This window comes from Streptomyces sp. NPDC046915 (genome assembly GCF_040644935.1).
Lineage (GTDB): Bacteria > Actinomycetota > Actinomycetes > Streptomycetales > Streptomycetaceae > Streptomyces.
The window spans coordinates 177,017-233,317 of record NZ_JBEYXB010000007.1; the positions used below are offsets into that span (position 1 = coordinate 177,017).

Consider the following 56,301-nt stretch of genomic DNA (forward strand, 5'->3'; position numbering starts at 1 on the left):
CGGCAGTGGCTGTGTCTCCCGGGGGCAATCCCCGGATCCCCGGCCGAAGGCCCGTCGGCCGTTCTCACCGGCAGTGGCTGTGTCTCCCGGGTGCAATCCCCGGATCCCCGGCCGAAGGCTCGTCGGCCGTTCTCACCGGCAGTGGCTGTGTCTCCCGGGGGCAATCCCCGGATCCCCGGCCGAAGGCCCGTCGGCCGCCCTCACCGGCAGCGGATACGGCGGGGGAGTGCCACCGAACTCCGGACAGTGCGCCTGGTGGTCGCACCAGCCGCACAGCTTCGTCGGCCGCGGCCGCCACTCCCCGCTCTCCGTCGCCTGCCGGATCGCCTCCCACAGCGTCAGCAGCTTGCGCTCCACCCGCTCCAGGTCGGCGAGGACCGGGTCGTACGTCAGCACGTCACCGCTGCCGAGGTAGACCAGCTGGAGCCGGCGCGGGATCACGTTCTTCAGCCGCCAGACGACCAGGGCGTAGAACTTCATCTGGAACAGCGCGCCCTCGGCGTACTCGGGTCTCGGCGCCTTGCCCGTCTTGTAGTCGACGATCCGCACCTCGCCGGTCGCCGCCACGTCCACCCGGTCGATGATCCCGCGCAGCCGCAGCCCCGACTCCAGCTCCGCCTCCACGAACAGCTCGCGCTCGGCCGGCTCCAGCCGGGTCGGGTCCTCCAGCGTGAACCACCGCTCGACCAGCCGCTCGGCCTCACCCAGCCAGCGGGCCAGCCGCTCGCCCTCCGGATCGTCCGCGAACAGCTCGACAACCTCCGGCCGGCTCTCCCGCAGCCGGTCCCACTGGCCGGGGATCAGCGACTTGGCACGGGGCGCGGTCCGCTCGGCCGCCGGCGCGTCGAAGAGCCGCTCCAGCACCGAGTGCACCAGCGTGCCCCTGGTCGCCGCCTCGCTCGGCTTCTCCGGCAGCCGGTCGATCACCCGGAACCGGTACAGCAGCGGGCACTGCATGAAGTCACTGGCCCGCGAGGGCGACAGGGAAGCGGGCGGTACGACGGGGCGCCCGGCCGGGGTGTCCGCCGCGGCGACCGCGGTCCCCGTGTCCGGCGCGGACGCCCCCGCCCCGCCCGTGAGCAGCGGATCCGCCTCCGCGCCCGCGCCGCCCCCGGCCTCCGCCGTGCCCTCGATGCTGCTGTCCATGACCACAGACCATACGGCCCGCCACTGACAGTCACCCAGTCGCGGGCCGAACCTGTGGACAACGCGACCGGCGCCGGTCCGAACACAGGGGGTGCCGGGGCGAAACGCACGACGACGGCCGCATACCATCGACCTCGAGACCCTTCCGCCCGGCACCCGGCAGACGCGGAAGACGCTTCGAACGAGGGGAAACCGTGGACGTGAGCGGCGCGAGCGGGCAGCCGCGGTCCGGCGACGACGAGCCGACCGAGCACCCCGCGGGTCCTACGGCCCCGGCCACCGACCCCGGCCCCGGCCCGCACCAGACGCCTGCCGCCGGCAGCCGGCCCCCCGCCGCGGACGGAGCGCCGGACCCCACGCCCGCCGAGGACGAGCGGCCCAGTGACCCCGCCGGGCCCCGTCCGGAGTCCGGCGAGGACACCACCGACGCCCCGCCGGCCGCCCGCCCCGACGCCGCCGAGCCGCCCGCCCCCGATGTCGAAGCCCACCGAGGACCCGACGAACCCGCCACCGCACCGGCCGACGCGGGCACCGCACCGGCCGACCCGGGCACCGCACCGGCCGACCCGGGCACCGCACCGGCCGACCCGGGCACCGCGTCACAGACCGGCGGTACCTCCGAGGACGAGCCCCCGCGGCAGGACACCCCCCGGCCGCACGACGCGCCCCCGCCCGCCCAGCCGCACCCGACCGACCCCACCAGCCGCTCCGAAGCCCACAGCGGCACGACGAGCGGCCGCCCACCCCGGCGCCCCCGCGAACCCGGCGGCGGCCTGCTCATGGGACGCCCCTTCGGCGTACCCGTGTACGTCGCACCCAGCTGGTTCCTCGTCGCCGCGCTGATCACCTGGGTGTTCGGCGGCCAGCTCGACCGCGTGCTGCCCGAGCTCGGCGCCGCCCGCTACCTCGTCTCCCTCTTCTTCGCCGTCGCCTTCTACGCCTCCGTCCTGATCCACGAGCTCGCCCACACCGTCGCGGCCCTCCGCTTCAAACTCCCGGTCCGGCGCATCCAGCTCCAGTTCTTCGGCGGGGTCTCCGAGATCGAGAAGGAGGCCGAGACCCCCGGACGGGAGTTCGTACTCGCCTTCGTCGGCCCGCTGCTCTCCCTCGTCCTCGCCGGGCTGTTCTACCTCGCCATGCTCCCCGTCGAACCCGGCACGGTCCCCGGCGTCCTGCTGGCCGGCCTCATGGTCTCCAACCTCATCGTGGCCGCCTTCAACCTCCTGCCCGGCCTCCCCCTCGACGGCGGCCGCATGCTCCGCGCCGTCGTCTGGAAGATCACCGGCAAACCGATGAGCGGCACGATCGCCGCCGCCTGGTTCGGCCGCGCCCTCGCCGTCACCGTCCTCATCGGCCTCCCGCTGCTCACCCAGTCCGGTGCCCTCGGCACCACCGCCGAGGACAACGTCGGCATGGACACCGTCACCGACGCCCTGCTCGCCGCGATCCTCGCCGCGATCATCTGGACCGGCGCCGGCAACAGCCTGCGCATGGCCCGGCTCCGCGAACACCTGCCGGAACTGCGCGCCCGCAACCTCACCCGCCGCGCCGTACCCGTGGAGACCGACACCCCGCTGTCCGAGGCCCTGCGCCGCGCCAACGCCGCCGGCGCCCGCGCCCTGGTCGTCGTCGACGCCGACGGCAACCCCCTCTCCCTCGTCCGCGAGGCCGCCATCGTCGGCGTACCCGAACACCGCCGCCCCTGGGTCACGGTCAGCGGCCTCGCCCAGGAACTCACCGAAGGCATGCGCGTCTCCGCGGAACTGGCCGGCGAGGACCTCCTCGACACCCTGCGCGCCACCCCGGCGACCGAGTACCTCGTCGTGGAGGACAGCGGCGAGATCTACGGCGTCCTGTCCGCCGCCGACGTGGAACGCGCCTTCGTCAAGGCGATGGCCCGGCCCACCCCGTCGTCCTCCTAGGCGCCCCGCGGGTGGTCGGCGACCCGCCCAAACGCCGGTAGGCTGGTCACATGTCCGAACCGACCGGTGCCGCCCGCAGGCGCGGGCCCTTCAAGGTCGGGGACCAGGTACAGCTGACCGACCCCAAGGGCCGCCACTACACGTTCACGCTCGAGGCCGGGAAGAACTTCCACACCCACAAGGGTTCCTTCCCGCACGACGAACTGATCGGCGCTCCCGAGGGCAGCGTTGTCCGCACCACCGGAAACGTCGCCTACCTCGCGCTGCGCCCCCTGCTCCCCGACTACGTCCTGTCCATGCCCCGCGGGGCAGCCGTCGTCTACCCCAAGGACGCGGGGCAGATCCTCGCCTTCGCCGACATCTTCCCCGGCGCGCGCGTCGTCGAGGCCGGCGTCGGCTCCGGCTCGCTCAGCAGCTTCCTGCTGCGCGCCATCGGCGACCACGGCATGCTGCACAGCTACGAGCGCCGCGAGGACTTCGCCGAGATCGCCAAGCAGAACGTCGAGCGCTACTTCGGCGGCTCCCACCCGGCCTGGCAGCTCACCGTGGGCGACCTCCAGGACAACCTCTCCGACACCGACGTCGACCGCGTCATCCTCGACATGCTCGCCCCCTGGGAATGCCTGGAGGCCGTCTCCAAGGCACTGGTGCCCGGCGGCATCCTGTGCTGCTACGTCGCCACCACCACCCAGCTCGCCCGCACCGTGGAGTCCATCCGCGAGATCGGCTGCTTCAACGAGCCGACCTCCTGGGAGACCATGATCCGCAACTGGCACATCGAGGGCCTGGCCGTCCGCCCCGACCACCGGATGATCGGCCACACCGGCTTCCTGCTCACCGCCCGCCGCCTCGCCGACGGCGTCGAGCCGCCCATGCGCCGCCGCCGCCCCGCCAAGGGCGCCTACGGCGAGGACTACGCCGGCCCCAACGCCGACGGAGGCGCCGGCCGCTGAGCCGTCCGCTTCCGACCGTCCCCTTCTGCGGCATTGCCGCGCATTGCCACCCCTGTGACGGCATTTGCCGCCCCAGCCGCACCAACGCACGGGCGCCCCGTCGAAGTTCCCAGGACCCACCCGGAACTCCGCCGGGGCGCCCGCGCGTTGACGGAGCACCAGGAGCCGAGCGCCCGACGGGCCGAGGAACCCCTGACCCTGCCGTTCCCCCGAACTGTGACGTGTGGCACCATGCTGGCCACCCCCACCGGCACCGCCTCCACCGGCACAGCCCTCACAGGAGACGCTCCTAGTGCAGCAATCCGCCGTCCCGGAACTCGCTCACGCCCACCCCAGCCCGATCCACTGGCTTGCCACCGCCACGGCCGTCGCCGGTGTCGTGGCCCTCTCCTCGGTCCTCCAGCCCGGCTCCGCCACCGCCGCCCAGCCGAGCACCGGCACCGAAGCGAAGTCCGCCCCCGCGGCAGCCGCTCCACCCACCACCACAGGCGTCGCCTTCCCCCTCGCCTGCGGCCGCGTGAAGGCCGTGGTGGCCAAGAAGGCGACCGGGGACCTCGACGGCGACGGCAACCCCGAGACGGTCGCCGTGGTCCACTGCGACTCCGCCATGGGCACCCCGCCCGACGGCGTCTACGTCCTCACCCGTGCCGCCGACACCAAGAAGCCACGCGTCGTCGCCACCCTCGTCGACCCCAAGGACCGGCTCACCGTCACCGACTTCACCGTCCGCGCCGGAGCCGTCGGCGCCACCCTGTACGGCTACTCCTCGTCCGACGTGCCGAGTTGCTGCCCCGACCTCAAGACCCCGGCCAAGTGGCAGTGGAAGGGGAACACGTTCGTCCGCTCCACGCCCGACCAGGCCCACAGCGTCTGAAAGCCCACGGCGTCTGAAAGCCCGAAGCGTCTGAAACCGGCCCCCCGCGCGCGGACCGTGTGAGAAATCAGACAATGCTCACGGCATGTGCCTGAAAGATCACTCCACGTCAGGACCGTAGACCTCTGTCCTGTCCGAAACCCGACGTACATGGATGCACTCGCCGGGGCACTCCTTCGCCGAATCCACGACATCCGTGAGAAGCGGCAGTGGAACGGGCGTTGCGGCCCCCCTGGCCTGCAACAGCTCCTCGTCCGGGCCCTTCACGTAAGCCAGGCCGTCGATGTCCAGCTCGAACACCTCCGGCGCGTACTGGGCGCAGATACCGTCGCCCGTACACAGATCCTGGTCGATCCAGACCTCCAGCGCCTCGTCGCCGCTTCGGGCCTCCTGCTGCACGGTCATCTCTCCTGCCGTTTGAACGCCGGGCCGACGGGAATCCGGCCAGCTCTGACGGGTGTTGAACTCCTCGACCCTACCTGCGGCGGCTTCCCAATCATGTTCGGTGGGTATTCCCCTGATGCGAGGGAGAGCGCAAGGGTGAAGATCGGACACTCCTTGACAGTCTTTGTGATCTAGGGGTTTCAATCGACACCCACCCAGGTAGGGTCTGGAAGCGTCCAGCTCCCCTTGGAGGAGGTGAGGACCGTGGCAGCCCACGACGACGACATGAACCGCGGCATCCGCCCGGGACGAGGGTCCGACGACCCCGCCGGGCAGATCGCCTACCTTGAGCAGGAGATCGCCGTCCTGCGACGCAAGCTCGCCGACTCTCCGCGACACACGAGGATTCTCGAAGAGCGGATCGTCGAGCTGCAGACGAACCTGGCCGGCGTGTCCGCCCAGAACGAGCGACTCGCCAACACACTCCGCGAGGCCCGCGACCAGATCGTGGCCCTCAAGGAAGAAGTCGACCGGCTCGCCCAGCCGCCGGCCGGCTTCGGCGTCTTCCTACAGGCCATCGAGGACGGCACCGCCGACATCTTCACCGGCGGCCGCAAGCTCCGGGTGAACGTCAGCCCGAGCGTCGAACTCGACGACCTCAGGCGCGGCCAGGAAGTAATGCTCAACGAAGCGCTCAACGTGGTCGAAGCCATGGAGTACGAGCGCGTCGGGGACATCGTCACCCTCAAGGAGATCCTGGAGGACGGCGAGCGAGCCCTGGTGCTCGGGCACACCGACGAGGAACGGGTGGTACGGCTCGCCGAGCCGCTGCTGGACGTCACCATCCGCCCCGGCGACGCCCTGCTGCTCGAACCCCGCTCCGGCTACGTCTACGAGGTGGTCCCCAAGAGCGAGGTCGAGGAACTCGTCCTCGAAGAGGTACCCGACATCGGCTACGAGCAGATCGGCGGCCTCGGCGGCCAGATCGAGGCCATCCGCGACGCGGTCGAGCTCCCCTACCTCTACCCGGACCTGTTCAAGGAGCACGAACTGCGCCCGCCCAAGGGTGTCCTGCTCTACGGACCCCCCGGATGCGGCAAGACGCTCATCGCCAAGGCCGTCGCCAACTCGCTGGCCAAGAAGGTCGCCGAGGTCACCGGCCAGGCCGCCGGCAAGAGCTTCTTCCTCAACATCAAGGGCCCCGAGCTCCTGAACAAGTACGTCGGCGAGACCGAGCGGCAGATCCGCCTCGTCTTCCAGCGAGCCCGGGAGAAGGCCAGCGAGGGCACCCCCGTGATCGTCTTCTTCGACGAGATGGAGTCCCTCTTCCGCACCCGCGGCTCCGGCGTCAGCTCGGACGTGGAGAACACCATCGTCCCGCAGCTGCTCGCCGAGATCGACGGCGTGGAAGGCCTGCAGAACGTGGTCGTCATCGGCGCCTCCAACCGCGAGGACATGATCGACCCCGCCATCCTGCGGCCCGGCCGGCTCGACGTGAAGATCAAGATCGAGCGTCCGGACGCCGAGGCGGCCAAGGACATCTTCGGCAAGTACCTCACCGAGCGCCTCCCGCTCCACGCGGACGACCTCGGCGAGCACCAGGGTGACAAGTCCCTCACGGTCCAGAGCATGATCCAGACCGCGGTCGAGCACATGTACGCCGAATCCGAGGAAAACCGCTTCCTGGAGGTCACCTACGCCAATGGTGACAAGGAAGTCCTCTACTTCAAGGACTTCAACTCCGGCGCCATGATCGAAAACATCGTCGGACGCGCCAAGAAAATGGCGATCAAGGAATTCCTCGACAACAACCAGAAGGGCCTCCGCGTCTCCCACCTGCTCCAGGCCTGCGTGGACGAGTTCAAGGAGAACGAGGACCTGCCGAACACCACCAACCCCGACGACTGGGCCCGCATCTCCGGAAAGAAGGGCGAACGGATCGTCTACATCCGCACCCTCATCACCGGAAAGCAGGGCGCGGACACCGGGCGCTCCATCGACACGGTGGCGAACACCGGTCAGTACCTGTAAAAACAGGGCGGCTGCGGGTGCCCTCCACGGGTACCCGCAGCCGACTGCTTTTCGGGCACGGCTGGAGCAGGCAAATGACGCAAATGATCTCCCCACCAGCGCAAAGGCGTTCTAGGCTCTTTCCTACCGCCGAGTCGCGCAGTGCGGGGACGGGCACCGCACACGCACCGGAGCGCCAGCGGTACTTGAGCGGCGTCCACGACCGAGGGCGCCGCCGGGCAAGGAGGGCCGCATGACCGTACGGCGAGTAATGGGCATCGAGACGGAGTACGGCATCTCCGTCCCCGGCCACCCCAACGCCAATGCCATGCTCACCTCATCCCAGATCGTCAACGCCTACGCCGCGGCGATGCACCGGGCCCGCCGGGCCCGCTGGGACTTCGAGGAGGAGAACCCGCTGCGGGACGCCCGAGGCTTCGACCTCGCCCGCGAGGCCGCCGACGCCAGCCAGCTCACTGACGAGGACATCGGCCTCGCCAACGTGATCCTCACCAACGGTGCGCGCCTCTACGTCGACCACGCGCACCCCGAATACAGCGCCCCCGAGGTCACCAATCCCCGCGACGCCGTCCTCTGGGACAAGGCCGGTGAGCGGATCATGGCCGAGGCCGCGGAACGGGCCGCCCAGCTCCCGGGAGCCCAGCCGATCCACCTCTACAAGAACAACACCGACAACAAGGGCGCCTCCTACGGCACGCACGAGAACTACCTGATGAAGCGGGAAACCCCGTTCTCGGACATCGTGCGCCACCTCACGCCCTTCTTCGTCTCCCGCCAGGTCTTCGCCGGCGCCGGCCGCGTCGGCATCGGCCAGGACGGCCACGAACACGGCTTCCAGCTCAGCCAGCGCGCCGACTACTTCGAGGTCGAGGTGGGCCTGGAGACGACCCTGAAGCGCCCGATCATCAACACCCGCGACGAGCCCCACGCGGACGCGGAGAAATACCGCCGCCTGCACGTGATCATCGGCGACGCCAACCTCTCCGAGATCTCCACCTACCTCAAGCTCGGCACGACCGCCCTGGTCCTGTCCATGATCGAGGACGGCTTCATCGCCGTCGACCTGGCCGTCGACCAGCCCGTGCGCACCCTCCACCAGGTCTCCCACGACCCGACGCTCAAGCGCCTGGTCACCCTGCGCAGTGGCCGGACACTGACCGCCGTCCAGCTTCAGATGGAGTACTTCGAGCTCTCGCGCAAATACGTCGAGGAACGCTTCGGCGCGGACGCCGACGAGCAGACCAAGGACGTCCTGTCCCGCTGGGAGGACACCCTCAACCGGCTCGAACACGACCCCATGAGCCTCGCCGGCGAGCTCGACTGGGTGGCCAAACGGGAGCTCATGGAGGGCTACCGCCGCCGCGACAACCTCGACTGGGATGCCGCCCGGCTGCACCTTGTGGACCTCCAGTACGCCGACGTACGGCCCGAGAAGGGCCTGTACAACCGTCTGGTGGCCCGCGGGCGCATCAAGCGACTCCTGGACGAGGCCGAGGTCGACCGGGCCCGTACGAAGCCGCCGGAGGACACCCGGGCCTACTTCCGCGGGCGCTGCCTGGAGCAGTACGCCGACGACGTCGCGGCGGCCTCCTGGGACTCGGTGATCTTCGACCTGCCCGGCCGGGACTCCCTCCAGCGCGTTCCAACCCTGGAACCGCTTCGCGGAACGCGAAATCACGTCAAGGAACTCCTGGACCGCTGCCGCACGGCGGAAGACCTGGTCAGGGTCCTGTCAGGTGGCTGAGCGTGCCTTACCGGGTACACGGACCGCCCGGGGCGGGCAGGGTGGAAATCCCGCCGCCCGGGAATCATCGAGGTGGCCCCCGTACGTTGGAGAAACTGCGGGGCCGATGTCGGACCCGGCTTGTAGGGTCTGATCATCACCGATCGGCAGGAATGCCGACCTGTCGACCATGTCGGGCGAACTGAGCGGGGTGAGGGTTATGGCGACCAAGGACACCGGCGGCGGCCAGCAGAAGGCGACGCGCTCCACGGAAGAGGTCGAGGAGCAGGCGCAGGACGCGCAGGGCTCGGAGGACCTCAAGGAGCGCCAGGAGAAGCTGAGCGATGACGTGGACTCCGTCCTGGACGAAATCGATGACGTACTCGAAGAGAACGCCGAGGATTTCGTGAGGTCCTTCGTGCAAAAGGGTGGAGAGTGATTTCGCCTTTGATTCGAAGGTGAAATCGGGGGATCTCGGATTGAACGAAGAGCCAGAATCGAGGCGTTGCTCGCGCTGCAAGCAGCACCTGCCGCGTTCGGCGTTCGCGAGCAACAAATCCATGCCCGATGGTCTCCAGGCGTACTGCCGGGACTGCTCCGCTGAGTACTACCGGCAGCGCCAGGAGGCCAAGGGTAAGGAGGTCCGGGAGCAGGTTGCCGTTCCGGACGGGCGGCTGGGCGAGCTACTGCCGCGAGTGCCGTGCGGAGCGCAACAGGGTCAGCTACTTCAAGCGCGAGTACGGCCTCACCGAAGCCGAGCGCACCGCGCTGATCGCCTCGCAAGCAGGCGTCTGCTACATCTGCCTATCTGCCCCTGCCGTGCATGTGGATCACTGCCACAAGACGGGTAGGGTCCGTGGCGTACTGTGCTTCAACTGCAATTCCGGCCTCGGGCTGTTGAGGGATGACCCCGACGCCATGTACCGAGCTGCCGATTACCTGGAAGGAAACGCGTGGAAGCCAACACTCGTAGCACCGGGCGTCTACCAGCTGCCTTCCTGACGCCAGGGTCCTCCTCCTTCATGGACTTCCTGTCCGACCACCAGCCAGAGATGCTTCCGGGCAACCGGCAGCTGCCCCCCACCCAGGGCGTCATCGAGGCGCCGCACGGCACCACGATCGTGGCCGTCAGCTTCCCCGGCGGTGTGGTGCTCGCCGGTGACCGCCGGGCCACCATGGGCAATGTGATCGCCCAGCGGGACATCGAGAAGGTGTTCCCGGCGGACGAGTACTCCGCCGTCGGTATCGCCGGCACCGCCGGTCTCGCCGTGGAGATGGTCAAGCTCTTCCAGCTCGAGCTGGAGCACTTCGAGAAGGTCGAGGGTGCCCAGCTGTCGCTGGAGGGCAAGGCGAACCGGCTGTCGACCATGATCCGTTCCAACCTGGGCATGGCCATGCAGGGCCTGGCCGTGGTGCCGCTCTTCGCCGGTTACGACGTCGACCGCGAGAAGGGCCGCATCTTCTCCTACGACGTCACGGGCGGCCGCTCCGAGGAGCACGGCTACGCGGCGACGGGCTCCGGTTCGATCTTCGCGCGCGGTGCCATGAAGAAGCTGTTCCGTGAGGACCTGACCGAGGACCAGGCCACGACGCTCGTGGTGCAGGCCCTGTACGACGCGGCTGACGACGACTCGGCGACCGGTGGTCCCGATGTCGCCCGCCGGATCTACCCCATCGTCAACGTGATCACCGAGGACGGCTTCCGCCGGCTCACCGACGACGAGTCGTCGGGGATCGCCCGTTCGATTCTCGAACGGCGGCTGGAGCAGCCCGACGGTCCGCGGGCCGCGCTGCTGTAGCCCTCGGCCTTCCTTGCCCAGGTGATCGCAGTGACTTCCACAGAAAGGGACGGATAGCCGGTGTCGACGCCGTTCTATGTCTCACCCCAGCAGGCCATGGCCGACCGGGCGGAGTACGCCCGCAAGGGCATCGCCCGTGGCCGCAGCCTCGTGGTGCTCCAGTACGCCGACGGCATCGTCTTCGTCGGTGAGAACCCGTCCCGCGCGCTGCACAAGTTCAGCGAGATCTACGACCGGATCGGCTTCGCGGCCGCCGGCAAGTACAACGAGTACGAGAACCTGCGGATCGGTGGCGTGCGCTACGCCGACCTGCGCGGTTACACCTACGACCGGGACGACGTGACGGCCAGGGGCCTGGCCAACGTCTACGCCCAGACGCTGGGCACGATCTTCTCCAGTGCGGCCGAGAAGCCGTACGAGGTGGAGCTGGTGGTCGCCGAGGTGGGGGAGACCCCGGAGGGTGACCAGATCTACCGCCTGCCGCACGACGGTTCGATCGTGGACGAGCACGGCTCGGTCGCGGTCGGCGGTAACGCCGAGCAGATCAGTGGCTTCCTCGACCAGCGTCACCAGGACGGTATGTCGCTGGCCGAGGCGCTCAAGCTGGCGGTACAGGCCCTCTCCCGGGACACCAACGGCAGTGAGCGGGAGATTCCCGCCGAGCGCCTGGAGGTCGCGGTGCTGGACCGTACGCGGCCGCAGCAGCGCAAGTTCAAGCGGATCGTCGGCCGGCAGCTCTCCCGGCTGCTGGCGGCGAACGGCGCGAGCACGGAGGCGGAGAGCGCCGAGGAGGACAGCGCCGAGGAGGAGTAGTCCTCGTCCCGCACACCGCCCGCCACGCGCCCCGGCCGATCCTTTCGGCCGGGGCGCGTGGCGTCAGATGGCGTCAGGTGGCGCGTGGTGCCGCCGTGGAGCCCCGTACCACCAGTTCCACCGGTATGTCCCCGCTCTCCGGCCGCGCGCCCTCCAGGACCGCGAGGAGGGCGCGCATGCCGCGTTCGCCGAAGAGCTCGGCGTCCAGGCGGACGGTGGTCAGTTCGGGGTCGATGGCGGTGGCGAGGGCGAGGTCGTCGAGGCCGGTGACGGACATGTCGTCCGGGATGCGCAGGCCGAGGCGGCGCAGGGCCTTGTAGGCGCCTGCGGCGAGTTTGTCGTCGTCGCAGACCAGGGCGGTGGGGTGGGGGCCCGGGCCGGACAGGGCGGCGGTGGTGGCGGCGAGGGCGCCTTCGATGGAGATGGGGGCGTGGACGGTGCGGATGGCGGTGCCGGGGACGGCGCCGATGTGTGCGGCCAGCTCGCGGGCGCGTACCTCGAAGGTCCAGGAGGCGACGTCCGCGGCGAGGTGCAGGAAGCGCCGGTGGCCGAGGCCGAGCAGGTGTTCGGCGACCTGTCGTACGCCGTCCGCGATGTCCAGGTTGACCGTGGCGGCGCCGAGGCTGCCGTCGGGGTCGCTGTCGAGCATGACGAGGGGGAGCTGGTCGCCGCGGATGGCGGTGAGGGCGTCGGCGGCCATGGAGGAGGCGATGACGCCGTCGAGGGCGGCCGAGGCGGAGGCGAAGGGGTCGCGGGCGGGTCCGATGCCTTCGGGGGAGGGGTAGAGGACGACGCCGAAACCGTGCTGGGCGGCGACGCGGGCGGCGCCGGTGTAGACGCCGGCGAAGAATTCGGTGGTCAGGGCGGGTACGACGAGGAGGACGGTGCGGGTGTGGCCGAGGCGCAGGTTGCGGGCGGCGAGGTTGGGCCGGTAGCCGAGGTCGCGTGCGGCTTCCCGGACGCGTTCGGCGGTGGCCGCCGACACCCGGCCGCGCCATTTGTCGCCGAGAACGAGCGAGACGGCCGCTTGTGAGACTCCGGCGGCCTGGGCGACGTCACGGCTTGTCGGGCGCGTGTTGCTGGGTGCCACCGTGGGTGCGCTCCTTCGGCTGGTTCGTTGCCCCGGTCCTTCGTCTGGACGCGTGAACAGCGCACATGGTACGTATGGAAAGTCGACGTTATACGTAAAACTTGGAGGCAGTCGATGGCCGCGGGATACCTGGAGATCCTCAGGGCGAAGCACGCGGTCCGGCTGCTGACGGGCACCCTGGTGGGCCGTCTGCCGAACGCCACGGCCGCCATCGCGCTGGTGCTGTTCGTCCGTGGCCAGGGTGGCACGTACAGCCTCGCCGGAGCCCTGGCGGCGGTCTACGGCGTCGCGAACGCCGTGGGGCAGCCGGTGCTCGGCCGGCTCGTGGACCTCCACGGGCAGCCGCGTGTGCAGCTGCCCGCCGCGGTGGCCTCGGCCCTGGCGATGACGGTGTTCGCCTTCTCCGGTACTGACCGGCTGCCGCTCGCCTACGCCGCCGTCGCGGCGGCCGGGCTGTTCACCCCGCCCCTGGAGGGCGGTCTGCGCGCCCTGTGGCCCTCCGTGCTGCGGCGGGAGGAGCAGGTGCACACGGCGTACGCGATGGACGCGGTGGCCCAGGAGGTCATGTTCACGGTCGGCCCGCTGCTGGTGACGCTGTGCGTGGCCCTGTGGGACGAGCGGGCCGCGCTGCTCGTCCTGAACGCCGTGGGGGTGCTGGGCGCGCTCTCGGTGGTCGTCTCGCCGCCCTCGCGCGCGTGGCGTTCGGCTCCGCGTGAGGCGCACTGGCTGGGCGCCCTGCGTTCGCCGGGCCTGCTGGCGTTGCTGGGTGCCTTCCTGTTCGTGGGTATCGCGCTCGGCTCCATCACGGTGGCCTCGGTGCCGTACGCCGACGGGCACGGTGGGGACGCGGTGTACGGCTGGCTGATGGCGGCGCTGGGCCTGGGCGCGCTGGTGGGCGGCACGGTGTACGGGGCGCGGCAGTGGGCCGGTGTGCCCGAGCGGCGACTGAGGGTGCTGGTGGGTCTTCTGGCGGTGTGTTACCTGCCGCTGACGCTGATGCCGGGCGCGGTGGCGATGGTGCTGCTGACGGCGCTCTCCGGGGTGTTTCTCGCCCCGTGCATCGCCTGTGCGTTCATCATCGTGGACCGGCACGCGCCGGGCGGTACCGTCACCGAGGCGTTCTCCTGGCTTGTGACGACGTTCACAGTGGGTGCGTCGGTCGGAACGGGCCTGGCGGGCCCGGTCGTCGAGGCGGGCGGGCCGCTGTGGGGATTCGCCGTGCCGGGTGCGGCAGGTGCGGTGTCGTTGCTGGTCCTCGTGGCCACCGGGCGGGTCCTCGCAGCTCCCGCCAGGGGTGCGGTCGTTGCGGCTTCATCGGAAAATGATCCAAATCGTGCTGCCGAACCCCGTTTCAGCTCGGGGGATCGGGCGTAATGTTCACTCATGGACCGCCGCATTTTCGGGCTGGAGAACGAGTACGGCGTCACGTGCACGTTCAGGGGACAGCGCCGCCTGTCGCCTGACGAGGTGGCGCGGTACCTCTTCCGCCGTGTCGTGTCATGGGGCCGCAGCAGTAATGTCTTTCTGCGAAACGGCGCCCGGCTCTATCTCGACGTGGGCTCACATCCGGAATACGCGACACCCGAATGTGACAATGTGACCGAACTGGTCACCCACGACAAGGCCGGCGAGCGCATTCTCGAAGGACTCCTGGTGGACGCGGAACGACGCCTGCACGAGGAGGGAATCGCGGGCGACGTCTACCTTTTCAAGAACAACACGGACTCGGCGGGCAACTCCTATGGTTGCCACGAGAACTATCTGGTGGCCCGGCACGGGGAGTTCTCCCGGCTCGCGGACATCCTCATTCCGTTCCTGGTCACCCGGCAGCTGCTGTGCGGCGCCGGCAAGGTGCTCCAGACCCCGCGTGGCGCGGTGTACTGCGTCAGTCAGCGGGCGGAGCACATCTGGGAGGGCGTCTCCTCGGCGACGACCCGCTCCCGTCCCATCATCAACACGCGCGACGAGCCGCACGCGGACGCCGAGCGCTACCGCCGTCTGCACGTCATCGTGGGCGACTCGAACATGTCCGAGACGACCATGCTGCTCAAGGTCGGCGCCACCGACCTGGTGCTGCGCATGATCGAGGCGGGCACGGTGATGCGCGACCTGACCCTGGAGAACCCGATCCGGGCGATCCGCGAGGTCAGCCACGACATCACGGGCCGGCGCAAGGTGCGTCTGGCCAGCGGCCGGGAGGCCTCCGCGCTGGAGGTGCAGCGGGAGTACTACGAGAAGGCCGTGGACTTCTGCGAGCGCCGTGGTATCCGTACCGGCACGGTCGAGCAGGTGCTGGAGCTGTGGGGCCGCACGCTGGACGCGATCGAGACCGAGGACCTCGACCGAATCGGCACCGAGATCGACTGGGTGATGAAGTACAAGCTCATCGAGCGGTACCGGGCCAAGCACAACATGACGATGTCGCATCCGCGGGTCGCCCAGATAGACCTCGCCTACCACGACATCCACCGTCGTCGTGGCCTGTACTACCTGCTGGAGAAGAAGGGCCAAGCCACCCGGATCTGCAACGACTTGAAGATCTTCGAGGGCAAGTCGGTTCCTCCGCAGACCACTCGGGCGCGGTTGCGCGGTGACTTCATCCGGCGGGCGCAGGAGCAGCGCCGGGACTTCACGGTCGACTGGGTGCACCTGAAGCTGAACGACCAGGCGCAGCGGACCGTGTTGTGCAAGGACCCGTTCCGTTCGGTGGACGACCGGGTGGAGAAGCTGATCGCCGGGATGTGAGCCGGGCGTTCACTCCTTGTGTTTGTGGGCCAAGCGTTTCTGCACATCAATGCGGGAACGTCACACGGGCGCCGTACGTTTTCCGTACGGCGCCCGTGTCACGCCGTAGAGTTGCGCGCACCCCATCCACAAGATCGACCGATTACGAGGCTCCCCCCGTGCGCCGACGCTCCCTCCTCCTTGCCGCCGTACCCGCAGGACTCGTCACGCTCGCCGGTTGTGGCGACGGCTCGTCCGAATCGAGCAAGGCCTCCGCGTCGCCGTCGGCCTCCCCCTCCTCCGTCCCGCCGCCGAAGATCGTGGACGGGCCGCTGCCCGCCATCACCGCGGGAACGAAGTTCGGTGAGAAGCCGACGGTGGCCAAGGGGACGGGGGAGCCGTCGAAGAACCTGGCGGTCAGGACGGCGATCGCGGGCAGCGGCCGCGCGATCGCGGAGAACGACTTCATCGTGGCGAACTACCTGGGCCAGATCTGGGCCACGGCGAAGGTCTTCGACAACTCCTACGACCGCAAGGCGCCCCTGGTCATGCAGCTCGCCCAGGGCAGCCTCATCGACGGCTGGCGGTATGCCCTGGCGGGCAAGAAGGCCGGCAGCCGTATCGAGATGGCCGTCCCGCCGACCTGGGGATACGGCAAGGCCGGCAACCCGGACGCGGGCATCAAGGGCACCGACACGCTGGTCTTCGTCGTCGACCTGGTGGACTCCTTCAACTCCAAGAGCTCCAGCAAGGGCAAGCCGGTCGCGCAGAACGACGCGAGTCTGCCGAAGATCGGCACCGAGACGGACGGCAGTGCGCCCTCGGTCGACATCCAGCAGCCGGATCCGCCGAAGAAGCTCGTGTCGAACTACGTCCTGGAGGGCGACGGGCCCGAGGTCAAGGCGAGCCAGACCATTTTGTGTCAGTTCCAGGGCCTGGTCTGGAAGAAGGGCAACAAGGGCAAGCCGTTCGTCGCGACGTACGGCACCGGGCGGCTGAGCCAGCTCTCCCTGGAGCAGATGCAGCAGGTCGTCAAGGGCCTGACCGATGGTGTCACGGGCAAGAAGGTGGGCAGCCGGGTTCTGATCGTGGTGCCCCCGGACCAGGGTTACGGTGACAACCCGCCGAGCGGCAGCCCCATCAAGAAGGACTCCACGCTGGTGTTCACCGTGGACATCCTGGCGGCGATGTAGCGCGCGCCGTCGTCCGCCCGCCGCGGGCGCGAGCAGCCCGGAGATGAAAGACTGTCCGCGTTCCGAGTCGTACACAAGCAGGAGCTTTAGACGTGAACATCGAGAAGCCCGAGATCGACTTCCCGGGCGGCGAGCCCCCGGCCGACCTCGAGATCAAGGACATCTGGGAGGGGGACGGCGAGGTCGCCGCCGCCGGTGACTTCGTCAAGGTTCACTACGTGGGCGTCGCGTTCTCCACCGGCGAGGAGTTCGACGCCTCCTGGAACCGCGGCACCCCGCTGGACTTCCAGCTCGGTGTCGCCCAGGTCATCCAGGGCTGGGACAAGGGCGTGCAGGGCATGAAGGTCGGCGGTCGCCGCCAGCTGGTCATCCCCGCACACCTCGCGTACGGCGACCGGGGTGCCGGTGGCCGGATCGCCCCGGGCGAGACGCTGATCTTCGTCTGCGACCTGGTGGGCGTCGCCAAGCGCTGACCGATCCTGGTCGAACGAGGGCCCGTGCTGTCCGCATGGGCCCTCGGTTTTGCATCGGCTTTTGCCGTGATGCTCCGGGGCGGTACGGTCATCGGTTGGAACCACCATAGGGAAGGCGAAGGGCGTCGATGGCCATTGCCAAGGCCGAGCGGCTGATGAACCTGGCGCTGTGCTTGCTGGGTACGCGGCGGCCTCTCAGCAAGCGCGAGCTGCGTGACTCCATCGAGGCCTATGTCGAGGCCGGCAGGCCGGACAAGGGCGCGGCGGGGTCCGACGACTCCTTCAGCCGGATGTTCGAGCGCGACAAGGACGACCTGCGCGAGCTGGGTCTGGTGATCGAGACCGTCGAGAACATCGACGGTGAGGTCGGCTACCTGGCCCGCCGCGACAGCAACAGTCTGCCGCCCATCACCCTGGACGCCGAGGAGGCCGCCGCCCTGGGCCTGGCCGCCAAGGTCTGGCAGCAGGCCCGGCTGGCCGGTGCGGCCAGCGGCGCCCTGCAGAAGCTGCGCGCGGCCGGTCTGCCCGAGGACGTCGACCCGTACGAGGCGCACGGCGCCCTGGAGCCGCGCATTCCGGTGCACGAGGCCGCCTTCGAGCCGCTGATGCTGGCCTGCCGCGACCGTCGCCCGGTCGTCTTCGACTACCGCAAGGCCTCCGCGGCCCACCCGGAGCCCCGGCATGTGGAGCCGTGGGCGCTGGAGTGCTGGCGCGGTCACTGGTACCTGGCGGGCTGGGACCGCGACCGGGGTGCCGAGCGCGTGTTCCGGCTGTCGCGGATCACCGGGAAGGTGCGTACCCGGGGCAACGGGTTCACCGCCCCGGTGCCCGACGTGGTCACCGTCCGCGAGACCGTGGCGAGCTGGGCGGGCGAGATCGCCGATCGCACGGCCCTGATCCGGCTGCGTGCGGACGCCGGTTACCCCCTTCGGGCGAAAGCCACCTCGGTGCGGGAACTCGGAGACGGCTGGGACGAGTTGGAGATTCCGTACGGGCACGGTCTGGATGCCTGGCTGGTGGAGTTCGGTCCGGACGTGGTGGTCCTGGAGCCCGCCGAGCTGCGGGCCGACGTGGTGGACCGGCTGCGTGCCGTGGCCAAGGGCTGAGGGGGAGGGAAGCAGAACAGTGGCAGGCAAACCGGTCAGATCCGTGAACGCGATCGACCAGACCCGGCGGATGCTCTCCCTGGTGACGTATCTGCGTGAGCGTCCGGGCGCCCGGGTCGCGGACGTGGCGCGCGCCTTCGGGATCACCGAGGACGAGCTGGTCTCCGACCTCGACGTGCTGCCCATGTGCGGCACCAGTTTCCGTGGCGGCGACCTGCTCGACATCGACACCGACGGCGAGCGCATCTGGTGGCACAACCCCGCCGCGCTCGGTGCGGAGGCCGCGGAGCCGCTCCGGCTCGCCGCCGACGAGGCCACCGCCCTGCTGGTGGCCGCCCGGGCCGTCGCCACCCTGCCCGGCCTGCGGGAGGGCGACCGGCAGGCGCTGCTGCGGGCGACGGCCAAGGTGGAGGCCGCGGCCGGTGAGGCGGCCGGTGCCAGCTCCCGGCTGTCGGTGACCTTCGAGTCGGAAGGCGGAGTCTTCGCCGACGTCGACCGGGCCATCTCCGAGCGCCGCCGGCTGTGGATCCGCTACTACTCGCCCGCCCGGGACGAGGTCACCGAGCGCGAGATCGACCCCATCCGCCTGGTCAGCGTGGGCCACACCTATGTCGAGGCCTGGTGCCGCCGCTCCGAGGCCCGGCGTACCTTCCGGCTGGACCGGGTCGCCGAGATCAGGATCCTGGACGAGCCGTCGGCGCCGCCGGAGATAGAACTGCGGGACCTCTCCGAAGCGCTGGTGCAGCCCGCCGCGGAGGACCCGGAGGTCGTCGTCGAGGTCGGCCCCGGTGGCCGCTGGGTGGCTGAGTACTACCCGCACGACAGCGCGGATGAGCTTCCCGACGGCGGACTGCGTATTACGTTGCGCACCCCCGATCCGGCATCGCTCAGGCGCCTGGCGCTCCGGCTGGGCCGCGACGGCCGGATCGTGTCGCCGCCCGAGCTGGCCGCCAGCGCCCGCCAGGCGGCGACCGAGGCGCTCGCGGCGTACGACGCGCCGCAGGCGTGACGCATGCTGTGCAACGCTTCATGACCGGCGGGAGTGGCCCGCGGGGCGCGCACCTGCTGCGGCGTCCCGGAGGCGGACGACCAGAAGAAGAGGAGCTGGGGCTTTGAGCGAGTCTGCGGGGTCCGGTGCGAGGGACATGACGGTCGCGGGGGCGTTCGCCGGGATGAAGAGAGTGGTCCCCGTGGTGTTCAAGGCGGGTTGCCCGGACTGCCGGGGCCGCTTCGAGCTCTCCGCGGGCGCTCTGCGCCTGGCGATCGGCGCCACCAGCCGTACGACGTTCTACTCCTTCACCTGCCCCGAGTGCGGCGTGTCCGTCCGCAAGCCCGCGGGGGAGCGCATCGTCGAGCTGCTGACCGGGGGCGGGGTCAGGACCTTGCGGCTGCACTCCACCGTCTAGGCTCGGCGTCATGTTCTGGCCGATGTTCGCGGTAGCTGTGGGTTTCCTGGGACTTGCCGTCCTCGGTGTGCTGGCCGTCCGGGTCTTCCTCGAGGCGCAGCGCCTCGGCAGGCAGGTCACGGACTCCGCGCGCCGTATCAACAGGGCGGCCGAGGACCTGGAGCGGGCGTCCGCGAGCGCCGCCCGCGCTGTCGACTCGCTGTGAGGGCCGCTGTGGCGGTCCTGTGAGTCTTGGGGCGCAAGCGTTTTGGGTCACTTCGCCCTGTCACGCAGGCCGCTGCGACAGGTACGCTGCTGGTCGCGGCCCGGCAACGAGGCACGGCCCGCGGAGCAGGAATACGCACGGGGATTGTTCCACGTTCACCCCCGGGCGTTACGATCGCTGTCAGCACGATGTTCGGACGTGTGTCCGACTGGTCGGACAGGCCCGTCGCCCCGCCTCGGTGAGAAGGTGAAGATTTATGTTCCGCAACGGACTTGAGCCGTGGCACCTGCTGATCCTCGTTGTGGTCATCCTCCTCGTGTTCGGTTCCAAGAAGCTGCCGGACATGGCGCGCTCGCTCGGCAAGTCCGCCCGCATCCTGAAGAGCGAGGCGAAGGCGATGAAGGAGGAGGGCAAGCAGTCCGGCACCTCCGAGTCCGCCGAGGAGCCCGCTCCCGCTCCCGCTCAGCGCACGATCCAGGCCGCGCCCGGCGACGTGACCAGCTCGCGCCCGGTCAACGAGCCGACGGACACGACCCAGCGCTGACTCGAGGACCGGGGACATCTGGTCCGCTGCACGAGATGAGGATGTGGGTTGCCCAAGTCTGCCCGCAAAAAGGAGAGGGATCCCGAGGGCCGGATGCCACTCGCGGATCACTTGCGTGAGCTGCGCAACCGGCTTGCCAAGGGCGTGCTGGCGATCCTCGTTGTCACGATCGTCGCGGCCTTCTTCTACAGGGACATCATCGATGTCATCACCAGGCCGATGCTCGACGAGATCGGCTGTGGCCAGTCCTTCGGGGAACTGGCCAAGGTCAAGAACGCCCACTGCGCGCACATCACCGTCAGCGGCCTGCTGGCTCCGTTCACCCTGGCCCTGAAGGTCGCCCTGATGGCCGGTGTCGTGCTCGCGTCGCCGGTCTGGCTGTACCAGCTGTGGGCGTTCGTCGCGCCGGGCCTGCACCGCAACGAGAAGAAGTACGCCTACGCCTTCGTCGGCTTCGGCTTCCCGCTCTTCCTCACCGGTGGCTACCTCGCGTTCCACGTGCTGCCCACCACGGCCAAGGTGATGATCGGCCTCACACCCGACGGTGCCGAGAACCTGTTGCCGCTGGACGACCTGCTGGACCTGGTCACCCGCATGATCGTGGTCTTCGGTCTCGCCTTCGAGATGCCCTTGCTGCTGGTCATGCTCAACCTCACCGGCGTGCTGTCCGGGCGACGCATGCTGGGCTGGTGGCGCGGCATGGTCATCGGCATCACCGTCTTCGCGGCCGTGGCCACACCCAGCCCCGACCCGATGACGATGCTGGCGCTGGCGGCGCCGATCTGGGGGCTCTACTTCATCGCCGTGGCCATCGCGCTGCTCAACGACCGGCGCCGGGCGCGCCGCGAGGCCGCGGGACCGGGCGACGACGAGGCCTCCGAGCTGGACCTCACCCCCGAGGACATCGGCGAGGTCGAACCGGTCTCCGCAGGCCGGACGGTGCCCGAGCAGGCGGGCTCGGACCGGGTCAACGGATACGACGACGTGACCTGACCGGTCCCTCGATCCGGCTCACGAGCGGTGCCCGCGTCCCCGAGGACGCGGGCACCGCTCGTTGTGGTTGTCCCACGTTCCGGATAATGATCGTCCCGTTGTCAGTGGGGCCCGGTAACCTCGAATGCACGATGACAGAGGACCTCTCACCGGCCGAGCGGTACGCGGCAGCCCGGAGGCGGGCAGCCGAGCAGGCCACCGCACTCGCGTCCTTCCGCGAGATGTACGACTTCGGCCTCGACCCCTTCCAGATCGAGGCCTGCCAGGCGCTCGAGGCGGGGAAGGGCGTGCTGGTGGCCGCCCCCACCGGCTCGGGCAAGACGATCGTGGGCGAGTTCGCCGTCCACCTCGCCCTCCAGCAGGGCAAGAAATGCTTCTACACGACACCCATCAAGGCGCTGTCGAACCAGAAGTACTCCGACCTGTGCCGCCGTTACGGCATACAGAAGGTCGGTCTGCTGACCGGCGACAACAGCGTGAACCCGGACGCCCCGGTGGTCGTGATGACCACCGAAGTGCTGCGCAACATGCTGTACGCGGGCTCGCAGACCCTCCTCGGCCTCGGGTACGTGGTCATGGACGAGGTGCACTACCTCTCCGACCGCTTCCGCGGCGCCGTCTGGGAGGAGGTGATCATCCACCTGCCCGAGTCGGTGACGCTGGTGTCACTGTCGGCGACGGTGTCGAACGCCGAGGAGTTCGGCGACTGGCTGGACACCGTCCGCGGCGACACCGAGGTGATCGTCTCCGAGCACCGGCCCGTGCCGCTGTTCCAGCACGTACTCGCCGGGCGGCGGATGTACGACCTGTTCGAGGAGGGCGAGGGCCACAAGAAGGCCGTCAATCCCGACCTCACGCGGCTGGCCCGTATGGAGGCCAGCCGCCCGTCGTACCAGGACCGCAGACGGGGCCGCGCCATGCGCGAGGCCGACCGGGAACGGGAGCGCAGGCAGCGTTCGCGGGTGTGGACGCCCGGCCGGCCCGAGGTCATCGAGCGGCTCGACTCCGAGGGCCTGCTGCCCGCCATCACCTTCATCTTCAGCCGCGCCGCCTGCGAGGCCGCCGTCCAGCAGTGCCTGTACGCGGGCCTGCGCCTCAACGACGAGGAGGCGCGGGAAAAGGTGCGCGCCCTGGTCGAGGAGCGCACGGCGTCGATCCCCACCGAGGACCTGCACGTCCTCGGCTACTACGAGTGGCTGGAGGGCCTCGAGCGCGGCATCGCGGCCCACCACGCGGGCATGCTGCCGACCTTCAAGGAGGTCGTGGAGGAACTGTTCGTGCGCGGCCTGGTCAAGGCGGTCTTCGCGACCGAGACCCTCGCGCTCGGCATTAACATGCCCGCCCGCTCGGTCGTGTTGGAGAAGCTCGTCAAGTGGAACGGCGAGCAGCACGCCGACATCACACCGGGCGAGTACACCCAGCTCACCGGCCGCGCCGGCCGCCGTGGCATCGACATCGAGGGCCATGCGGTCGTGCTGTGGCAGCGGGGAATGAGCCCCGACCACCTCGCGGGCCTGGCGGGCACGCGCACCTACCCGCTGCGCTCCAGCTTCAAGCCGTCGTACAACATGGCGGTCAACCTGGTCGAGCAGTTCGGCCGGCACCGCTCGCGCGAACTGCTGGAGACCTCCTTCGCGCAGTTCCAGGCCGACAAGTCGGTCGTCGGGATCTCCCGGCAGGTGCAGCGCAACGAAGAGGGGCTGGAGGGCTACAAGGCCTCCATGACCTGTCACCTCGGCGACTTCGAGGAGTACGCGCGGCTGCGCCGCGAACTGAAGGACCGGGAGACCGAACTGGCCCGGCAGGGCGTGGCGCAGCGGCGTGCCGAGTCGGCCGTCGCGCTGGAGAAACTCAAGCCGGGTGACGTGATCCACGTGCCGACGGGCAAGTACGCGGGGCTGGCGCTGGTGCTCGACCCGGGTCTGCCCGCCGGCCGTTCCAACGGCCACCGCGGCTTCGAGCAGCACGACGGCCCGCGTCCGCTGGTGCTGACCGCCGAGCGGCAGGTCAAGCGGCTGGCGTCGATCGACTTCCCGGTGCCGGTCGAGCCGCTGGAGCGGATGCGGATCCCGAAGTCCTTCAACCCGCGCTCGCCGCAGTCCCGTCGGGACCTCGCCTCCGCGCTGCGTACGAAGGCCGGGCACATTCCGGCGGAGCGCGCCCGCAAGAAGCGCTCGCAGGCCGCCGACGACCGCGAGATCGCGCGGTTGCGCACGGCGATCCGCGCGCATCCGTGTCATGGCTGCGACGACCGTGAGGATCACGCCCGTTGGGCCGAGCGGTACCACCGGCTGCTGCGGGACACCTCGCAGCTGGAGCGGCGGATCGAAGGCCGTACGAACACCATCGCGCGGACCTTCGACCGGATCGTCGCCCTGCTGACCGAGCTGGACTACCTGCGCGCGGACGAGGTCACCGAGCACGGCAGGCGGCTTGCCCGGCTGTACGGCGAACTCGACCTGCTGGCCAGCGAATGCCTGCGCGAGGGCGTCTGGGAGGGCCTGACTCCGGCCGAACTGGCCGCCTGCGTGTCGGCGCTGGTGTACGAGGCCCGGGTCGGCGACGACGCGATGGCGCCCAAGGTGCCGTCGGGAAAGGCCAAGGCGGCGCTGGGGGAGATGGTCCGGATCTGGGGGCGGCTGGACGCTCTGGAGGAGGAGTTCCGGATCACCCAGACCGAGGGTGTCGGCCAGCGCGAGCCCGATCTCGGCTTCGCCTGGGCCGCGTACATGTGGGCCAGTGGCAAGGGGCTCGACGAGGTGCTGCGTGAGGCGGAGATGCCGGCGGGGGACTTCGTGCGGTGGTGCAAGCAGGTGATCGATGTGCTCGGGCAGATCTCGGCCGCTTCTCCGGTGGAGGGCTCGACGGTGGCGAAGACCGCGCGTAAGGCGGTCGACCTGTTGTTGCGGGGCGTGGTGGCCTACTCGTCCGTGGGGTGACGGACGGCCGGCGGGTGCCGGTCTCCACACGAGGTGATGTCCCCGGCTTCCTGTGCGCTCGGCGCGCATGGGAAGCCGGGGACGCTTGTTTCTGAGCCGGTGTTCGTCATCGCTGGGGCGGCTCTTCACTCGTTACGGTGAGTTATCTTCGTACGCCTGTCCATGGCTACGTTGAGTGTGCGAATGTTGGCGCAGAGTGCAAATGGGGTCGAGCGTACTCCTGTGGCGTGGGCGATTTCAGGTGCTTGCTGAATATGACACAGCGATGATCCGGTCGGACTAAGCTCGCCCGCGGCGCACCGAGTTGAGGTGAATTCGTGCGCTTGTTCCCAAAGATACCGAAGATCCGGGCTGCTCCAGGAATCTTCCCCCCGAAAGCTCCCCCGACACCCCGCCGATTAGTCACAGAGGCATACATGGTGAGTGTTCAATCCCCTCCCGGTGGCCGCGAACTGTCCTACGTGCGCGTGCTGTTGCTGCCGGCCATAGTGATGGCCGCGGCGACCGGAGCCGCCGTCGCCGTCGTCACGGCGCCGGCCCGGACCGCGGTCGGCCTGTGCGGCGCCGTCGCCACACTGCTGGTGACGGCGGCGGCGGTCGAAGCGGTGCGCCGCGGTCGCAAGCTCAGTGAGGTGCGGGCGGAACACGTCCGCCACACCGCGTACTTGGAGCGGCGCCTCGCCGCCCAGGAAGCCGATCTCCTCCGCTTCCGCACGGAGATCGTGCCGACCGCGCTGTACCGGCTGCGCGCCGGCGAATCCCCCAGAGAGGTGATGCACAAGGTCCTCGACGCCGACCCGGAACTGCGTCACCTCCCCGACGCGCTGCGCGACCTGCTCAAGGCCCTGCTGAAGGTCGTGGACGAGGAGGAGACGGCGCGCGACGCGGCGCAGCAGGCGTTCGTGAACATCGCCCGCCGCGTCCAGGCCATCGTCCACCAGCAGGCCAACGAACTCCGCGAGATGGAGGAGGACCACGGCCGCAACCCCGAGGTCTTCGACGACCTGCTGCGCATCGACCACGGCACCGCGCTGATCGGCCGCCTCGCCGACTCCATCTCCGTCCTCGGCGGCGGCCGCCCCGGCCGTCAGTGGCCCAACCCCGTGGCGCTCTACAGCGTGCTGCGCGGCGCCATGTCCCGGATCCTCGAGTACCGCCGGATCGACCTGGCCTCCATCGCTCATGTGAACATCAAGGGCACCTGCGTCGAGCCGGTCATCCACGCCGCGGCCGAGCTGCTCGACAACGCCACCCGCTACTCGCCGCCCCAGACCAAGGTGCACGTCACCGCCACCGAGGTGCAGACCGGCGTCGCCATCGAGATCGAGGACGCCGGGGTCAGCCTCAACGAGGAGGCCCGGGCCCGGATCGAGAACATGCTGGAGGCGGCCAAGGCGGGCGTCGACCTGCAGACCCTCGGCACCACCCCGCGCCTCGGCCTGGCCGTCGTCGGCCGGCTGTGCTCGACGTACAACATGCAGGTCTCGCTGCGCGCCTCCGCGTACGGCGGCGTCCGCGCCGTCCTCATCGTGCCCAGCAGCATGATGACCACCGAGCCGGCCCCCGGCCTCGCCCACGGCATCGGCGCCACCGCCGTGCCCAAGGCCGAACTCGGCGCACTCGAGGGCCCCAAGCGCGCCCCCAAGAAGCGGCGCCCCACCAGCCCGCGCATCCCCGCCGGGATCTCCATGGAGGACGACGTCCCCGAGGTCACCGAGTGGACCGCCGGCGGCCTGCCGCAGCGCCGCAGCAGGATGAAGATCCCGCTCAGCCGGCGCCTCGCCGAACAGGCCGCCATCGAGCGGGCCGAACGCGAGGGCAACCCCACCATCTGGTCGCAGCACAAGCCCGCACCCGAGCCCGCGAAGAAGAAGGACGACCGCGAACCCGGACTGTGGGTCGAGGCCTTCTGGGAGGGACTCAAGAAGGACAACCCGGGCCATCCGACCGACTTCACGCGGAACCCGACCGCGTACCTGCACCTGATCAACGATTCGGCCACCCACCACACCGAGGCCGACGACGAGGGGGACCTCAAGTGATCCAGCAGCGAGCGAACTTCGACTGGATGCTCAAGGAGCTCGCCGACGGCGTACCGGGCATCGAGATGATCGTGGTGCTCTCCGCCGACGGCCTGCGCATCGCGCGCTACGGCGGCGACCCCGACGCCGCCGACCGCGTCGCCGCGGCCTGCGCCGGCGTGCAGAGCCTGGCCGGCGCCGTCGCCCAGGAACTCCCCGGCAGCGACGGCGACATGAAGCTGGTCGTCATCGAGATCGACGGCGGCTACTTCTACCTGATGGCCGCCGGCGCCAACGCCTATCTCGCGGTCCTCGCCGATGTCGTCTGCGAGCCGGGCCGGATGAGCGGCATGATGCGTGACCTCGTCGTCCGCATCGGCGCCCACCTCACCAGTCCGCCCCGGCGGAACGGGCAGACCGTATGACTCCTCCACAACGCGCACGGCGACTCCCGCAACCGGAACCGCCGCCGGAACCCCTCGCGGCGGGCGAGCGGACGGGGACCAGGAAGAACCCCGAGCGCCTGTACGTCATCACCGGCGCCACCGACGGGGGACGCGCCGAGCTGGACCTGGTGACGTTAATCGTGGCGCGCGCCGATCCACCGCCCTCCGTCCCGCCCGAGCAGGCGGCGCTGCTCCGGCTCTGCACAGCCCCCTTGTCCGTGGCCGAACTCTCGGCCTATCTCAACCTGCCCTTCAGCGCGATGACCGTACTGATCACCGAGATGATCACGGCCGAACTGGTGCAGGCGCGCGTTCCGATCGTCCGCCAGGCGCTGCCCGACCGTTCACTCCTCGAAGCGGTGATGCATGGACTTCAAAAGCTCTGACACCGTCCCGGGCCCACGGACCGCGGATCATCTGCCGCACACGGCCCAGGCCGCGGTGAAGATCGTGATCGTGGGCGGCTTCGGAGTCGGCAAGACCACCATGGTCGGCTCCGTCAGCGAGATCAAACCGCTGACCACCGAAGAGACCATGACCCAGGCCGGCATCGGTGTCGACGACAACTACGGCTCCGAGTCGAAGACGGCCACCACCGTGGCCATGGACTTCGGCCGCATCAGCATCACCGAGAAGCTGGTGCTCTACCTCTTCGGCACCCCCGGCCAGGAGCGCTTCTGGTTCCTGTGGAACGGTCTCTTCGAAGGCGCCCTCGGTGCCGTCGTGCTCATCGACACCCGCCGTCTGGAAGTCAGCTTCGACGTCATAGGGCGACTGGAGGAACGCGGTGTGCCCTTCGTCGTCGCCGTCAACTCCTTCCCCGACGCGCCTCGTTACCCCATCGAGGAGCTGCGCACCGCGCTGGACCTGCCGCCGGAGATCCCCATCATCGACTGCGACGCGCGCCGCCGGGCCTCCAGCCGCGACACGCTGATGACCCTCATGCGCTTCCTGCACTCGCTCGCCATGACCGGCGCCCTCACCTGACCCCCTCCCGGCTCTCCCCACACCCCGGAAACATTCCTCGGAGCGACCACTGTGACGCCTGAACCCCATTCCCCGACCGGCACGGACGAACCCACGCTCGGCCCGCCCCCCGGCTGCCCCGCGCACGCCGTCGGACCCGGGGGACTGCACCGGCTGTACGGCCCGGACGCGGACGACCTGGGCGAGCTGTACGACAAGCTGCGGGCGGACTACGGCCCCGTGGCGCCGGTGCTGCTCCACGACGACGTGCCGATGTGGGTGGTCCTCGGACACGCCGAGAACCTGCACATGGTGCGCAGCCCCTCGCAGTTCACCCGGGACAGCCGCGTCTGGAACCCGCTGGCGGAGGGCATGGTCAAGCCCGACCACCCGCTGATGCCGCACATCGCCTGGCAGCCCATCTGCTCGCACGCCGAGGGCGACGAGCACCAGCGGCTGCGGGCGGCCGTCACCGGCGCCATGTCGACCATCGACCACCGCGGCATCCGCCGCCACATCGGCCGCTACACCCAGGTGCTGGTCAACAAGTTCTGCGGGCAGGGCCGCGCCGACCTGGTCGGCCAGTTCGCGGAGCATCTGCCGATGGCGGTGATGTGCGAGATCCTCGGCATGCCCGAGGAGTTCAACGACCGCATGGTGCAGGCCGCCCGCGACGCGCTCAAGGGCACCGAGACGGCCATCGCCAGCCACACCTACGTCATGGACGCGCTGAGCCGGCTCACCAGCCGCCGCCGAGCCCGGCCGGACGAGGACTTCACCAGCCACCTCATCACCCACCCCGCCGGGCTGACCGACGACGAGGTCCGGGAGCACCTGCGCCTGGTGCTCTTCGCCGCCTACGAGGCCACCACCAACCTCCTCGCCAACGCGCTGCGCATGGTCCTCACCGAGCCGGGCTTCCGCGCCCAGCTCAACGGCGGGCAGATGACGGTGCCCGAGGCGGTCGAGCAGTCCCTGTGGGACGAGCCGCCGTTCAGCGCCGTCCTCGGCTACTTCGCCAAGCAGGACACCGAGCTGGGCGGCCAGCGCATCCGGCAGGGCGACGGGCTGCTGTTCGCCCCGAGACCGGGCAACGTCGACCCGCGGGTACGTCCCGACCTGTCCGCCAACATGCAGGGCAACCGCTCCCACCTCGCCTTCGGCGGAGGCCCGCACGAGTGCCCCGGCCAGGACATCGGCCGTGCCATCGCCGATGTCGGCGTCGACGCGCTGCTGACCCGCCTGCCGGACGTCCAGCTCGACTGCGACGAGGAGGAGTTGCGCTGGCGGTCGTCGATCGCCTCACGGCACCTGGTGGAACTGCCGGTGCGCTTCGAACCGAAGCCGCAGCAGGACGTGACGCTCAAGCCCAGCCCCGCGCCGATCCCGCCGCAGCGCGCCACCTGGCAGATCGGCACCCCCCGTACGGAACCCGCACCGGCCCCCGCCTCCGCCCCCGTCTCCGCTCCCGAAGCCGAGGCGGCGGTGGCACCGCAGCCGGCTCCCGCGCCCGCCGAACCGGCCCGCCGGCGCGGTGTGTGGCAGCGCCTCAAGCAGTGGTGGCGCGGCCACTGACCGGCCTGCCGGCCTGGCCGCCCCGCCTAGGGTCCCCGCCTACCCGGCAGCCCACTCGGCGGGCGACGACCACGCCCGCAGCACCCGCCCGCTGACGAAGCGGTGCTCCGTCCCCGTGACCGGATCGGTGAACTCCAGCCTCCGCGCGAGCAGTTGCAGCGGACGCCGGAAGTCGCCGGCCGGTACGGGGCCGGTCACCTCCGGGTACAGCGGATCGCCGAGGAGGGGCACGCCCAGGGCGCTCATGTGCACCCGCAGCTGATGCGTCTGGCCGGTGGCAGGAATCAGGCGGTACCGGCCGAGCCCGTCCCGCTCGCGGTGCTCGACCAGTTCCACCAGGGTCACCGCGTTCGGCTCGCCCGGCACCTCTCGCGCGGCCGGGATCCCGCGCTCCTTGACGATCCGGCTGCGCACGGTCCGGGGCAGGGCCAGACCGGGGACGTACGGGGCGACCGCCTCGTACTCCTTGCGGACCTGCCGGTCGCGGAACAGCGACTGGTAGGCGCCGCGATCCCCGGGCCGTACCGTGAACAGCACCAGCCCGGCCGTCAGCCGGTCCAGCCGGTGCGCCGCCGTCAGCGTCGGCAGCCCGAGTTCGCGCCGGAGGCGGGCCAGGGCGGTCTCGGCGACATGGCTGCCGCGCGGGGTCGTGGCGAGGAAGTGCGGCTTGTCCACGACGACGATCCGCTCGTCGCGGTACACGACCTCCAGCGGGAACGGCACCGGCACCTCGTCGGGCAGCTCGCGGTGGAACCACACGTACATTCCCGGCACATACGGGGTGTCGGCGGCCACCGACCGTCCGTCCGCGCCGACGACCTGTCCCGCGTCCAGCATCCCCGCGACCATCCCGGGGCCGGCCCCGCTGAGCCGCTCCACCAGATGCTCACCCACCGTGGCCCACGCCCCGCCGAGCGGCAGCCGCACCCGTACCGGATCCACCCCGTGACGCTGCGGCAGGGGTGAGGGCGGGGTGCGGGTCTTGCGTCTCATCAGGGGCTCAGGCCGCGGCCGCGCCGCCCTCCTGCTCCGCCTCGATGCGTGCGTTCCAGTCGCGCTTGGCGGCCTGCCAGCCGTCCTCGTTGTGACCCAGACGCCAGTAGCCGGAGATCGACAGGTCCTCGCGCGGGACGGCGAGCTCGACGCGCAGCAGCCGGCGCAGCTCCTTCACGAAGGCCGCCTCGCCGTGCACGAAGGCGTGCATCCGGCCCTCGGGGAACTCCAGCGCCCGTACCGCCTCGACCAGCGCCGCACCGACCGGCCGGTCACCGCGGTGCAGCCAGGTGACCGCCACGGCGGAGTCGATCTTCTGCTCCTCCTCGGGTCCGGAGACCTCCACGAGGGCGTGCGCCCTGACGCCCTCGGGCAGCGTCTCCAGGGCGCGGGCGATGGCGGGCAGGGCGCTCTCGTCACCGGCGAGCAGATGCCAGTCGGCGCTCACGTCCGGCGCGTACGCCCCGCCGGGGCCCATGAAGCGCACGGTCTCGCCCGGCTGGACGCGCGCCGCCCACGGCCCGGCCAGGCCCTCGTCGCCGTGGATCACGAAGTCGAGGGCGAGCTCGCGCTGTTCGGGATTCCAGGCGCGCACCGTGTACGTCCGGGTCACCGGCCACTGCTCGCGCGGGAACTCCGCACGGATCCGCTCCATGTCGAAGGGCTCGGGATAGGTCACGCCCCCGGCGGGGAACAGGAGCTTCACATAATGGTCGGTGCAGGTGTCCGCGGCGAAGTCCGCCAGACCCTCACCGCCGAGCACCACCCGCTGCATGTGCGGGGTCAGCCGCTCGGTGCGCACGACCTGGGCGGAATGGGGCTTCCGCGGCTTGCGTCCCGGACGTTCTGCCATGACGGCCTCCCGGCTCCTTTGGTTGGCGCTCCATTGGTTAGGTTCGCCTAAGTTAGCATCCGGAGCAAGTAAACACCCTTTCCTTCAGAGCTGGATGAGAGGGCACTGGGAGGCCACCGTGCGCGTCAGCCCCCCAGCGTCGTCAGCAGCCGCTGGAGGGAACCGCCCAGCCCCCAGCGCGCCGACAGCTCCTCCAGCCCCGCCGTGTCGCGCGGCCCGCGCGGCACTGCCGTGTCGACGTCCGGCAGGGGGACGTCGGCGGCGACCCGGACGACCGTCGGCGCGACGGCGACGTACGGGCGGGCCTCCTCCAGCCGCTTGCGCTGTGACGGCGTGAGCTTGGCCGCGGGGTCGTCGACCGCCGCCATGATCCCGGCCAGGTCGCCGAACTCGGTGAGCAGCTTGGCGGCCGTCTTCTCGCCGATGCCGGGCACGCCGGGCAGGCCGTCGCTCGGGTCGCCGCGCAGCAGCGCCAGATCCGCGTACCCGCTGCCGTCCACCCCGTACTTCTCGCGCAGCCACGCCTCGTCGGTCAGTTGCAGCGTGCCGACGCCCTTGAGCGGGTACAGCACCCGCACCCCGCGGGCGTCGTCCACCAGCTGGTACAGATCGCGGTCGCCGGTGACGATGTCGACCGGGCCCTTGGCGCGCGCGGTGAACGTGCCGATGACGTCGTCCGCCTCGTACCCCTCGACCCCGACCCGCGCGATGCCGAGCGCGTCCAGGACGGCCTCGATGACCGGCACCTGCGGGGAGAGCGTGTCCGGGACCTCTTCCTCGTCCGGTCCGGCCTCGTGCACCTCGGCGACCCGGTGCGCCTTGTAGGAGGGGATCAGGTCGACCCGCCACCGGGGCCGCCAGTCCGCGTCCATGCACGCCACCAGGTGCTCCGGCCGGTGGTCCTTCACCAGCCGGTCGATGAAGTCCAGCAGTCCGCGCACGGCGTTCACCGGCGTGCCGTCCGGCGCCCTCACCGAGTCCGGCACGCCGAAATAGGCGCGGAAGTAGAGGGAGGCGGTGTCGAGGAGCATCAGTCGTCCGGTCACGCCTCGCCATCATGCCGTACCGGACGGGTCTGTGAGCTGGCCCACTGTTGTGTTTGCCTCCAGAGGGCTGGGGCAGGCGCCGCCTCCGAGCGGAGATAGTTGCTCTTTTCAACGAGAGGTACGTGTGTCAGCCAGCCTTGAGGCCGAGCATCTGTACAAGGTGTTCGGCAGACGACCGGACAAAGCAGTGGAAAGACTGAGGCGGGGAGCCGACCGGGAGGAGTTGCGCGCCGACGGCACCACCGCCGCCGTGATCGACGCCTCCTTCACCGTCGACCCCGGCCAGATCTTCGTCGTGATGGGCCTGTCCGGATCCGGCAAGTCCACCCTGCTGCGGATGCTCAACGGTCTGCTGGAGCCGACCGCCGGGCAGGTCCGTTTCGGCGGCCGGGACCTGACCGCGCTCACCGACCGCGAACTGCGCGAGGTCCGCGCACGCAAGATCAGCATGGTCTTCCAGCACTTCGCGCTGTTCCCGCACCGCAGCGTCCGCGACAACGCCGCCTACGGCCTCGCCGTGCAGGGCGTGCCCCGCGCCGAGCGCGAGCGCCGCGCCGACGAGGCGCTCGCCCTGTGCGGCCTGGCCGGCTGGGAGGACTCCTGGCCCGACGAGCTGTCCGGCGGCATGCAGCAGCGCGTCGGCCTGGCCCGCGCGCTCGCCACCGACGCCGACCTGCTGCTGATGGACGAGTCCTTCAGCGCGCTCGACCCGCTGATCCGCCGCGACATGCAGGACCAGCTGCTGACGCTTCAGCAGACCCTCAAGAAGACGATCGTCTTCATCACCCATGACCTCAACGAGGCCATGCGCCTGGGCGACCGGATCGCCGTCATGCGCGACGGCCGGATCGTGCAGACCGGCACCGCCGAGGACATCCTGATCCGTCCCGTCGACGACTACGTCGCCTCCTTCACCAAGGACGTGGACCGCTCCCGCGTCCTGACCGCCGCCGCCGTCATGGACACCGAGCTGCGCGGCGACGAGGCGGACTGCGGCTGCCCGGCCGCCACGCCGGACACGCCGTTCACCGAGCTGTGCGCGCTCAGCGCCCGCCTCCCGCACCCGGTCGCGGTCCGCGACGACGCACGCACGCTCGTGGGCGTCGTACCGAGGCGGCGCCTCGTCGGCTTCCTCGCAGACGCGTTCCCCGGCGACGAGCAGGGCGAGCCCACCGTCTGCGACGGCGGTCAGGACGGGACGAAGAAGGTGACCGCCGGTGCCTAGGGTCCACCTCGGTGACTGGGTCGACTCCGGCGTCAACTGGCTGGTCGCCCATCTGTCCTGGCTGTTCGACGCGATCCGCGCGGTCGTGGAGGGCATGTACGACGGCATCGACGCCGTCCTGACCGCACCCCAGCCGCTGCTCCTGGCGGGCATCCTCGCGGTGCTCGCCTGGTGGCTGCGCGGCCTGGTCGCGGGGGTCCTCGCCTTCGCCGGGTTCGCGCTCGTCGACTCGCTCGACCTGTGGGACCGGGCGATGTCGACGCTCGCCCTGGTCCTCGTCGCCACGCTGATCGCCCTGGTGATCTCCGTGCCGCTGGGCATCTGGGCCGCCCGCTCCAAGGCGGTCAGCGCGGCCGTGCGCCCCGTCCTGGACCTGCTCCAGACCATGCCGTCGATGGTGCTGCTGATCCCGGCCATCCTCTTCTTCGGCCTGGGCACCGCCGCCGGCGTCATCGCCACGCTGATCTTCGCCCTCGCGCCCGGCGTCCGCATGACCGAGCTGGGCATCCGCCAGGTCGACGCCGAGCTGGTCGAGGCGGCCGAGGCGTTCGGCACCCCGCCCCGCGACATCCTGCTGCGCGTCCAGCTGCCGCTGGCGCTGCCGACCATCATGGCCGGCGTCAACCAGGTGATCATGCTGGGCCTGTCGATGGTCGTGATCGCCGGCATGGTCGGCACCGGCGGCCTCGGCGGCGCCGTCAACGAGGCCATCGGCCAGCTCGACATCGGCTTCGGCTTCGAGGCGGGCGTCGGCATCGTCGTCCTCGCCATCTACCTGGACCGGGTGACCGGCGCCCTCGGCACCCAGCTGTCGCCGCTCGGCCGCCGCTCCGCCGCGAAGGCCCGCGCGGCCGGCGGCACCAGGGTCTGGGCCCACCGCCCGCGCCCCGCGGTCGCGGTCGTCGGCGTGGTCGTGCTGGCCCTGGTGGCCGGCGGCATGGGGGTCTTCGGCTCCTCCGGCACCTCCCAGGCCTCCGCCACGGACGTCGGCAAGGGCAAGGAGGTCCGGATCGGCTACATCCCCTGGGACGAGGGCATCGCCTCCACGTACCTCTGGAAGGAGCTCCTGGAGGAGCGCGGCTTCAAGGTCACCACCAGCCAGTACGCCGCCGGCCCCCTCTACACCGGCCTCGCCACCGGCCAGCTCGACTTCCAGACCGACTCCTGGCTGCCCACCACCCACGCCGAGTACTGGAAGAAGTACGGCAAGCAGCTGGACGACCTCGGCAAGTGGTACGGCCCCACCTCCCTGGAGCTGACCGTCCCGTCCTACGTGAAGGACGTGAACTCCCTGGCGGACCTCAAGGCGCACGCCTCCGAGTTCGGCGGGAAGATCATCGGCATCGAGCCCAGCGCCGGCATGATGGGCCTGCTCAAGAGCAAGGTCCTCAAGGAGTACGGCCTGACGGGCGCGTACGAGGTCGTCGACGGCTCGACCCCCGCGATGCTCGCCGAGCTCAAGCGTGACTACGCCAAGAAGCAGCCGGTCGTCGTCACCCTGTGGTCGCCCCACTGGGCGTACAGCGACTACGACCTGAAGAAGCTCAAGGACCCGCGGGGCGCCTGGGGCAAGGGCGACGGCGTCCACACCATCGCCCGCAAGGGCTTCGCCGCCGACAACCCCGAGGCCGGCAGGTGGCTGCGGAACTTCTCCATGACGGAGCAGCAGCTCACCGGTCTGGAGGCGCAGATCCAGAAGGCCGGCAAGGGCAAGGAGCAGGACGCCGTCCGCACCTGGCTGAAGCAGCACCCCGGGCTGGTCGACAAGTGGGCCCCGGTCGCCGGCCAGGGGGCGAAGAGCCGGGCGGCCGGGTGACCTGACAGCACCCGCATCCGCTCGCGCGAGGGGTGGGCGGCACCGTTCCGGTGCCGCCCACCCCTCGTGGCGTACGAGGTGCGGTGGACGGCACGAGTCCGGACGCACCTACGGAAAGAATCCGGCCAACCACAGAGCGCTATGGTCTTGCCCAAACCTCGCCGTCCTCCCGGCCCGCGCCCCGGATGCGCCACTGTCGGCCAACTCCGCACTACACTCCGGGAGTTCACCATCCGGCAGCACGGCCCCGATCGGCGGCCCACGGAGGCTCGCGCGCTGGCGCGATCCATGGGGGTGACGCCGATCCCGGGTGACATCGATGTGACGGCCGCATGAAACGGTTTGCCGAACATGCGTAGGGTGCAGAGAAGTCATCAGAAGTGGTGCGCCCGATGCGGGGCACCCGGTCGGAATCGCGGCGAGCGAAGGAGGGAGCCGGAGCGATGGGCGACCACAAAGAACAGCAGCCCCTCCGGGTGGGCGCGGCCGTCCGGCGGCGCCGCCGCGCGCTGGAGCTCACCCTCGCCGTGGTGGCCGACCGCAGCGGCCTGTCGGTCCCCTTCCTGAGTCAGATCGAGAACGACCGGGCGCGCCCCAGCAGAAGCTCCCTGGAGAAGGTCGCCGACGCCCTGCGCACCACCGCCGTCGAGCTGCTCGCCGCCGCCGACCCGGCGTGCAGCGTGGACGTCGTCCGCGCCGAGGACACCGAGAACGGCTTCGACCCGCGGGTGCGCTCCCTGGTGCGCGGCCACCACCAACTGCACGCCTCGGAGTTCACCGGCGACCACGACGCCGGCCGCGAATTCCAGCACCGCAACGACGAGTTGATGTACGTCGCCGACGGCGCCGTGGAGATCGAGGCGGAGGGCCGCGCCTACCGCCTCGGCCGCGGCGACACCCTCTACCTGACCGGTGGCGTCCGCCATCGCTGGCGGGCCACGGTCCCCGACACCCGGGTGATCGTCGTCGCGGTGGCGGAACACATCGAGGCGGTCAAGGACCGCGCCCGTTAGGGTTCGCCGCGTGCGGGTCGTCTCCCTCGTGCCGTCGCTCACCGAGGCGGTGGCCGTCACGCTGCCCGGCGTCCTCGTCGGCGCCACGGACTGGTGCGGCCATCCGGCGGGCCTCGACGTCACCCGTGTCGGCGGTACGAAGAATCCCCGGCTCGACGGCATCGTCGCCCTCGCCCCCGACCTGGTGATCGCCAACGAGGAGGAGAACCGCGCGCCCGACCTCGACGCCCTGCGCGCGGCGGGACCGACGGTCCTGGTCACCGAGGTACGGGACGTACCGCAGGCCTTCCGGGAGCTGGAGCGGGTGCTGACCGCGTGCGGGGCGAGGGCCCGGCCGCGATGGCTGGACGAGGCCGAGGCGGCCTGGGCGGCGCCGCCGGTGCCGGACCGCCGTACGACCGCGGTCGTGCCGATCTGGCGGCGCCCCTGGATGGTGCTGGGCCGGGACACCTTCGCGGGCGACGTGCTGGCCCGGCTGGGCGTCGACCACCTGTACGCCCGCCACCCCGACCGCTATCCCCGCGTCCCCCTCGACGAACTGCGGGCCGCCGCCCCCGACCTGGTCGTCCTCCCCGACGAGCCGTACCGCTTCACGGCGGACGACGGGCCCGAGGCCTTCCCCGGCCTGCGCTGCGCGCTGGTCAGCGGGCGGCACCTGACCTGGTACGGGCCGTCACTGGCCGAGGCGCCACGGGTGCTGGCCGGGGCCCTGCGGGCAGCCGTCCGCTGACCAGCCCGCGCACCGTGCCGACGCCCGCCACGAGCCACGCGGCGACCAGCAGCGCGTACAGCCCGACCGCGAGGGCCTCGTAGGCGACGAGCCCGGTGTGCCGGGCCAGGACGGCGGAGCCGGTGACGCAGGTGCCCACCGGGAAGGTGAACGCCCACCAGGTCATCGCGAACCCCATGCCCCGCCGCCGGGCCCGCACCACGTGCGCGGTCGCGAGCGCCAGCCAGAGCAGCGCGAAGCCCATGACCGGCACCCCGTACAGGACGGCGAGGGCGCCGAAGCCCCGGCCGTAAGGGGCGGGCAGGACCCCGGGCGCGAGGTCGGCGATGTTGCCGACGGCGGTGGTGGACTGTCCGAGCGGCCCCAGCACCAGGAACAGCGTCGGGGTCAGCGCGAGGGGGAGCGGTCCCGCGGTGATCAGCCGGGCGAACACCAGCGGCAGCATCAGCAGCGTGGCCAGCAGACTCAGCCCGAACAGCGCGAAACACGCGAGCAGCAGCGTCTCCCGGGGCTGGCCCGGCGGCAGATGAGGCACCAGCTGCGGCCCGACCGCGGCCGACACCATGGGCGCGACCAGCGGCAGCAGCCACACCGGGCCGGCCTGACCCGGCTCGACGCGGTGGTGTACGGCCATGAGGTACGGCACGGCGACGGCGGCCGCCAGCCCGACGGCCGTCCCGGCCGTGAACAGCACGGCGTCGAGGGCCACCGCCCGCTCGGTGCCGATCCAGTCCCGGCCGACCGCCAGGGCGCCGCCGCCGACCGCCAGCAGGGCCATCGCGAGGCAGCCGTAGAACGGGACCGTCGCCGGGTCGAGGAGGTCGGCGCGGGCCTGGTCGCCGTGGTGGGCCCAGTGCAGGGCGCGGGCGGCGAGGAGGACCACCAGCATGACGAGCGAGAGGGCCCAGGCGCCGGCGCACAGCGGGCGCAGGCCCTCGACGCGGACGGGGAGCGCGGCGCCGGCGGTGCCCACCACCGCGGTGCCCATCACGGAGGCGTACCAGTTGGGGCCGAGGTGGCGGACTGCCGCTGGGGTGACCATGGACCCACGGTCGCGCGAGCGGAGGCCGACGACCAGGGAGTTCGCCTCTATGGCGGCATAAGCTGGTCTTATGAGCGAGGCGAGCGGTGCGGCGGAGGAACGACGAGGGGCCGGATCACTGGCGCACCGGGTGCCCGACCTGGGCGCGCTGGAGCTGCTGCTGGCGGTCGCGCGGCTGGGCAGTCTCGGGGCGGCGGCCCGGGAGGTCGGCATCACACAGCCCGCGGCCAGCAGCCGGATCCGGTCGATGGAGCGCCAGCTGGGCGTGGCCCTCGTGGACCGCTCGCCGCGCGGCTCCCGGCTGACGGACGCGGGCGCCCTCGTCACCGACTGGGCCCGGCGGGTGGTGGAGGCGGCGGAGGCCTTCGACGCGGGCGCGCAGGCGCTGCGGGACCGCCGGGACTCACGGCTGCGGGTGGCGGCGAGCATGACCATCGCCGAGTACCTGCTGCCGGGCTGGCTGATCGCGCTGCGCACCCGGCGGCCCGACACCGCGGTGTCGCTGCTCGCCGGGAACTCGGCCGCGGTGGCCGAGCGGCTGCTCGCGGACGAGGCCGACGTCGGCTTCGTGGAGGGCCTGTCGGTGCCGTCCGGCCTGGACTCCGCGGTGATCGCCCACGACCGGCTGATCGTGGTGACGGCACCCGCCCATCCCTGGGCCCGCCGCCGGCGCCCCCTGGCGGCACAGGAGCTGGCGTCCACCCCGCTGATCCTCCGGGAGAAGGGCTCCGGCACCCGCCAGGTCCTGGACGCCGCCCTGGGCGGCCTGGCCCGCCCGCTGATCGAGCTGTCCTCCACCACCGCGGTCAAGGCCTCGGCGGTCAGCGGCGCGGGCCCCGCGGTGCTGAGCGAACTCGCGGTGGGCGACGAACTCTCCCTGCGCCGGCTCGTCAGCATCCCGGTGGACGGCGTCGCCCTCCGGCGTGACCTGCGCGCCGTCTGGCCGACGGGCCACCGCCCGGTGGGCCCCGCCCGCGACCTCCTCTCCCTGACCCGCTCCCGCCCCGCCCACCCGGCCTGAAGTACCCGCTGCGCACCGCCGGAGGGATGCCATCCCTCCGCGCGGTCAGCGGCGCGATGCCGCCCGCGTTCGCCCCGACGGTGACGTCCGCGCGGTGCGCGCCACGGCCGGGCAGCAGGTCCTCGCCTTCCTGGGCGAACGCAGGCGAGGCGTGGGCGGGGCGCACCGGCAGACGAGGGTGAGTCCGCCGGCGCACCCCCGGTGGAAAACCGTTGGCGCGGCCGCGTTGGCACTCGCCACCATGGCCCGCATGGCCTCCACCGCCCCGCCCGCCACCGGCGTCCGTACTCCCTGGGAAGGACTTCCCGAGGCCGTCACGGACGCCGTCGCCGAGCTGCTCGGGGCGGCTGTGGTGGACGCCGTGACCCAGCCGGGGGGCTTCTCGCCCGGTGTGGCCGCCCGGGTCCGTACCGCCGGGGGCCGGCGGGCCTTCGTGAAGGCGGTCAGCGCGGACGCCAACCCGCACAGCCCGTCCATGCACAGCGCCGAGGCCCGCAACGCCGCCGCCCTCCCGGCGACCGTGCCCGCGCCCCGCCTGCTCGGCACGTACGGCGACGGCACCTGGGTCGCCCTCGTCTTCGAGGACGTCGCCGGGCACCAGCCCCACGTCCCGTGGCGGCCGGCCGAGCTGCGGCTGGTCCTCGACGCCGTCGGCGAGCTGAGCCGCGGCCTCACCCCGTCGCCGGTCGCCGCCCCGCCCGTCGCCGAAGCGATGGCCGGCGGCTTCGGCGGCTGGCGGCAACTGCTCGACGGGGCACAGGGCGATGTCACCGGGCGGCTCGACCCGTGGGCCGTCTCCCGGCTGCCCGAGCTCGCCGAGCTGGCCGACGCCTGGCCCGGGGCCGCGTCCGGTGAGACGCTCGCCCATGGCGACCTGCGTGCCGACAACATCCTCCTCACCGGCGAGGAGAACGGCCACGGCGTCGTCTTCGTCGACTGGCCGCACGCCGTGCGCGCCGCGCCGTGGTTCGACCTGCTGGTGATGCTGCCGTGCGTGCGGGCCCAGGCCGGACCGGATCCGGAGGAGCTGTTCACCGCGCATCCGGTGGGCCGGGACGCCGATCCGGCCGCGGTCACCGCCACCCTGGCCGCCCTCACCGGCTACTTCCTGAGCCACTCGCTCCAGCCCCCGCCCCCGGGCATCCCCACGGTCCGTGCCTTCCAGCGGGCGCAGGGAGAGGCGGCCCTGACGTGGCTCAGGAAGCGGCTCGCCGCAGGCTCAGGTGCGCTGCGGGGCTGACGAGCCGGACGCCGCCCGGATCAGCGCCCGTACGACCCGGAGGTCCTCGCCCATCTCCGGATGCCACTGCACGCCCAGCACCCAGCCGGCGGACGGCAGTTCCAGGGCCTCCACCGTGCCGTCGGCCGCGTACGCCGAGGGGACGAGGCCCTCGCCGAGGCGGTCCACGGCCTGGTGGTGGTAGGTCGGCACGGTCGTCTCCTCCGGCACGGCCTCGGCGTACAGGGTGCCCGGAACCGGCTTGACCGGGTGGCCGCCGAACACGCCGACCACCTCCGCGTGCCCGTCGAGGTGCTGCACGAGCGTGCCGCCGAGGGCCACGTTCAGCAGCTGCATGCCCCGGCAGACGCCGAGCAGCGGAACGCGCGCGGCCAGCGCCGCGTCGATCAGGGCGAGTTCCCAGGCGTCCCGCTCGGGCGCGGGCGGGCCCGTGCGCGGGGAGCGTTCGGCACCGTAGCGGGCGGGGTCCACGTCCGGGCCGCCCGCGACGACCAGGCCGTCCAGCCGGGCCACCGTGGCCGCCGCGTGCGCGGGGTCGTCCGGCGGGAGCATCGCGGCCAGTCCTCCGGCGCGCTGCACCAGACGCGGATAGGCGGCGGGCAGCAGGGCGGCCTCCAGCTCCCAGACGCCCCAGCGCGCCCCCGTCTCCAGGTACGTGCTCACACCGATCAGCGGTCGTCCGGTCACGCGGGCCTCCCAGCGATCCAATGGTTCACGTGCACACCTTTGCAGAGCCCGCTCAGGCCAGAAAGCCCCGCAGCAGCGCCGCCGTCCCCGCGCAGTGCTCCCGCATCATCTCCCGCGCCCCGTCCGCGTCCCCTTCCAGCACCGCCTCGACGAGCGCGGTGTGCTGCCGCTGAGAGTGCTCCAGGTTGCGGACCAGCAGCGGGATGCAGTCCAGCAGGTCGTTCACCGTCGCCCGGACCGCCGCGTACCGCGCGGTCAGGCTCGGCGAGCCGCACAGCTCGGCCAGCGTGAGGTGGAGCAGGGTGTCCAGCCGGCGGTAGTCGGCGAGCGGCGCGTCGTGCGTACGGGCCAGCGCCCCGCGCAGCCGGTCCGCCTGCGCACCGGTCAGCCCGTGCGCGGCGCACAGCCCGGCCGCGCCCACCTCCAGCACCTCACGGAAGCGGAGCACGTCCTCGATGTCGACCTCGGCGATCCGCCGCCGCAACTCGTCCTCGCCGCCCACGTCCGTGCGCGGCAGCACGAACGTGCCGCCGTACCGCCCGCGCCGGGACTCCACCAGGCCCTGGTCCTGGAGCACCTTCAGCACCTCGCGCAGCGTCACCCGGCTGATGCCCAGCCGCTCCGCCAGTTCCCGCTCGGCGGGCAGCCGATCCCCGCCCGGCACCAGGCCGAGCCGGACCACCTGGAGGATCTGCTCCAGCGCCTCCTCGAAGCCGTTGCCCGCCCGCACCGGCCGCAGCACCGGCGTGAGCCGGTCGCCGAGACCGCCGTCGGCATCCACTGACATCCGGCCGCGCCCCCTTCCCAAGCAATGGTTCTCGGCAATACCTTATGGCTCCCGGCCCGGCCGAAGAAGCGCGAAGAAGCGCGAAAGAGCGCGAAGAAGCCTGAGGAGGCTCTCCCGTGGCAGACCGCACACCCCCGCTCGGCGTCGAGGAACTGCACGCCCTCGTCGCAGGCGGTGAGATCGACACTGTCGTCCTGGCCTTCCCCGACATGCAAGGGCGGCTCCAGGGCAAGCGGTTCGCCGCCCGCTTCTTCCTCGAAGAGGTCCTCCAGCACGGCACCGAGGGCTGCAACTACCTCCTCGCCGTCGACACCGAGATGAACACCGTCGACGGCTACGCCATGTCCTCCTGGGACCGCGGGTACGGCGACTTCGCCATGCACCCCGACCTGTCCACCCTCCGCCGCGTCCCCTGGAACGAGGGCACGGCCATGCTGATCGCCGACCTCGCCTGGAACGACGGCTCCCCGGTGGTGGCCGCCCCGCGACAGATACTGCGCCGGCAGTTGGACCGGCTCGCCGAGCTCGGCTACACCGCGCAGGTCGGCACCGAGCTGGAGTTCATCGTCTTCAAGGACACCTACGAACAGGCCTGGGACGCCGGCTACCGCGGGCTCACCCCCGCCAACCAGTACAACATCGACTACTCGGTCCTCGGCACCGGCCGCATCGAGCCGCTGCTGCGCCGCATCCGCAACGAGATGGCCGGCGCCGGCCTGACCGTCGAGTCCGCCAAGGGCGAGTGCAACCCCGGCCAGCACGAGATCGCCTTCCGCTACGACGAGGCCCTCGTCACCTGCGACCAGCACGCCATCTACAAGACAGGCGCCAAGGAGATCGCCGCCCAGGAGGGCATGTCCCTCACCTTCATGGCCAAGTACAACGAGCGCGAGGGCAACTCCTGCCACATCCACCTCTCCCTCGCCGACGCCGACGGCACCAACGCGATGGCCGGACCCGAGGGGATGTCCGAGGTCATGCGCCACTTCCTCGCCGGACAGCTCGCCGCGCTCCGCGACTTCTCCCTGCTCTACGCCCCGAACATCAACTCCTACAAGCGCTTCCAGTCCGGGTCCTTCGCGCCCACCGCGGTCGCCTGGGGCCACGACAACCGCACCTGCGCCCTCAGGGTCGTCGGCCACGGCCGCTCCCTGCGCTTCGAGAACCGGCTGCCCGGCGGCGACGTCAACCCGCACCTGGCGGTGGCGGGACTGGTGGCGGCGGGGCTGTACGGCATCGAGCAGAAGCTGGAACTGCCCGACGCCTGCCCCGGCAACGCCTACACCGCCGACTTCGCGCACGTGCCCACCACCCTGCGGGAAGCCGCCGATCTCTGGGAGAACAGCCCGATCGCGCGGGCCGCCTTCGGCGACGAGGTCGTCGCGCACTACCGCAACATGGCGCGCGTCGAACTCGACGCCTTCGACGCCGCGGTCACCGACTGGGAGCTGCGCCGCTCCTTCGAACGCATGTGAAAGGTCATCACGTGTCCGACCCGCACGAGCTGAAGGTCCTCAACCCCGCCACCGAGGAGGTCGTCGCCACCGTCCCCGCCGCCACGGCGGAGGACGTGGACGCCGCCGTCGTACGCGCCGCGCGGGTCCAGACGCGGTGGGCCGCCCTCCCGCCCGCCGACCGGACCCGGCTGCTGCGCCGCTTCGCCGACACCGTCGACGCCCATGTCGAGGAACTGGCCCTGCTGGAGGTCCGCGAGGCCGGCCACACCGTCGGCAACGCCCGCTGGGAGGCCGGCAACGCCCGCGACCTGCTGCTGTACGCGGCCGGCGGCGCCGAACGCCTGCTCGGCAGGCAGATCCCGGCCCCCGGCGGCTGGAACGTCACCTTCCACGAACCCCTCGGCGTCGTCGGCGTGATCGCCCCCTGGAACTTCCCCATGCCCATCGCCGCCTGGGGCTCCTTCCCGGCCCTGGCCGCGGGCAACGCCGTCGTCCTCAAACCCGCCGAGACCACCCCGCTCACCGCCCTCCGCCTGGCCGAACTGGCCCTGGAGGCGGGCCTGCCCGAGCACCTGTTCCAGGTGCTCCCCGGGTACGGCCACACCGCGGGACGCGCCCTGGTCGACCACCCCGACGTCGCCAAGATCGTGTTCACCGGCTCGACCCGCACCGGCCGCGAGGTCATGGAGCGCTGCGCCCGGCTGGTCAAGCCGGTCACCCTGGAACTCGGCGGCAAGAGCCCGAACATCGTCTTCGCCGACGCCGACCTCAAGTCCGCCCTCGACCCCTTCTCCTTCCTGGACAACTCCGGCCAGGACTGCTGCGCCCGCACCCGCATCCTCGTCCAGGAGACGGTGTACGACGCGGCCCGCGACTTCCTCGCCGACGCGCTGGCCGCCGTGGTCGTGGGCGACCCGGCCGACGAGAGGACCGGGATGGGCCCGCTGATCTCCCGTCAGCAGCTCGACCGCGTACGGTCCTACGTCCCCGAAGCCGCCCCTGCCCTGCGCGGCAGCGCACCGGACGGGCCCGGCTTCTGGTTCCCGCCGACCGTGCTCACCGGCGAACGGCCCGACTCCGCCGCGGCCCGCGAGGAGATCTTCGGCCCGGTCGCCGTCCTCCTGCCCTTCACCGACGAGCAGGACGCGATCCGCCTCGCCAACGACACCCCGTACGGCCTCTCCGGCTCCGTCTGGACCCGCGACGTCGGCCGCGCGCTGCGCGTCTCCCAGGCCGTCCGCGCGGGCAACCTGTCCGTCAACTCCCACTCCAGCGTCCGCTACTGGACCCCGTTCGGCGGATTCAAGCAGTCCGGCCTCGGCCGCGAACTCGGGCCCGAGGCCCTGACCGCCTTCACCGAAACCAAGAACGTCTTCATCAGCACGGAGGCCTGAGCCGCACATGACCGCAGACAACATTTGCCGCCGCCTGGTCGGCCGCACCGCCGTCGTCACCGGAGCCGGCAGCGGCATCGGCCTCGCCACCGCACGCCGGCTCGCCTCCGAGGGCGCGCACGTCGTGTGCGGCGACGTGGACGAGACCCGGGGCAAGGCCGCCGCCGAGGAGGTCGGCGGACTCTTCGTGAAGGTCGACGTCACCGACCCCGAGCAGGTCGAGGCCCTCTTCAAGGCCGCCCACGACACCTACGGCAGCGTCGACATCGCCTTCAACAACGCCGGCATCTCCCCGCCGGACGACGACTCCATCCTGGAGACGGGCCTGGAGGCCTGGAAGCGCGTCCAGGAGGTCAACCTCACCTCCGTCTACCTGTGCTGCAAGGCCGCCATCCCCTACATGCGCAGCCAGGGCAGGGGCTCCATCATCAACACCGCGTCCTTCGTCGCCCGCATGGGCGCGGCCACCTCGCAGATCTCCTACACCGCCTCCAAGGGCGGCGTCCTCGCCATGTCCCGCGAACTGGGCGTGCAGTTCGCCCGGGAGGGCATCCGCGTCAACGCCCTCTGCCCGGGCCCGGTCAACACGCCCCTCCTCCAAGAGCTGTTCGCCAAGGACCCCGAGCGGGCCGCCCGCCGCCTGGTGCACATCCCGGTCGGCCGGTTCGCCGAGGCCGAGGAGATCGCCGCCGCCGTCGCCTTCCTGGCCAGCGACGACTCCTCCTTCGTCAACGCCACCGACTTCCTGGTGGACGGCGGGATCTCGGGCGCGTACGTCACCCCGCTCTAGGACGTCACCGGGCGTTCCCGGCATACCGGGGCGCGGGTCACAGGAACGTGTGGCCCTCGCCCCGGTACGTCGGCGCCGTGGCCGTCACCGCGTCCCCCTCGATCAGGTGCAGGACGTCGAACCGCTCGCACAGCTCACCGGCCTTCGCGTGCCGGAACCACACCTTGTCGCCGATCAGCAGGTCGTCGGCGGGCGAGCCGAGCAGCGGGGTCTGCACCTCGCCGGGCCCCTCCTGAGGGTCGTACCGCAGTCCCTCCGGCAGGTACGGCACCGGCAGCCGGTCGGGGCCAGGAGCGCCGGAGGCGGGATAGCCGCCGCCGAGCACGGTGACGACGCCCACCCCCGGCCGCCGTACCACCGGCATGGCGAAGAGGGCGGCGGGGCGGCCGGTGAACGAGGTGTAGTTGTCGAACAGGCGCGGCACGTACAGCCCCGAACCGGCCCCGATCTCCGTGACGGAGGATTCCGCCGCGGTGTGCTGCACACTGCCCGTGCCACCGCCGTTGACGAACTCCAGCTCGGGCGCCACCGCCCGGACCGCCCGCACCACCGCGGCCCGCCGCTCGGCGAGTTCCCGGCGGGCGGTGGCCTGCATCAACCGGACGGCGCGGGACCGGAAGGGGCGGCCCGCGACCGCGTCCCCGACCCCGGCGATGTGCCCCTCGTACGCCATGATCCCCACCAGCCGGAAACCCGGCCGCCGGCTCACGGCCCGCGCCAGGTCGGCCACCTGGGCGGGGGAGTGCAGCGGCGAACGGCGCGCCCCCACCCGCACCCGCCCGCCGAGCAGCTTCAGCGAGGTGTCCAACTCCAGGCAGACCCGCACCACTTCACGGCCACCGGCACGGGCGGCGTCGATCAGATCCAGCTGGGCGAGGTCGTCGATCATCACCGTGACGGCGGCGGCGAGCTTGGGATCGCCGGCCAGCTCCGCGTAACCGGTCCGGTCGACGGACGGGTAGGCGAGCAGCACGTCGTCGAAGCCGGAGCGGGCGAGCCACAGGGACTCGGCCAGCGTGAACGACATGATGCCGGCGAACCCGTCCTTCGCCAGCACCCGCTCCAGCAGGGCCCGGCAGCGCACGGACTTGCTGGCCACGCGGATCGGCTTGCCGCCGGCCCGCCGGACGAGATCGTCCGCGTTGGCGTCGAAGGCGTCCAGGTCCACGATCGCGAGAGGGGCGTCGAGATGGGCGGTGGCCCTGTCGTAACGGGCCCGGTCGGAGGCGCGCGCAGTCATGCACGAAGCCTGCCAGACAGGATTACCGCAGGGTAGGGGGACGTTCCGGGCAGAAGCCCCGGGCTCGTGGACTGGTTCCCGTTCGACCGTGGTCAAGCCGTAGAGTGACGCGCACACGCACAGTGGAACCACCCCGGCCGCTTGCTCCGCACCGGGATGCCGGTCCACGCGTGCGGGTATGCGTAATGGCACGAGGAAGCGGGGGGTGCATGAGCACGGAAGCGCGGCACGCCCCCATCCCGCCACGCCCCTCCCACAACCCCACCCCGCCGGGCGCCGACGCCCCGGAAGGGGAGTCGGCGACGGCCGAGGCGGCCCCCGGCCGCACCGAGCCCGGTGACACTCCTGCGGCCGCGCGTCCGACGTCGGGCAACGCTTCGTCCGGTTCACCCGGGCGTCCGCCGGCCGGTGACGGCCCCTCCGCTTCGCGTCCGGCGAGCGGTGGCGCTCCGTCCGGTTCGCGTGCGGTGGACGGGAGCACGGGTTCGGGTGCGCGGGTGACGGGCGGCGGCGCGGCTTCGGGGTCGCGGGTGGCGGGCGGTACCGGCGGTGCCTCCGCGGGGGCGCGTACGGTGGCCGGCGACGGCTCCTCCGGCACGCGTACGGCGACCGGCGGGGCGCCTGCCGGCGTGCGTCGGCCGAGTCCGCCGGTGCGGCCGAACTCCGGTGCGCCGGGGGACGGGAAGGCGACCCGTCCCGGCTCGGGCGGGCCGGGCTCGCGGCCCGATTTCCCCTATGTCCGTCCCGCCTTCGCGGCGCGGCACCCCAGCCCGACGGCCCCACCGGCCCCCACGGCCCCGCCCCCACCCGCCTCCGCCCGCTTCCCCGACGCCCCGCCGACCGCAGGCCGTGAGCCGCGCGAGACCGGCACCCCCGCGGCGGACCGAATCCCGTCCCGGCCCGGTCACCGCCCCACCGTGCCGCCCCGGCCGGCCCGCCCCCCGGCCGAAACCCCCTCGGAGACGACTGCCCGGCTGCGCCGGATCCTGTCGGCGACGAAGCCCGACGCGGTGAGTGGTGACACGCCCCGCGCGGCCGCCCAGGACACGCGCACCCCGACCGTGACGGCGCCCGTACCGACCCCCGACCCGGCCCTCTCCTGGAGCGCGGCGGTACCGGCCGTCGTGACGTTCGGGCAGGCCGAGGGGTACGACGAGCGCGGGCGGCCCCGGCCGCTGGGCGCGCGGGTGGGGCCCCGCACCGCCGCTGCCGCCGCCTGTTTCGTCCTCGGACTCGGGCTCATCGGCGGTGCGGTGACCGGGAGTTGGCTCACCGGGGACGGCGGGAGCACCGGGCCCGGGACCGGCTACGCCGCGGCCGCCGACCTGTGGCACAGCGTGCCCGTCGACGACCTCTTCCCGCCCACCGTGGAGGGCACCGGCGCGGGCCCCGGCGGCGCCGACCGCACCTGGACGCGGATCGCCGTCGCCCCGGACAGCGGCTGCGCGGACGCCTTCGACCCGCTGCTCAGGAAGGCGCTCGCCCCCGTCGGCTGCCGGCGGCTGCTGCGGGCCACCTACACCGACGCCACCCAGAGCTACGTCACCACCGTCGGCCTGCTCTTCACCAAGGCCGACCCGGCCGCCATGAGCTCCCTGGCCCGCCGCTTCCAGAGCGAGGGCCTCGGCGGCCGGACCGACCTGATGCCCCGCCCGTACGCCGCGAAGGGCACCGTCGCCGCGGCCTTCGGCGACAAGCAGCGCGCCTCCTGGTCCATCTCCGTCCTCACCGACGCCCCGGTGGTCGCCTACGCCGTCTCCGGCTGGGCCGACGGCCGCACCGTCGACGACCCGCAGCCCGCGGCGGAGGCCATACGCTCCGGCGCCACCTCGGCCCCCGCCCAGGCGGGACTGGGCAACGAGGCGCAGGGCCTGGCCGACCGCATCGAACGGCGCCTGCGCAAGACCGTCAGCTCGGCCTCGGAGAGCCCCTCATGAACCGTAGGACCGGTGCGGCCCTGAGCCTTCTCCTCGCCGGCTCGATCGCCCTCCTGCCGTCCACCGCGGCGTACGCCGACGGCATCCGCGCCCAGCAGTGGGCCCTGTCGGCGATGCACACCCAGGAGGCCTGGCGCACCACCAAGGGCAAGGGCATCACCGTCGCCGTCCTGGACACCGGCGTCGAGGACGACCACCCGGACCTGGTGGGCAACGTCCTGCCCGGCAAGGACATGATCAAGTTCGGCGCCCAGCGCGGCGACCGCGCCTGGGCCCGGCACGGCACCGCGATGGCCGGCATCATCGCCGGTCACGGACACGGACCCGGCAACGGCGACGGCGTCATGGGCATCGCCCCCGAGGCGAAGATCCTCCCCGTCCGCGTGATCCTGGAGGACGGCGACTCCGCCCGCGGCAAGGCCCGCGCCACCCGCGGCAACGCCCTCGCCGAGGGCATCCGCTGGGCCGCCGACCAGGGCGTCGACGTCATCAACCTCTCCCTCGGCGACGACTCCGCCTCCGCCCACCCCGAACCCAGCGAGGACGAGGCCGTCCAGTACGCCCTGAACAAGGGCGTCGTGGTCGTCGCCTCGGCCGGCAACGGCGGCAAGAAGGGCGACCACATCTCCTACCCGGCCGCCTACCCGGGCGTCATCGCCGCGACCGCCGTCGACCGCTACGGCACCCGCGCCGACTTCTCCACCCGCCGCTGGTACGCGACGGTCAGTGCCCCCGGCGTCGACGTCGTCATCGCCGACCCGGACCACAAGTACTACGAGGGGTGGGGGACGAGCGCGGCCTCCGCCTTCGTCTCCGGCGCCGTCGCGCTGGTCAAGGCCGCCCACCCCGGCCTGACCCCGGCCCAGACGAAGAAGCTGCTCGAAGACACCGCCCGGGACGCCCCCAGCGGCGGCCGCGACGACTCCCGCGGCTTCGGCATGATCGACCCCGCGGCCGCCATCAAGGCCGCCGCGAGCCTCGAGCCGGAGGGCATACGGGCCGCGTCCCACGGCGAGAAGTACTTCGGCTCGGGCCCGGACAGCGCCGAGGCCACCGGCGGCGCGTCCAGCTGGGCGGGACCGCTGGCCGGCAGCACCGGCGGGGTGCTCCTGGTGGCGGCGGGCGTCCTGTGGCGGCGCCGCCGCGAGGAGCGGGACCCAGGACGGTTGGACGGCTAGGCGGCTGTACGGCTAGGCGGCTGTACGGCTGCTGAGCCCGCCGCCCGTCACCCCTGCTCGGACGCCGTGGACGAGGCCGGCGACGTGGCGTCGTCCCCGGTGAACACCGACACCGCCGCCTTCGCCGCCGCCTCGACCAGTGAGATGCCCGTCGCCTGGTCGGCGTTGCCGTTCGACAGCACGGCGACCAGGTAGTGGTCGCCGCCCGCCGTGACGCGCCCGATGCTGTTGACGTCCCAGAGGCCGGTCGTGCTGCGGGCCAGCCAGCCGTTCTTCAGCGCCCACGCGGAGCCGTCGGCCGCCGCGGAGACACCCCAGTCCTGGTCCGGCTCGATGGCCTTCATCAGCCCCTGGACATACGCCCGCGAGGCCTCGCTCAGCTTCGAGTCCTCCCCGAACACCTGCTGGAGCAGAACGAGTTGGTCCGCCGCGGTGGTCTGGGTCAGCCCCCACAGCTCGCCGTCGCCGCCCGTGGTGTCCGTGAGCCCGAACCGCTTGTTCGCCGCGTCGAGCCCGTCCGCCGTCCCGACGGCGTGCCACAGGGCTGTCGCGGAGTCGTTGTCGCTGTTCGCGATCATCTTCGTGGCGTACGCCTTCTCCGTCGCCGTGAGATGCCGGCCCGCGTCCTGGGCCTGCAACAGCAGCGTCGCCAGGATGTCGACCTTGACGATGCTCGCCGTGTCGAAGAGGGCGTCGCCGTACGAGGCGCTCGCACCGGAGTCCAGGTCCAGCACGGCCGTCGACACCTTCGCGGCCGCGGGCACGCCGACCGTCTTCATGGCCTTCGTCAGCCGCGCCTCGCGGTCCGCCGACGGCTCCGCCACGGGTTCCACCGATGCCTCCCCGCTCGCCGAGGCCGAGGAGGAGGGCGACGGCGACGCCGCCGAGGATACGGGGCCGGGTTGCGCCCGCGCCTTCACATACACGGTCCCCGCGGCCGTGCCGCCGACCACGGCGACGGCGGCGAGCGCGGTGTAGAGGAGCGGACGGCGCCGGGACGGGCGGGCGCGCCGGCGTCGGCCGGCTCTGGAGGACTCCATGCCCGCGATGCTCGGGGCGGGGACTGTGCGCCGGGTTAGACGGAAGTGAGAACCGCGTCAGGGAACACTGAGATTCCTGTGAAAGCCGTGACCGCGGGGTTTCAGGGGCCGCACAAGCCCAGCAGCTTCCCCCCTATAGGGTCGGTGACCGTGGCGAACAAGAACATTCCCGACCCCGGCTTCTCCGACGACGACGGCTCCGCCGACCCCCGGCTGAGCGCCGCGCTGGCCGCGTGGGCCGAGGACCGCGGCGCCGTCGGACCCGTCCTGGAGGCACTCAAGGGCGCGCGGCTGCTGGTTCCGGTGGTGGCGGTACTGGGCGAGGTCGAGGAGGACGAGAACGGGCTGCGCCGCGAGAAGACCAGCGACATGGCCGTGCCGACCTTGAAGGCCGGTTCCCGCACCGCCCTGCCCGCCTTCACCTCCACCGACTCGCTGGCCCGCTGGGACGCGGGGGCCCGGCCCGTCGCCGTACCCCTGCACCAGGCTCTCCAGGCCGCCGCGCACGAGAAGGCGGACACGATCGTGCTGGACATGTCCGGTCCGGTGCCCTTCGAGCTGACGGGCCCCGCGCTGCTCGCGCTGGCCGAGGGCCGTACGACGACCGACCCGCTGGCCGACCCGGCCGTCGTCGAGGCCGTGCGCACCGCCGTCGCCGCCGAACCCGCCGTACTCCGCGCCCACCTCGGCCCCGGCCGGGCGGACGGCACCCTCGCGCTGGTGCTCGACCCGGCCGCCGCCCCCGACGAGGCCGCACGCGCGGTCGCCCGGCGCCTGGCCGCCGACGACACACTCAGGGCCCGCCTGGTGCGCGGTCTCGACCTGGCACTGCTGCCGGCCGGGACGACGCCTCCGGGCGAGCCCTTGTTCGTACGCGGGTGAACGTACGCGCTCGTACGCGGATGAACCCGCGCGAGCCGGACTAGCGGTAGACCGGGCCGGTGTACTTCTCGCCGGGGCCCTGGCCCGGCTCGTCCGGGACGAGCGACGCCTCGCGGAACGCCAGCTGCAACGACTTCAGGCCGTCGCGCAGCGGCGCCGCGTGGAACGAGCTGATCTCGGTGGTGCTCGCGTCCAGCAGACCGGCGAGGGCGGTCACCAGCTTGCGGGCCTCGTCCAGGTCCTTGTACTTGTCGCCCTCCTCGGTCAGGCCCAGCTTCACGGCGGCGGCGCTCATCAGGTTGACGGCGACCGTCACGATCACCTCGACCGCGGGAACCTCGGCGATGTCGCGGGTCATCTCGTCGAAGTCGGGCTGCTCGGCGGGGCCGGAGGGGGAGGTCTCACTCATGCCCACACGATAAGCGGTCGCGTGCGGCGCCTTCCCGATTAGCCCTTCCCCATGGTTGCTGCTAACCTTGTGTAACGACCGGCTGGACATCACCGTGTCCGGCCCACAAGTGGAGGCTCCGATCTCCCACCTGACCGCCCTCCGGGACGGCAGGTCACCCCGGTCAGGCGGCCACCATCGTTCCGTACGGACGATGGAGTCGCCCGAAAGTGCGCCCCGCGTTCACCGCGACGGTGCTCCGGTAGTCATTGGAGCCCCGCCTGTGATCGTCCGGGGCATTTTTTGTGCTTCGGCGCGGTTAGGTCTTAACGCTAAAGACGTTACGCGGCTGTCCGCCAGACCGCCGTGTGGTGCTACCGAGGAGGATCCATCAGCGCCGAGCCCCGCATCAACGACCGGATTCGCGTTCCCGAGGTGCGACTTGTCGGTCCCAGTGGCGAGCAGGTGGGCATCGTCCCCCTGGCCAAGGCACTGGAGCTTGCGCAGGAGTACGACCTGGACCTGGTCGAGGTCGCGGCGAACGCCCGTCCGCCCGTGTGCAAGCTCATGGACTACGGGAAGTTCAAGTACGAGTCGGCCATGAAGGCCCGTGAGGCGCGCAAGAACCAGGCGCACACGGTCATCAAGGAGATGAAGCTCCGGCCGAAGATCGACCCGCACGACTATGACACCAAGAAGGGTCACGTCGTCCGGTTCCTCAAGCAGGGCGACAAGGTCAAGATCACGATCATGTTCCGTGGTCGCGAGCAGTCCCGGCCCGAGCTGGGCTACCGACTGCTGCAGCGTCTCGCGGAGGACGTCCAGGACCTCGGTTTCGTCGAGTCGAACCCGAAGCAGGACGGCCGAAACATGATCATGGTTCTCGGTCCGCACAAGAAGAAGACCGAGGCGATGGCCGAGGCCAGGCAGGCGCAGGAAGCCCGCAAGGCGGAAGCGAAGGCCAACCCCGGTCGGTCGCAGAACCCTGCCGAGGCGGAGGCCGAGGCCGAGGTCGAGGCGCCGTCCGAGGTCGAGGCGCCGTCCGAGGCACCTGCCGAGGCGTGATCCCGGGGGACGCGAGTCCCCAGGACGTAACCGATACAAGAACGACGCTCCACCGTGCCCGGTTTTCGCGACCGGGCATCGGAGCGCCACCGACGAGGAGAGAACGGCGCTATGCCGAAGAACAAGTCGCACAGCGGTGCCAGCAAGCGCTTCAAGGTCACCGGCTCCGGCAAGGTGCTCCGTGAGCGCGCCGGCAAGCGCCACCTGCTCGAGCACAAGTCGTCCCGCGTGACGCGTCGCCTCACCGGCAACGCCGAGATGGCCCCGGGCGACGCCGCGAAGATCAAGAAGCTTCTCGGCAAGTGACGTGGCGGCGCCGACCGAGCGCCGTACGTCTGGACCGGGACCCAATCGTTTCCGGGTCGTGTGAGTACCCCCACGGCCCCGCTACAAGGAGTTAACAAGTGGCACGCGTCAAGCGGGCAGTCAACGCCCACAAGAAGCGCCGGGCGATCCTCGAGCAGGCTTCCGGCTACCGCGGTCAGCGTTCGCGTCTGTACCGCAAGGCCAAGGAGCAGGTCACCCACTCGCTGGTCTACAACTACAACGACCGCAAGAAGCGCAAGGGTGACTTCCGTCAGCTGTGGATCCAGCGCATCAACGCCGCTGCCCGCGCCAACGGCATCACGTACAACCGCTTCATCCAGGGTCTGAAGGCCGCGAACGTCGAGGTCGACCGCAAGATCCTGGCCGAGCTGGCCGTCAACGACGCGAACGCGTTCGCCGCGCTCGTCGAGGTCGCGCAGAAGGCGCTGCCGTCGGACGTCAACGCGCCGAAGGCCGCGTGACGCTGCGCTGGCCTCAGCCAACGTGACTACAGGACCCGCAGGCTACGAGCCTGCGGGTCCTGCGCTTGCGGCAAGCCGCGCCGCCGCTGCGGGCAGTCGTGCCGCTGGGGCGGCACGGGTGGGCGCAGCGGCACCCGGCCAGCGCCGGTGAGCGTCCCTCTGCGGTGACCTCGACCCGCTGCGCGTCGCAACGCCGGGTTCGGCACCGCCGAAAACCGCCGTCGTGGCCGAGCGCCGTCGCGGCGGCGAAGAGGCGCCGCAGCGAACCGGCACCGACCAGCACTCGTGAACATCCGAAGGTGAACCCATGCCCCCCGCCACCCCCGAGCTGATCTCACCCCGTTCCGCACGTGTGGCTGCCGCGCGGCGGCTCGGCAAGCGGAACTTCCGGGGGAAGGACCGGCTGTTCCTCACGGAGGGGCCGCAGGCCGTCAGGGAGGCTGCCGGGCATCACGTGGACGGCACGCCCACGCTGGTCGAGCTGTTCGCCACGGTCGAGGCCGCGGAACGGTACGCCGACATCGTCGGAGCGGCCCGGGACGTCGGGGCCCGTGTGCACCTCGCCGCCGAGGACGTCATCGCCGACATCTCCACCACCGTCACCCCACAGGGGCTGGTCGGGGTCTGCCGGTTCCTGGACACGTCCTTCGAGGACGTCCTCGCAGCCCGGCCCAAGCTCGTCGCCGTGCTCGCCCATGTACGGGACCCGGGCAACGCCGGGACCGTACTCCGGTGTGCCGACGCGGCCGGCGCCGAGGCCGTGATCCTCACCGACGCCTCCGTCGACCTGTACAACCCGAAGGCCGTCCGCGCCTCCGTGGGCTCGCTGTTCCACCTGCCCGTCGCCGTGGGCGTGCCCGTCGAGCAGGCCGTGGCGGGACTGAAGAGCGCCGGTGTCCGCATCCTCGCCGCGGACGGCGCCGGTGACCGCGATCTCGACGACGAACTCGACAAGGGCACCATGGGCGGCCCCACCGCATGGGTGTTCGGAAACGAGGCCTGGGGGCTCCCGGAGGAGACCCGCGCGCTCGCGGACGCCGTCGTGCGCGTCCCGATCCACGGAAAGGCCGAGAGTCTGAACCTCGCCACCGCCGCCGCCGTATGTCTCTACGCGTCAGCCCGTGCGCAGCGCGCCTCCGGAGGGTGCCGCTCCGTCACCCACAGCTAGTAGGGTGACCAGCTCGGGGCCCTGCGCCGTCTGAGAGGTGGGGTACGGGGATGAGTGTCGTCGGCACCAGCACGGCGCCGGAAGGGCGGGACGTGCGACGCACACCCGCGTCCCGGCACGCCGACCTCACCGAGCTCGGCATCGACCCGGACGACCTGCCCGACGGTCTCGTCGTCGCCGACGAGGACGGCCGGGTCATCTGCTTCAACGCCGCCGCCGAGCGCATCACCGCGGTCCGCGCCGCCGACGCCCTCGGACAGCGTCTGGAGAAGGCCCTGCCCTTAGAGGACCTGGAGGGACGGCGCTGGTGGCAGCTCACCGACCCCTACGGCGGGCTCGCCATCCGGGTCCGGCAGCCCGAGCGCAACCTCCTGCTCCCCGGCGTCCGGGAGGTCCTCGTCTCCGTCCGCTACGTGCGCGCCGAACCCACCGGACCCGTCCGCCGCGTCGTCGTCACCCTCCGCGACACCGAGGCCCGCCGCCGCACCGAACGCAGTCACGCCGAGCTGATCGCCACCGTCGCCCACGAGCTGCGCTCCCCGCTCACCTCCGTCAAGGGCTTCACCGCCACCCTGCTCGCCAAGTGGGAGCGGTTCACGGACGACCAGAAGCGGCTGATGCTGGAGACCGTCGACGCGGACGCCGACCGGGTCACCCGGCTCATCGCCGAGCTGCTCGACATCTCGCGCATCGACTCGGGGCGCCTGGAGGTCCGCCGCCAGCTCGTGGACATAGGCGCCGCCGTCGGGCGGCACATCCAGGCCTACGTAGCCGCCGGACAGCCCGCCGACCGCTTCCTGCTCCGCATCGAGCAGCCGCTGCCCGCCCTCTGGGCCGACCCCGACAAGGTCGACCAGGTGCTCAGCAACCTCATCGAAAATGCGGTGCGGCACGGCGAGGGAACCGTCACCATTGACGTGACGCCCTCGGCATCCCCGCGCGAGGGCGAGGACGGCGAGAACGCAGCCACGTCGGTCACGGTGAGCGACGAAGGGCCCGGCATCCCGGAGGAGTCCATGAACCGCGTCTTCACCCGCTTCTGGCGGGGCAGCAAGCGCGGCGGCACCGGCCTCGGGCTCTACATCGTCAAGGGCATCGTCGAGGCCCACGGCGGCACTATCACGGTCGGCCGCGCCCCCGGCGGCGGCGCCGAGTTCCGATTTACGTTGCCCGTGGGCGCCCCGGCGTATCTCGC

Annotated in this window: 53 protein-coding genes and 1 pseudogene (1 of these 54 running past the window's edge); 42 read left to right on the forward strand and 12 right to left on the reverse strand. The window is 71.5% G+C overall.

Annotated features, from left to right (window positions below):
- Positions 1 to 132 precede the first annotated feature (132 nt).
- Positions 133 to 1,146 carry a RecB family exonuclease gene (locus tag ABZ915_RS19805; RefSeq protein ID WP_361804330.1) on the reverse strand — a complete coding sequence of 338 codons (1,014 nt, stop codon included), beginning with the start codon at positions 1,144 to 1,146 and terminating at the stop codon, positions 133 to 135.
- Between the two features lie 194 nt (positions 1,147 to 1,340).
- Here ABZ915_RS19805 and ABZ915_RS19810 point away from each other — a divergent pair, with 194 nt between their 5' ends.
- From ABZ915_RS19810 to ABZ915_RS19820, 3 genes are all read left to right on the forward strand, one after another.
- Positions 1,341 to 3,068, forward strand: coding sequence for a site-2 protease family protein (locus ABZ915_RS19810; RefSeq protein WP_361804333.1), 1,728 nt, complete (start codon positions 1,341 to 1,343; stop codon positions 3,066 to 3,068).
- A 50-nt stretch (positions 3,069 to 3,118) separates the two neighbouring features.
- Positions 3,119 to 4,021: a tRNA (adenine-N1)-methyltransferase gene (locus ABZ915_RS19815; RefSeq protein WP_361804336.1), complete on the forward strand. Its 903-nt coding sequence runs from the start codon at positions 3,119 to 3,121 to the stop codon at positions 4,019 to 4,021.
- A 292-nt stretch (positions 4,022 to 4,313) separates the two neighbouring features.
- Positions 4,314 to 4,895, forward strand: coding sequence for a hypothetical protein (locus ABZ915_RS19820; RefSeq protein ID WP_361804339.1), 582 nt, complete (start codon positions 4,314 to 4,316; stop codon positions 4,893 to 4,895).
- A 99-nt stretch (positions 4,896 to 4,994) separates the two neighbouring features.
- Here ABZ915_RS19820 and ABZ915_RS19825 read toward each other — a convergent pair whose 3' ends face one another.
- Positions 4,995 to 5,300 carry a ferredoxin gene (locus tag ABZ915_RS19825; RefSeq protein ID WP_361804342.1) on the reverse strand — a complete coding sequence of 102 codons (306 nt, stop codon included), beginning with the start codon at positions 5,298 to 5,300 and terminating at the stop codon, positions 4,995 to 4,997.
- A 243-nt stretch (positions 5,301 to 5,543) separates the two neighbouring features.
- Here ABZ915_RS19825 and arc point away from each other — a divergent pair, with 243 nt between their 5' ends.
- The 6 genes from arc to prcA all read left to right on the forward strand — a co-directional run bounded on the left by arc (position 5,544) and on the right by prcA (position 11,645).
- Positions 5,544 to 7,310 carry a proteasome ATPase gene (gene arc, locus ABZ915_RS19830; protein WP_361804345.1) on the forward strand — a complete coding sequence of 589 codons (1,767 nt, stop codon included), beginning with the start codon at positions 5,544 to 5,546 and terminating at the stop codon, positions 7,308 to 7,310.
- Positions 7,311 to 7,542: 232 nt separating this feature from the next.
- Positions 7,543 to 9,054 carry a depupylase/deamidase Dop gene (gene dop / locus ABZ915_RS19835; RefSeq protein ID WP_361804348.1) on the forward strand — a complete coding sequence of 504 codons (1,512 nt, stop codon included), beginning with the start codon at positions 7,543 to 7,545 and terminating at the stop codon, positions 9,052 to 9,054.
- A 199-nt stretch (positions 9,055 to 9,253) separates the two neighbouring features.
- A complete protein-coding gene (locus tag ABZ915_RS19840) occupies positions 9,254 to 9,472 on the forward strand; it encodes a ubiquitin-like protein Pup (protein ID WP_030848612.1) in 219 nt (72 codons plus the stop codon).
- A gap of 215 nt (positions 9,473 to 9,687) precedes the next feature.
- Positions 9,688 to 10,035, forward strand: a complete 348-nt coding sequence (locus ABZ915_RS19845; RefSeq protein WP_361804351.1) for an endonuclease VII domain-containing protein — start codon at positions 9,688 to 9,690, stop codon at positions 10,033 to 10,035.
- Positions 9,987 to 10,832 (forward strand): proteasome subunit beta, encoded by an 846-nt coding sequence (gene prcB / locus ABZ915_RS19850; protein ID WP_361804354.1) that lies wholly within the window; start codon positions 9,987 to 9,989, stop codon positions 10,830 to 10,832. Before ABZ915_RS19845 ends, prcB begins: the two co-directional genes overlap by 49 nt.
- A gap of 60 nt (positions 10,833 to 10,892) precedes the next feature.
- A complete protein-coding gene (gene prcA / locus ABZ915_RS19855; RefSeq protein WP_361804357.1) occupies positions 10,893 to 11,645 on the forward strand; it encodes a proteasome subunit alpha in 753 nt (250 codons plus the stop codon).
- A gap of 73 nt (positions 11,646 to 11,718) precedes the next feature.
- Here the strand turns inward: prcA and ABZ915_RS19860 are convergent, their stop codons facing one another.
- Positions 11,719 to 12,735, reverse strand: a complete 1,017-nt coding sequence (locus ABZ915_RS19860; protein WP_361804360.1) for a LacI family DNA-binding transcriptional regulator — start codon at positions 12,733 to 12,735, stop codon at positions 11,719 to 11,721.
- A gap of 114 nt (positions 12,736 to 12,849) precedes the next feature.
- Here ABZ915_RS19860 and ABZ915_RS19865 point away from each other — a divergent pair, with 114 nt between their 5' ends.
- From ABZ915_RS19865 to ABZ915_RS19940, 16 genes are all read left to right on the forward strand, one after another.
- On the forward strand, positions 12,850 to 14,109 hold the full coding sequence (locus tag ABZ915_RS19865) for an MFS transporter (RefSeq protein ID WP_361804363.1): 1,260 nt from the start codon (positions 12,850 to 12,852) through the stop codon (positions 14,107 to 14,109).
- A gap of 9 nt (positions 14,110 to 14,118) precedes the next feature.
- Positions 14,119 to 15,480 carry a Pup--protein ligase gene (gene pafA / locus ABZ915_RS19870; RefSeq protein ID WP_055622880.1) on the forward strand — a complete coding sequence of 454 codons (1,362 nt, stop codon included), beginning with the start codon at positions 14,119 to 14,121 and terminating at the stop codon, positions 15,478 to 15,480.
- Between the two features lie 158 nt (positions 15,481 to 15,638).
- The gene (locus ABZ915_RS19875) at positions 15,639 to 16,652 is read left to right on the forward strand and encodes an FKBP-type peptidyl-prolyl cis-trans isomerase (RefSeq protein WP_361804366.1); all 1,014 of its coding nucleotides are present in this window, start codon (positions 15,639 to 15,641) and stop codon (positions 16,650 to 16,652) included.
- Between the two features lie 92 nt (positions 16,653 to 16,744).
- The gene (locus tag ABZ915_RS19880; RefSeq protein WP_361804369.1) at positions 16,745 to 17,125 is read left to right on the forward strand and encodes an FKBP-type peptidyl-prolyl cis-trans isomerase; all 381 of its coding nucleotides are present in this window, start codon (positions 16,745 to 16,747) and stop codon (positions 17,123 to 17,125) included.
- Between the two features lie 128 nt (positions 17,126 to 17,253).
- Complete coding sequence (locus ABZ915_RS19885) at positions 17,254 to 18,231, forward strand: WYL domain-containing protein (protein WP_361804372.1); 978 nt, start codon at positions 17,254 to 17,256, stop codon at positions 18,229 to 18,231.
- 19 nt (positions 18,232 to 18,250) lie between these two features.
- The gene (locus ABZ915_RS19890) at positions 18,251 to 19,240 is read left to right on the forward strand and encodes a WYL domain-containing protein (protein ID WP_361440762.1); all 990 of its coding nucleotides are present in this window, start codon (positions 18,251 to 18,253) and stop codon (positions 19,238 to 19,240) included.
- 103 nt (positions 19,241 to 19,343) lie between these two features.
- Entirely contained in the window at positions 19,344 to 19,637 is a 294-nt protein-coding gene (locus ABZ915_RS19895; RefSeq protein WP_361804375.1) for a hypothetical protein, read from the forward strand.
- Positions 19,638 to 19,647: 10 nt separating this feature from the next.
- Positions 19,648 to 19,842, forward strand: coding sequence for a hypothetical protein (locus ABZ915_RS19900; protein ID WP_361804378.1), 195 nt, complete (start codon positions 19,648 to 19,650; stop codon positions 19,840 to 19,842).
- A 256-nt stretch (positions 19,843 to 20,098) separates the two neighbouring features.
- A complete protein-coding gene (gene tatA, locus ABZ915_RS19905; RefSeq protein WP_361804381.1) occupies positions 20,099 to 20,386 on the forward strand; it encodes a Sec-independent protein translocase subunit TatA in 288 nt (95 codons plus the stop codon).
- Between the two features lie 48 nt (positions 20,387 to 20,434).
- Positions 20,435 to 21,379 carry a twin-arginine translocase subunit TatC gene (gene tatC, locus ABZ915_RS19910; RefSeq protein ID WP_361804384.1) on the forward strand — a complete coding sequence of 315 codons (945 nt, stop codon included), beginning with the start codon at positions 20,435 to 20,437 and terminating at the stop codon, positions 21,377 to 21,379.
- Between the two features lie 86 nt (positions 21,380 to 21,465).
- Complete coding sequence (locus ABZ915_RS19915) at positions 21,466 to 24,318, forward strand: DEAD/DEAH box helicase (protein ID WP_361804387.1); 2,853 nt, start codon at positions 21,466 to 21,468, stop codon at positions 24,316 to 24,318.
- A gap of 416 nt (positions 24,319 to 24,734) precedes the next feature.
- On the forward strand, positions 24,735 to 26,360 hold the full coding sequence (locus ABZ915_RS19920; RefSeq protein WP_361804390.1) for an ATP-binding protein: 1,626 nt from the start codon (positions 24,735 to 24,737) through the stop codon (positions 26,358 to 26,360).
- Positions 26,357 to 26,764, forward strand: a complete 408-nt coding sequence (locus ABZ915_RS19925; RefSeq protein ID WP_132853723.1) for a roadblock/LC7 domain-containing protein — start codon at positions 26,357 to 26,359, stop codon at positions 26,762 to 26,764. The genes ABZ915_RS19920 and ABZ915_RS19925 overlap by 4 nt, the downstream gene beginning before the upstream one ends.
- Positions 26,761 to 27,171 (forward strand): DUF742 domain-containing protein, encoded by a 411-nt coding sequence (locus ABZ915_RS19930; protein ID WP_361804393.1) that lies wholly within the window; start codon positions 26,761 to 26,763, stop codon positions 27,169 to 27,171. The genes ABZ915_RS19925 and ABZ915_RS19930 overlap by 4 nt, the downstream gene beginning before the upstream one ends.
- Positions 27,152 to 27,772, forward strand: a complete 621-nt coding sequence (locus ABZ915_RS19935) for an ATP/GTP-binding protein (protein WP_361804396.1) — start codon at positions 27,152 to 27,154, stop codon at positions 27,770 to 27,772. The genes ABZ915_RS19930 and ABZ915_RS19935 overlap by 20 nt, the downstream gene beginning before the upstream one ends.
- A 51-nt stretch (positions 27,773 to 27,823) precedes the next feature.
- Positions 27,824 to 29,326: a cytochrome P450 gene (locus tag ABZ915_RS19940; RefSeq protein WP_361804399.1), complete on the forward strand. Its 1,503-nt coding sequence runs from the start codon at positions 27,824 to 27,826 to the stop codon at positions 29,324 to 29,326.
- Positions 29,327 to 29,365: 39 nt separating this feature from the next.
- Here the strand turns inward: ABZ915_RS19940 and ABZ915_RS19945 are convergent, their stop codons facing one another.
- From ABZ915_RS19945 to ABZ915_RS19955, 3 genes and pseudogenes are all read right to left on the reverse strand, one after another.
- Entirely contained in the window at positions 29,366 to 30,319 is a 954-nt protein-coding gene (locus tag ABZ915_RS19945; protein ID WP_361804402.1) for an RluA family pseudouridine synthase, read from the reverse strand.
- Positions 30,320 to 30,326: 7 nt separating this feature from the next.
- Positions 30,327 to 31,172 (reverse strand): siderophore-interacting protein, encoded by an 846-nt coding sequence (locus ABZ915_RS19950; RefSeq protein WP_361804405.1) that lies wholly within the window; start codon positions 31,170 to 31,172, stop codon positions 30,327 to 30,329.
- 125 nt (positions 31,173 to 31,297) lie between these two features.
- A pseudogene (locus ABZ915_RS19955) lies at positions 31,298 to 32,231 on the reverse strand (5'-3' exonuclease).
- A 111-nt stretch (positions 32,232 to 32,342) separates the two neighbouring features.
- Here ABZ915_RS19955 and ABZ915_RS19960 point away from each other — a divergent pair.
- From ABZ915_RS19960 to ABZ915_RS19975, 4 genes are all read left to right on the forward strand, one after another.
- Positions 32,343 to 33,443 (forward strand): glycine betaine/L-proline ABC transporter ATP-binding protein, encoded by a 1,101-nt coding sequence (locus ABZ915_RS19960; protein ID WP_361804408.1) that lies wholly within the window; start codon positions 32,343 to 32,345, stop codon positions 33,441 to 33,443.
- Positions 33,436 to 35,259 carry an ABC transporter permease/substrate binding protein gene (locus ABZ915_RS19965; RefSeq protein WP_361804411.1) on the forward strand — a complete coding sequence of 608 codons (1,824 nt, stop codon included), beginning with the start codon at positions 33,436 to 33,438 and terminating at the stop codon, positions 35,257 to 35,259. The genes ABZ915_RS19960 and ABZ915_RS19965 overlap by 8 nt, the downstream gene beginning before the upstream one ends.
- Positions 35,260 to 35,702: 443 nt before the next feature.
- Positions 35,703 to 36,272: an XRE family transcriptional regulator gene (locus ABZ915_RS19970; RefSeq protein WP_361804414.1), complete on the forward strand. Its 570-nt coding sequence runs from the start codon at positions 35,703 to 35,705 to the stop codon at positions 36,270 to 36,272.
- 10 nt (positions 36,273 to 36,282) lie between these two features.
- On the forward strand, positions 36,283 to 37,002 hold the full coding sequence (locus ABZ915_RS19975; RefSeq protein ID WP_361804417.1) for a helical backbone metal receptor: 720 nt from the start codon (positions 36,283 to 36,285) through the stop codon (positions 37,000 to 37,002).
- Here ABZ915_RS19975 and ABZ915_RS19980 read toward each other — a convergent pair.
- The gene (locus tag ABZ915_RS19980; RefSeq protein ID WP_361804420.1) at positions 36,914 to 38,044 is read right to left on the reverse strand and encodes a TDT family transporter; all 1,131 of its coding nucleotides are present in this window, start codon (positions 38,042 to 38,044) and stop codon (positions 36,914 to 36,916) included. The genes ABZ915_RS19975 and ABZ915_RS19980 overlap by 89 nt on opposite strands.
- 70 nt (positions 38,045 to 38,114) lie before the next feature.
- Between ABZ915_RS19980 and ABZ915_RS19985 the strand changes: the two genes are divergently transcribed.
- On the forward strand, positions 38,115 to 39,065 hold the full coding sequence (locus ABZ915_RS19985) for a LysR family transcriptional regulator (protein ID WP_361804423.1): 951 nt from the start codon (positions 38,115 to 38,117) through the stop codon (positions 39,063 to 39,065).
- A gap of 250 nt (positions 39,066 to 39,315) precedes the next feature.
- Positions 39,316 to 40,305, forward strand: a complete 990-nt coding sequence (locus tag ABZ915_RS19990) for an aminoglycoside phosphotransferase family protein (RefSeq protein WP_361804426.1) — start codon at positions 39,316 to 39,318, stop codon at positions 40,303 to 40,305.
- On the opposite strand, the gene ABZ915_RS19995 is transcribed toward ABZ915_RS19990, so the two are convergent.
- Together ABZ915_RS19995 and ABZ915_RS20000 are read right to left on the reverse strand one after the other, a co-directional pair.
- The gene (locus tag ABZ915_RS19995) at positions 40,285 to 40,992 is read right to left on the reverse strand and encodes a gamma-glutamyl-gamma-aminobutyrate hydrolase family protein (protein ID WP_361804429.1); all 708 of its coding nucleotides are present in this window, start codon (positions 40,990 to 40,992) and stop codon (positions 40,285 to 40,287) included. The genes ABZ915_RS19990 and ABZ915_RS19995 overlap by 21 nt on opposite strands.
- Before the next feature lie 52 nt (positions 40,993 to 41,044).
- Complete coding sequence (locus ABZ915_RS20000; RefSeq protein WP_361804432.1) at positions 41,045 to 41,779, reverse strand: FCD domain-containing protein; 735 nt, start codon at positions 41,777 to 41,779, stop codon at positions 41,045 to 41,047.
- Positions 41,780 to 41,895: 116 nt separating this feature from the next.
- Here ABZ915_RS20000 and ABZ915_RS20005 point away from each other — a divergent pair, with 116 nt between their 5' ends.
- From ABZ915_RS20005 to ABZ915_RS20015, 3 genes are read left to right on the forward strand one after another with little or no spacing between them, the layout of a single operon-like run.
- Entirely contained in the window at positions 41,896 to 43,254 is a 1,359-nt protein-coding gene (locus ABZ915_RS20005; RefSeq protein ID WP_361804435.1) for a glutamine synthetase family protein, read from the forward strand.
- Positions 43,255 to 43,265: 11 nt separating this feature from the next.
- Complete coding sequence (locus ABZ915_RS20010) at positions 43,266 to 44,630, forward strand: aldehyde dehydrogenase family protein (protein WP_361804438.1); 1,365 nt, start codon at positions 43,266 to 43,268, stop codon at positions 44,628 to 44,630.
- A gap of 7 nt (positions 44,631 to 44,637) precedes the next feature.
- Complete coding sequence (locus ABZ915_RS20015; protein ID WP_361804441.1) at positions 44,638 to 45,420, forward strand: 3-oxoacyl-ACP reductase; 783 nt, start codon at positions 44,638 to 44,640, stop codon at positions 45,418 to 45,420.
- Positions 45,421 to 45,457: 37 nt separating this feature from the next.
- Here the strand turns inward: ABZ915_RS20015 and ABZ915_RS20020 are convergent, their stop codons facing one another.
- Positions 45,458 to 46,660 carry an amino acid deaminase/aldolase gene (locus ABZ915_RS20020; RefSeq protein WP_361804444.1) on the reverse strand — a complete coding sequence of 401 codons (1,203 nt, stop codon included), beginning with the start codon at positions 46,658 to 46,660 and terminating at the stop codon, positions 45,458 to 45,460.
- 209 nt (positions 46,661 to 46,869) lie between these two features.
- Between ABZ915_RS20020 and ABZ915_RS20025 the strand changes: the two genes are divergently transcribed.
- Both ABZ915_RS20025 and mycP read left to right on the forward strand, forming a co-directional pair.
- Positions 46,870 to 48,597, forward strand: coding sequence for a hypothetical protein (locus ABZ915_RS20025; RefSeq protein ID WP_361804446.1), 1,728 nt, complete (start codon positions 46,870 to 46,872; stop codon positions 48,595 to 48,597).
- Complete coding sequence (gene mycP, locus ABZ915_RS20030) at positions 48,594 to 49,775, forward strand: type VII secretion-associated serine protease mycosin (protein ID WP_361804449.1); 1,182 nt, start codon at positions 48,594 to 48,596, stop codon at positions 49,773 to 49,775. The genes ABZ915_RS20025 and mycP overlap by 4 nt, the downstream gene beginning before the upstream one ends.
- 47 nt (positions 49,776 to 49,822) lie before the next feature.
- Here the strand turns inward: mycP and ABZ915_RS20035 are convergent, their stop codons facing one another.
- Positions 49,823 to 50,815: a serine hydrolase gene (locus ABZ915_RS20035; protein ID WP_361804452.1), complete on the reverse strand. Its 993-nt coding sequence runs from the start codon at positions 50,813 to 50,815 to the stop codon at positions 49,823 to 49,825.
- A 150-nt stretch (positions 50,816 to 50,965) separates the two neighbouring features.
- On the opposite strand from ABZ915_RS20035, the gene ABZ915_RS20040 reads away from it, so the two are divergent.
- Complete coding sequence (locus ABZ915_RS20040) at positions 50,966 to 51,697, forward strand: SseB family protein (protein WP_361804455.1); 732 nt, start codon at positions 50,966 to 50,968, stop codon at positions 51,695 to 51,697.
- 40 nt (positions 51,698 to 51,737) lie between these two features.
- Here ABZ915_RS20040 and ABZ915_RS20045 read toward each other — a convergent pair whose 3' ends face one another.
- Positions 51,738 to 52,106, reverse strand: coding sequence for a DUF1844 domain-containing protein (locus ABZ915_RS20045; RefSeq protein WP_361804458.1), 369 nt, complete (start codon positions 52,104 to 52,106; stop codon positions 51,738 to 51,740).
- Between the two features lie 345 nt (positions 52,107 to 52,451).
- Here ABZ915_RS20045 and infC point away from each other — a divergent pair, with 345 nt between their 5' ends.
- From infC to ABZ915_RS20070, 5 genes are all read left to right on the forward strand, one after another.
- Entirely contained in the window at positions 52,452 to 53,150 is a 699-nt protein-coding gene (gene infC / locus ABZ915_RS20050) for a translation initiation factor IF-3 (RefSeq protein ID WP_361804461.1), read from the forward strand.
- A 111-nt stretch (positions 53,151 to 53,261) separates the two neighbouring features.
- On the forward strand, positions 53,262 to 53,456 hold the full coding sequence (gene rpmI, locus ABZ915_RS20055) for a 50S ribosomal protein L35 (protein ID WP_004933563.1): 195 nt from the start codon (positions 53,262 to 53,264) through the stop codon (positions 53,454 to 53,456).
- A 98-nt stretch (positions 53,457 to 53,554) separates the two neighbouring features.
- Positions 53,555 to 53,938: a 50S ribosomal protein L20 gene (gene rplT / locus ABZ915_RS20060; protein ID WP_006141703.1), complete on the forward strand. Its 384-nt coding sequence runs from the start codon at positions 53,555 to 53,557 to the stop codon at positions 53,936 to 53,938.
- Between the two features lie 307 nt (positions 53,939 to 54,245).
- Positions 54,246 to 55,106: an RNA methyltransferase gene (locus ABZ915_RS20065; RefSeq protein WP_361804463.1), complete on the forward strand. Its 861-nt coding sequence runs from the start codon at positions 54,246 to 54,248 to the stop codon at positions 55,104 to 55,106.
- 50 nt (positions 55,107 to 55,156) lie between these two features.
- Positions 55,157 to 56,301 carry the 5' portion of an ATP-binding protein gene (locus tag ABZ915_RS20070; protein WP_361804466.1) on the forward strand. Its footprint extends 4 nt past the window's final position, so 1,145 of the gene's 1,149 nt are visible here — the first part of the coding sequence; it begins with the start codon at positions 55,157 to 55,159; the stop codon falls past the right edge of the window.

Excerpts from the sequence above, each read along its gene's own strand:
- ABZ915_RS19840 (WP_030848612.1), top strand. The coding sequence starts at position 9,254 with ATGGCGACCAAGGACACCGGCGGCGGCCAGCAGAAGGCGACGCGCTCC.
- ABZ915_RS19825 (WP_361804342.1), bottom strand. The coding sequence starts at position 5,300 with ATGACCGTGCAGCAGGAGGCCCGAAGCGGCGACGAGGCGCTGGAGGTC.
- ABZ915_RS19990 (WP_361804426.1), top strand. The coding sequence starts at position 39,316 with ATGGCCTCCACCGCCCCGCCCGCCACCGGCGTCCGTACTCCCTGGGAA.
- ABZ915_RS19865 (WP_361804363.1), top strand. The coding sequence starts at position 12,850 with ATGGCCGCGGGATACCTGGAGATCCTCAGGGCGAAGCACGCGGTCCGG.
- rpmI (WP_004933563.1), top strand. The coding sequence starts at position 53,262 with ATGCCGAAGAACAAGTCGCACAGCGGTGCCAGCAAGCGCTTCAAGGTC.
- ABZ915_RS19900 (WP_361804378.1), top strand. The coding sequence starts at position 19,648 with ATGTTCTGGCCGATGTTCGCGGTAGCTGTGGGTTTCCTGGGACTTGCC.
- ABZ915_RS19805 (WP_361804330.1), bottom strand. The coding sequence starts at position 1,146 with ATGGACAGCAGCATCGAGGGCACGGCGGAGGCCGGGGGCGGCGCGGGC.
- ABZ915_RS19885 (WP_361804372.1), top strand. The coding sequence starts at position 17,254 with ATGGCCATTGCCAAGGCCGAGCGGCTGATGAACCTGGCGCTGTGCTTG.
- ABZ915_RS20000 (WP_361804432.1), bottom strand. The coding sequence starts at position 41,779 with ATGTCAGTGGATGCCGACGGCGGTCTCGGCGACCGGCTCACGCCGGTG.
- ABZ915_RS20065 (WP_361804463.1), top strand. The coding sequence starts at position 54,246 with ATGCCCCCCGCCACCCCCGAGCTGATCTCACCCCGTTCCGCACGTGTG.
- ABZ915_RS19930 (WP_361804393.1), top strand. The coding sequence starts at position 26,761 with ATGACTCCTCCACAACGCGCACGGCGACTCCCGCAACCGGAACCGCCG.
- ABZ915_RS19945 (WP_361804402.1), bottom strand. The coding sequence starts at position 30,319 with ATGAGACGCAAGACCCGCACCCCGCCCTCACCCCTGCCGCAGCGTCAC.
- ABZ915_RS19980 (WP_361804420.1), bottom strand. The coding sequence starts at position 38,044 with ATGGTCACCCCAGCGGCAGTCCGCCACCTCGGCCCCAACTGGTACGCC.
- dop (WP_361804348.1), top strand. The coding sequence starts at position 7,543 with ATGACCGTACGGCGAGTAATGGGCATCGAGACGGAGTACGGCATCTCC.
- ABZ915_RS20015 (WP_361804441.1), top strand. The coding sequence starts at position 44,638 with ATGACCGCAGACAACATTTGCCGCCGCCTGGTCGGCCGCACCGCCGTC.
- ABZ915_RS20045 (WP_361804458.1), bottom strand. The coding sequence starts at position 52,106 with ATGAGTGAGACCTCCCCCTCCGGCCCCGCCGAGCAGCCCGACTTCGAC.
- ABZ915_RS20025 (WP_361804446.1), top strand. The coding sequence starts at position 46,870 with ATGAGCACGGAAGCGCGGCACGCCCCCATCCCGCCACGCCCCTCCCAC.
- ABZ915_RS19935 (WP_361804396.1), top strand. The coding sequence starts at position 27,152 with ATGGACTTCAAAAGCTCTGACACCGTCCCGGGCCCACGGACCGCGGAT.
- pafA (WP_055622880.1), top strand. The coding sequence starts at position 14,119 with ATGGACCGCCGCATTTTCGGGCTGGAGAACGAGTACGGCGTCACGTGC.
- ABZ915_RS19985 (WP_361804423.1), top strand. The coding sequence starts at position 38,115 with ATGAGCGAGGCGAGCGGTGCGGCGGAGGAACGACGAGGGGCCGGATCA.
- ABZ915_RS20035 (WP_361804452.1), bottom strand. The coding sequence starts at position 50,815 with ATGGAGTCCTCCAGAGCCGGCCGACGCCGGCGCGCCCGCCCGTCCCGG.
- tatA (WP_361804381.1), top strand. The coding sequence starts at position 20,099 with ATGTTCCGCAACGGACTTGAGCCGTGGCACCTGCTGATCCTCGTTGTG.
- ABZ915_RS19815 (WP_361804336.1), top strand. The coding sequence starts at position 3,119 with ATGTCCGAACCGACCGGTGCCGCCCGCAGGCGCGGGCCCTTCAAGGTC.
- ABZ915_RS19950 (WP_361804405.1), bottom strand. The coding sequence starts at position 31,172 with ATGGCAGAACGTCCGGGACGCAAGCCGCGGAAGCCCCATTCCGCCCAG.
- ABZ915_RS19915 (WP_361804387.1), top strand. The coding sequence starts at position 21,466 with ATGATCGTCCCGTTGTCAGTGGGGCCCGGTAACCTCGAATGCACGATG.
- ABZ915_RS19920 (WP_361804390.1), top strand. The coding sequence starts at position 24,735 with ATGGTGAGTGTTCAATCCCCTCCCGGTGGCCGCGAACTGTCCTACGTG.
- ABZ915_RS19970 (WP_361804414.1), top strand. The coding sequence starts at position 35,703 with ATGGGCGACCACAAAGAACAGCAGCCCCTCCGGGTGGGCGCGGCCGTC.
- mycP (WP_361804449.1), top strand. The coding sequence starts at position 48,594 with ATGAACCGTAGGACCGGTGCGGCCCTGAGCCTTCTCCTCGCCGGCTCG.
- ABZ915_RS20020 (WP_361804444.1), bottom strand. The coding sequence starts at position 46,660 with ATGACTGCGCGCGCCTCCGACCGGGCCCGTTACGACAGGGCCACCGCC.